The sequence below is a fragment of the Algoriphagus sp. PAP.12 genome (assembly GCF_026652115.1).
Taxonomy (GTDB): domain Bacteria; phylum Bacteroidota; class Bacteroidia; order Cytophagales; family Cyclobacteriaceae; genus Algoriphagus.
The window spans coordinates 115,343-173,013 of sequence record NZ_JAPPSQ010000003.1 but is presented as its reverse complement, the minus strand read 5'-3'; the positions used below and the strand labels follow the sequence as shown (position 1 = coordinate 173,013).

Here is a 57,671-nt window from a genome sequence, read left to right as displayed (position 1 = left end):
CAGAATAAACTTCCGGGTATTTCATTCCTAGGCGGAGTGTTCCATAGCCTCCCATGGAGTGTCCGGCAAGTCCTCGACTGGCTTTGTTGGGTAGAGTACGATATTTTGCGTCTATGTAGCTGACCAGTTCTTTAGTGACGAAGGTTTCCCAATCCCCGACTGTTGACGAACTTGCATACATGCTTCCTTTAAATGTATTGTAGGCATTTGGCATGACTACAATCATCTCCTTTGAACCTCCTTCTGAGAGAGACTTTTCTATTACATTTTGTAAGTTGATCCAGTGGTCCTCCCAACCAAACCACTTAGAATCAGAGTCGGTAAACCCATGCAGCATATAGAGAACCGGGAAATGTTTGTCAGGATTTGTTTGATAGGAAGGAGGAAGGTAAACAGTTACATCCCGATCTGCTGGATCACCAATCAAGTTGCCCTCTAGCGCTTTGCTATGAACTTTGATTCGCTCTTTGGTTCCTTGTTGTGCTTGTGCAATAGGAATTACGAGGCAAAGGAATAGCGGAATAAGAAAAGTCTTTTGCATAGGTTATTAGGTTTAGGTCTATGGTAAAAATAAGAGAAATTCTTTTCCTCTCAAGTTGAACTATCGGGAAATTCCGGGTAGTTGAATCCTACTCCAATTCCAGGATTTTTTAGATTGTTTTGATATGTTCACGTTCTGTTCTTTTCGGGCTGTTCTATTAAATTACTATATTATAAAAATGCCTTTCTTCCCTGTTTGGGAACTACCGAGAAATAATCGGTAGTTGAAAAGTAGTTGTATTAAGGTCATATAAATGAGGGGTATATTGAACCCTATTTTTATCAATTGTTCCTGATGGTAAAATCTCAAATTGAGCTTTTTTCATACTCGGTAAATTTCGAAGACCATCCATTTGAAGTATTGCATCTTGTGCAACAGTTGACTGCCTATCCAATTCGCCTTCCTTATAAATATTTCTTATGTGTCTAGAAATAAATTACTTACTCCGAAAGTTAGATTTTCACGTACTGCGGTCAACACTTTATTCCTACCTTATGCGGTGAAAGTACCTTGATAAACTTGTCCCTGCATGATTTCCATAGTGGAATTGAAAATCCCGCCCATTCCCGTCTACCGATTTGACTACGCCTAGTGGGGGGGGGCAATTGATTTTTTTATGACTCTTAAATTTTAGTGTTTGAGAATTATTTTTTTAGGAAAACAGAAATACCTTCTTTAAATATTCACCATATTGGTAGTAAATATTTTTATGAAAAAGATTCTCGTAATTCCTTCTGCTCAATTCAGAAAGCATACAACTTCTGCAGTTTTAGCTATAGCATTATTTATTGTTGTTTATTTTTTGATGGTAATTTCAGCAATCGCAATACTCTGTTTATGTGTTTTAGGAGCAATAGCTCTCGTTTCATTTCATTTTAATTTTGCTCTGCTCATGTTGGCTTTGGGCCTGGTCAGTTTGGGGGTGCTCATTGTTCTTTTCCTTTTCAAGTTTCTATTCAAAAGTTATAAAGTGGATCGTTCACATTTAGTTGAGCTTGATCTAAATTCACAACCCATATTAAAAGAGATATTGGAAGATATTATCGGACAAGTAGGTACGCAATTTCCGAGGCGTGTTTATTTATCTAATGAAGTAAATGCTTCTGTTTTTTACGATTCCAACCTTCTGAGTATGATTTTTCCAACCCGAAAAAATCTTACAATCGGAATGGGGTTGGTGAATACATTAAGTGTAGAAGAGTTTAAAGCTGTATTAGCACATGAATTCGGGCATTTTTCCCAGAGTTCAATGAAGGTTGGGAGCTATGTTTATTATGTAAATGAATTAATCTATAACCTTTTATATGAAAATGATTCTTATGAAAGTTTAGCTTCAAAATGGGCCGGTATCAGTGGTTACTTTTCGCTGTTTGTTGGGTTGGCATTTAAAGTTGCTCAAGGTGCGCAATGGGTGTTGAAAGGAATGTATTCTTTGGTCAATAAAAACTTTATGGCCCTTTCGAGGGAAATGGAATTTCATGCAGATGAAATAGCCGCTTATGTAACTGGAGGAGAACCATTGGCGAACTCATTTCACAAATTTAGTCCTGCATCTTTGGCTCTTCAGGATGTTTTTAATTATTACGATAATGAAATTCCTTTCAACCGGATACCTCAGAATATCTATAATAACCATCGCTTTGTCATGGAATTTTTGTTTTCTCAAAAGAGTTTGGAATATATTCCAGTAAGTTCTGAATTGATGATCAAAGATCAATGGGCGTCCCATCCAACAGATGAAGATAGAATTGAGCGTTTAATGTCACTTCATATTCCGACTGTGGAAGGGAGTGCTATTTCGGCAAGGACCTGTTTTGTAGATATAGTTAATTTGGAAGTGGAATTAACTTCTCATTTACTTAGTTCCTGCAAATTTACTGGAGAGGCGGAGTTTATATCTCAAGATGAATTTGAAGAAAAATTCACACAAAATTATTTTAAATACTCTTACCCTCAAATATTTAATGGCTACTATGATTATCGAAATCCAACTGCCAGGCTTAAGTCTTTTGATCTTCAAAAAATGAAAGTTCTTCCAATTGAAAATCTTTTCAGTGGTGAGGCTGTGAATTGGGTGAATCAGAAAATAATGGCTCAATCTGATCTTGAGATATTAAATCATATTGAAACAGGGAGATACCAGATAAAAACATTCGATTTTAGAGGTAAGCGGTTCAAAAAAAGTCAAGTGAGATCCGTTATTGACCAGCTTGAGGATAAAATATCTAAGCTCACAAAAATTGTTGAAGATCACGATCAAGAGATATTTCAGTATTTTTTGAAGAAAGAATTAGAACTTCAAAATCCTACTTTGCTTGAAGGATATTACAAGGATCTAGAAGAGGTGAGTAAGGAACAAGAGGAGAACTCAAAGCTGATCAAAGAATTAAATGTAAGGCTAGAGTTTACATCCTATAATACTCCTTTCATAAAAATCCAGTCCAATTTTAGAGAAATCAAAAAGGATGAAGGAATACTTAAAGAAAAGATTAGAAAGCTGTTGTTAGATAAGAGGTTTGAAGATGTTTATACAATCGAACTCAAAGAGATTTTTGAACAATATGTCTCAAAAGAATGGACATATTTTGAAAATGAAAGCTATCTCCAAAATAATTTAAATCTCTTACTCAATTCTTTAGATGGATTCTCCAGTTTACAGGATATTTATGGATTCCAGATAAAAAAAGGAATGCTTCTTTATATGGAATCACTGGAAACTGGAAAAAAAAATCATAGACAAGAACTTGAAATAGAGTAATGCAAAAAGCACAGAGGAAAGTTTTACTTCCCGATACAGAATGTGTAACTATTTGAAAAACAATTATATAATATAAAATCGGTACAAATCCGGTACAAGAAATTCTAGAAGCAGTGGTTTTTTAGGATTATTCTAATTTTGGTTAGATTTTTTTTATATATAAAAATGGTGCTGAATTTATCCCTCCTTATTCCTCAATAAATTTTTGGGCACCCAAATTTACCCTTTCTTTATATTCAGTTTTAAGGTCATTGCTGAGAAAAGACTTTTCAATTAATTGGTTAGCCTTTGGCAGCCATTTTTTAAGTCGTTTATAGACTCCATTGACTTGTTTCTCATTCAATTTTAAAACCACTCCTAATCTATCGAAATACCCTTTGGTGAAATTCATTTTTTTTCCTCCAAGCAATAGTGCTGTATCTTCCTTGTCTTTTGGGAGGATGATTTTAACATTGAGTAAATCATAAGCAGGAGATAAAGCCCAGCCTTGTTCAGTTTGCCACATTGAGAAATTCTTCAAGTGCATGTCATTATTGCCGATGACGTAGTTAAAAACAGCAAGCTCGAAGAATCTCATTTTGTCAAGTAGCGTATTGACTGAAAGTTCACCAATGGCTTTTCCCAAGGTTTCCATATTCCCTTTGTATTTGTCTTCCAGTTCCAAGATCTGCAAGAAATCAATCATGTGGATTTTAGAATGATCCTCTTTGCGATCTATTCGCTTGGTGAGATAGGACAATTCGCCTGAAGCCAATCGAATCAAAGTAGAAGGCACTACTTCAATGTTAAATAATTCTGCCAACCTCATGGAGAGATGCTCATTTTCTGGCATCTCGGGGTATTGGAGATTTTGTGGCTTCAGAATATACATGCCCTCCAGTGCATCTAGGATCGTAAGTCTGCCTTGATGTCCATTCTCCAGTTCGGTCTTTATCCATCCCAATGACAATTTTGGTTGAACTCCAGGAACCGTTATGGAACTTTCAGCTGCCTGCTTTGCCAAGACTTCCATTTCGGACAGTTGGTAGGGAAGCTCGGGGGCATGTGTAGTCCCAAAAAATTCTTTGACGCATTTGGAATGATAATCTCCTGTTTGACTTGCGTTCAGTGTTTCATAACAATACAAACATCTATTCATTTCCTTCTGGGTTCAGAGGGTGAACGCTCACGGCTCCAATGGCATTTTGGCAACACGCCAAGAGCAGTCCCATACGATCATTTTTATTGATCTTCCAGCTTTCTGCGGCGATATTCAATAACCAACCTTCGGGAATCAAGCCGTCAAAAAAGGGGAAAAGGCGTGTGCTTCGATAGGGCCGAGTGGTCACCGGCATTCGAAACGTGATGAATTGATTGGGGTGTTTTTGCACATAAGATTCATCGTACTCAAAAACATATTCACCAGAATCCTCTTCCGTCAAGATGCCAGCCAACTCATTCTTATACTTGATTATTCCTGTTCGCATCTTTTTCGTGAATTGGTGTCAATATATGGCCAAACATGCTGAGGACTTGGTTTACTTTCGACAGACTAAGATTTTCCTTGCCTTGTTCGATTTTCCGGATTACGGTTAGTGCAACGCCAGCTTTGTCGGCAAACTCCTCCTGGGTCAGCCCCAATTGCTTCCTTCTGGTTTTTACAAATTCGGCTATTTGATTCATTCTATATGTATTTGCATATAAATGTATGAAAAATATTTAAATTATATGCTTTTACGTATAAAAAATAAATCTGAATGATTTTTATATGCATTTAGATATAGTATTATAGCCAATCCTTTCTCGGTGAGGGATAGTAAGTCGCTCTATAACTCATTTATCTTGTTTTATTGAGTTATAGATATCAGTTTAATCGCTCATAGGATGGATTTGGCAGAGATCGGATTGGCCAAATTTCACTACATTTTGCACACAGTGTGTGCACAAAGTTTGCTCAATAGTTCAGTTAGTTTTTTTCTATGTGATATCGGCAGAAAACAGCTTTCAGCTTCAGTGCCTGTCGTCTCGGTTTCGGTTCAATACACTTATCACCAATTTTTTTACCGTATCCATTTCTTCCGGTTTGCTGGATGCTATAAATAAGGTCAAACTGGCAAGTGCGTCATTGCTGATAATTGAAATTCCTTGGCTATTATTCAAAAGATCATTTGACTGCAAAAAGAGAAGAAAGCAAGCTGCTGCAATCCGTTTGTTACCATCTACAAAACCATGATTTTTGACAATGAGATAGAGTAGAGTGGCAGCTTTTTCTTCCAGGGTAGGATAGAAGTCCTCCTCTCCGAATCCTTTACTGATTTGTGCAATTGCGCTTTCAAAACTCCCATCTTTTTCTTTTCCAAATACTCCAGATTCAAAATCTGACCTCATGGATTTGATTACCTCTTGATAATCTGATAATTCAGGGTAGGTCGCTTTTCTTTTACTTAATCCTTTTTTATCTAGGTTCTCATGATCATAGTCATCTAGCAACTCTAATCCTTTTGCAAAGTGATTCAGCCATTCAAAACCCAAGTTTTGGTTTTCTTCTTTTTGCTGAATTGCTCTGCTTAAAATGCGAATGCCATCTTTGAGGGTTTGGACTTCCTGTTGCTTCTGTGCAAGTCTATTTTCATTGATTGCATAGCCTTGGATAAGGTAATCTTTTAATCGTTTGGTTGCCCAGATTCTGAATTGGGTTCCCTGTTTGGAATTTACTCTATAACCAACAGACAAAATGAGATCTAGATTGTAAAATCCAACTTCCCTTTCAACTTTTCTTTGACCTCCATTTGAACTGTTGCATTTTTTGCAACAGTTGACATTCTATCCAATTCGCCTTCCTTATAAATATTTCTTATGTGTCTAGAAATAACCGACTTGTCCCTTTGAAACAATTCTGAAATTTGTTGCAAAGGAAGCCAAAAGGTATCTCCCTCAAACTTCACCTCAATTTGAGTCTGACCGTCAGTCCCCTCGTATATTTCGATTTGGTTTTCCATTTTAAAATTTTCTGATACAATTATTTCGGAACCCCTGTATAATATGCTTCGGATTTAATCCGTTTTTCATGTCAATTATCTCTTCAAATGATCCTGTCTACCATGATTGCCGATAATGATAAAAGTGAAATTAATTTTTTAAATTTATCTATGAGAAAAATTGCATTTCTTTTTGGTTTATTCTTCTTGATTGGGTGTAGTAAGGAACTAGAAAAACCCCTCATGGACCCGTATGGCATTTATACTGTAGAATCAATGGTTTCTTCTATTCCGGTTGATTTCAGCGATACAGGAGAGCAAATTACTGAACATGCGGCTAGTTTTTTAATGTGTGGGCCAGGAGAATTTTCAATAGAATGGCGTCTGAATAAGCAAACTCCAATTATGGATTTTGATACATTTATGTTTTGGGATTGGTTCAACCCAAAAACGGAGGAGTGGGAAATTATAAAGGGATGTGGAATTTCACGTAGGATAGTGAATCAGAAAGAAAATGGCGATTTGGAATTGATGTTCTATGGGGGTGAAGGAGCTTATTCAACAAACCCAAAAAGTTTCCTTAGTCAATTCGAAGTATTAAGCTTGGACTATTTTCCAGAGGATAAATCCATCCGAATGGAGACTCGCCAACAGGTGTATGACTTTTTTAAAGAAGAATATGTCGAAACTGAAATTGACTATTTATTTTCCTTTTCGGGGCCTGTTTTTCCAATACCAAATTAGTGGATAAACCAACAAAGCATTCAATGATTTTCATTCTTGATTTTTTTGTGAGCCATAGAAATTCAATCTATCGCTCAAATTTTCGGAAATACTGAGCTATAGAAATAAATCAAATAGATCAGGTCATGGATTTGGAGCAGGCAATTAGGTTAGGTTTGAAAGTTATTTTGAAATCAAACGACACATAATTTTAACTCTAAATTTTAACCATCATGGATTTCAGCCAAATTTCCACCAGAAAAATAGTTTTCGATATTCTTGATATGAAGGAAAGAGCTAAAACTCTACTCCAGAAGGACAATGCATTCAATAAGTTTCTAGAAGATCTTTTGAACTTGGATGTAGACCAAGAGTTTGAAAATGGTTATCCAACATTAAAAGAAGTCTCAAAAAGACTCGATATCAAATACGATAGACTCAGAAAATACCTTCAAGATATTTATAAGATTCTAGTTGAAAATGAGGATGATATTTTCTTCTCTTTTCAAGAAGTGGAATATACTTTTTATGTATTCGGAAGGAGGGAACATTCAACTTCATTTACAACAAAAACCCTTCCTGTGGTCCCTAGACTAGGAGAGACTGTAGATTTACCATTTTTCAATGCATATTTCGGTAGCTCTACTTTTTATGTGAATAATGTAAGCTATGAGTTTTCTGGGAAAGTGCAGAAAGTGTTCTTTGATCTAAGACAAGGATACTTTAACCCATACTGGCACTTTAGAAAAGCCCAAGCTGAAGAAGAAGGTGAATTATCTTTTGACGATTTGATGAACCTAACTGAATACCAGCAAAAAGCCAAACTAGGATTGGGTGGATATAGAGCTTGGAAATAAAATTAGATGACTAAATAATCAACTAAAAATTCCTGACTCCTGGTCAAGAAAGATGACAATTCACAGGCACTTTTCTGAACGCCTTTAGACTCATTTTCTGATTTGATCAAGAATTAGGTATTTCAAATACCATATCCTCCTTAATTAAGTCTGATACATTCAGTGTTGGCAACAAGTATTTTTCAAAACCGGTTTTTTCCAATTTCACATGTAAAACCCCTCGTGCTGTACCAATTGTTAAAACTGTCAAGTGAGTAAGAAATCCCTTTGGTATTATGTATTTTCCTGATTCAGAATCAAGAAAACTATCAAAGGATTCTTTTTCTACATCAAATGCACATGTCAATTTCAGCACAATAAATGGGGATTCATTACACTTAAACAATATAGAAAAACGTACTGCAACAGTATAGTTTCCAGGGTCAATTTCGAAGCCATACCCGGTTTCTACTTGTACATCTTCTTCTTTATTGTAACATTCCTTAATTGTTGCAAATTCATCGGTAGAGATCCCTTTTAGGTTGAATGTTACTTGCTGACTTGCCATGAGTTAAGCTACTTTTAAATAAGGATAGGACTCTTGAACTGTAGAAGAAACTTCTACAGTTGAAGTATTGTACTTTGTTACAGTTTCTCCCATAAGATGAAATGATATCGGAATCCCTGTTTTATTTTTTTCTTGAACAACTTGTTTTTGTTGAATCAAGGCAGTTTTCATTTCAATGTTTTGATGGTAAAATGCTAATACCTCTTTTTTTACAAGAACTTCGTCACGCTTCGGGGAAACAATTAATTTTTCACCCAAGACTGATTCAATCTTGGCTATGCTTTTTAAGGTAAAATTATGGGTGCCTTGCATCCATTTACTGATTTCAGATTCTTTCTTACCCATTAGATTGGCTAGATCCCGTTGGGTTCTACCTTGCTTTTCGAGTAAATCATAAATTCTGTTGACAATGTCAAAAGAGTGATCTACATAACGCTTCACTTCATCACTTACTTGAATTGATTCGAATATTGCGCTCATAACTAGGGTTTATTTTGTGTAAAATGTCAAATCTCCGGAAATATTTTTTCCAGTAATTTCAATTTGATCATTTTCTAATTTTTTGTGAATCACAAATGCTAAGGTATTCATTACTTCGAAATGGGGATATGCATCTGGACTGTCTTGAACTTTTTGAGATGACTTGATTCCTCCATTGCCTAAAATCACTAATTCATCACTAATTCGGTAACAATAGAGCCGAAGCTTCGAAGTTGTGATGGGAATTGCTTTTGCAGATCTTTCAGGTCTAAAATGCCTTTCCAGGGCACCTGATTCCTTTCCAATTTTCTGGATCCAATACGCGATAGTTTCAATATCTTTTTGATAAACAGGATCATCTTTGAAGCGAATAAAGAATTCGTCTGTTTCATTAATTCCCTTTCCATCTTCTTCTATGGTATAGAATTGGGTTTTTTCGAAACTGAGGTATGTCTTTATTTCAAAGTAACGCTTCACTTTTAAGTTAAGTTTACAAATGTATCAAAAATTTATTGAGATAAGCAAGCTTATCTTTTTACAATTAGAAGGCAAGGCCTACTTCTTTTTCAAAATTTCTAAAAACTCTTTTTCAAGATCTTCCGCGTTTATCCCAAAATGTGCTTCTCTATGATGAGATGGGCATAAGGCAATTACATTATCCATTCTGTCCGTTCCACTCTTTGCTAGAAAAATCACATGATGTGCCTCTAAATAATTTTTCCCATTTGGAGTTTTAAATGATCCTTCACCACAATATTCACATTTTCCTTTTGCTCTCTTAATGACCGCTAGCCTTACTTTATTATCTCTCTTGATTATATAACCTTTTGAGAGTGCACGGTCTGGATTATCGGAGCCAAAATTACTTGTATCTAAATCTTGAAGACCATTTTCTGAATTAAGGTCGTGTTGATCCCGTCTAATGATTTCTAACAAAGGAACTGTCTTTTTCACCCTTACAAAGATTTGATTGCCCTTATCCACAAACTCTAATATGTGAACAAAATCATCCTTGATTTCAACTATACTTCTTTTTTCAGCATTTGGATCCTTTGCCACACATACTATCCCAAATATTTCGAAATCTTCACTAATCGATAGGTCTATAGTTCTTTTTTGGTCATAATATCCAGCCTTTTTATAATTCTCATATACATCGTAAATAAGCCATTGCTGATTGGGTCTCTCCAAATCTTCCCAAAGCGTAAAAACAGCCCTTTTTAGGGTGGTGTTTTTTGCACACCAAGCCCATTGTTTATTTGCGGGTGAAACATTTAAATCTCTGAAGAGTTGTGATCTGTTTTTGGCCATAATTACTTAAAAATATAAATAGAATTAATTTTATTTCTGATATATAAATATCTTGCCTTAAATTATTAAAATAAGATGATAAAAATTGAATAATGTTTCTATTGTTTATTTGTTATTTGAATTAAAAAATTTTCTTAATTGGTTATTTTCCCATATTCTACACCTTCTATCAATTTCTAATTTTGATATATTTGTTTCTGATAAATTTTTGATTTCATATCTATTTCCTAAAATATCCCATTTATCGTTTCTAATATCCATTAGGTCACTTTTTAAATCATTTAGTGCATATATAATTTCACTACACATTCGAGAGCTTATCTTTTCCCCGGTTCTAGCAACTATTAAATCAAAAACTAATCTTTTTTCCTGATTATTTAGGTAAATAGGATCTCTTTCTACGATAACTAGTAATTCTTGTCTTTCTTTTTTTCGTTCATGCCAAGAAAATATTTTCTCTTTTATTTGAATCCAATCTTGATAATTTTCTTTTATTATTTTGATTTCAATTTCTCTAGAATTCAAAATCCAACTTATTCTTTTATTATGCTTTATAGATTTTTCTAAATCGTTGAAAACATCATTTTTTTGATTAAAGAAATGAAGTACTTCTCCAGTAATTCCATCAACTATATAAAAGGGGGTAGGAAATTTGGATTTCTCAAAGTATGGAAAGTTTCTTGGTATAATGTATAGTGTTTTTTTCATGTTTAAGCCACTACATCCTTATACAAATATTGCTGGAACTCGATAAACATCTTCCGAACCTCTCCAGCATTTCCTAAAACACTCAGGCCATCGGGTAAGCTTTGGTATTTGTTTTCTATTAAGGATTTCAGTTTGGAATCGTCGAGTTCTTCAATGCCGACTTCCACATATTTCTCAAGGACAAAATCAATAAATTCTCGCTGGTTGGTATTCAATAAAGGAACTATAGCTTGTTTGGCTAATTGAGCTCGTTCCTCTCTAGACTTGGCAATGAAGTCTCCATTAAAAACATATTCCAAGACATCGAAAAGATCACTCTTCTCCATATTTACTAATTTCTGAAGTGTAAGGAGGTCATCTTTGGGAAACCCCATTTCATCTAAGCTCTCCAAAAATGTTCGTCTTGTTACTGGATTGCCCCAGATTGCTCTTAACTCATCTTCATCTTTAAATAGCTTAGGAAGTTCTCCGAATAGTTCTGCCATAAATTCCTCTGAAGAAATCGGCTTTCCATCTGCACTCCAAAAGGAGGTGGACATCATGTACTGGATCGTCCGGTCTTTTCCTCTGGCTAATCTGACTTTAATCTTTTTAGGCCTTTTTTCACAAACGCAAGGCGATTCACCACAAACAAGGCAAGGCGCAGGGGGTTCCTTAACACAAACACATATCAACTCCCCACAATCTTTACATGGCGTATCCATTGGTGGATCACCAATTACCATTTCTGGCTCTGCGGGTTCTCCATCCCATTCTGGATCAGCAAAATGGTGGTTTGCATTTACATAATCATAAATGGTGAAAAATTCTTTCCCATCAAAAACCCGTGTTCCCCTTCCTACAATTTGCTTGAATTCAATCATGGAATTAACAGGCCTTAACAAAACAATATTCCTGACATTTCTGGCATCGACCCCTGTGGTTAGCTTTTGTGAAGTAGTCAGGATGGTAGGGATCGAATTCTCGTTATCCTGAAACTTTTTCAGCTGTGACTCGCCTTCTGCTCCATCATTAGCGGTCACTCTAACGCAATAGAAAGGGTCTTTGCTAATACTTTCCTGATTGATTAGATCTCGAATTAGAGCTGCATGTGCCTGATTTGCACAGAAGACAATTGCTTTTTCTTTTTGATTACTATCTGCCAGAAAGATTTGCACTCGTTTGCGCTCTCTTTCTTCTATCTCTATGGTTCGGTTAAAATCCTTTTCCTCGTATCGTTTTCCTTCTTCGATTTCTCCTTCCATTACTTCATCATCTGAAGTATATATATAATCATCCAGCGTGGTCTGGATTCGTTTCACTTTGAATGGGGTTAAGAAACCATCGTTGATTCCTTCTTTCAGTGAATACACATAAATCGGTTCGCCGAAATAGAGGTAGGTATCTACGTTATCCTTTCTCTTGGGTGTAGCAGTCAAACCCAATTGAACAGCAGGAGAGAAGTACTCAAGAATCGCCCTCCAATTACTTTCATCATTTGCTCCTCCTCGGTGGCACTCGTCTATGATTATTAAATCAAAGTAGTCTTTTGGATATTCCCCAAAATAGGGGGCAGGCTTGCCATGTTCATCTATTCCTGACATAAAAGTCTGGAAGATGGTAAAGAACAAAGACCCATTGGTAGGGACTTTGCCACTTTTCTTAATTTCTGAGGGCTTAATCCGAACAAGTGCATCATCTGGAAATGCAGAAAATGAATTGAATGCCTGATTTGCCAAAATATTCCGATCCGCCAAAAACAAAATTCTTGGTCTACGGCTGGCTTCATCAGGATGCTTGGCTCGATCATTTAGATTCCATCTTGTTTGAAATAGCTTCCAAGCAATCTGAAAAGAGATGGCAGTCTTTCCCGTTCCTGTCGCAAGAGTCAATAAAGCCCGATCCTTTTGTTTGGCTATGGTTTCTAAAGTTCTAGCAACTGCTATTTCCTGATAATATCGAAGTTCCCAAGTTCCTGACTTATCTTCAAAAGGAACAGCAGCAAACTGTTCTCTCCATTCTCCTGAAAAGTCTTCTTTTGCGTCAGATTGAGTTGTTGGGAAAGTCTTTTCCCATAATTCATCGGGGCTTAAAAAATCATCCACCAATACTTCCACGCCCGATTCCATGCAGATTTGGTAGATATGGTTACCATTGGTGGAGTAGGTAGTAGCGAGCTTTAATTTCTCAGCATATTGCTTGGCTTGCATCACACCTTCTCCTACGGACAGATCAGAACTTTTAGCTTCGATGATAGCTAGCTTAGTACCTTTATAAACCAGAATGTAATCCGCAATCTGCTTTTTTCCTCGACCACCAACTTGAATCTTACCTGCGGTAATATGATACTCACGTAAGACTTTTGATCCTTCCACAATTCCCCAACCCGCTTCCTTAAGCTTTGGGTCAATTAATTCTGCACGGGTTTCGGATTCGTTCATAATATTAATTGCGTTGGAGTTGGTGCATTAACTCAATCCTAGTGATGAAATAATCTAAATTTATATTATCTCCTTTAGTAATAAACTCATGATTCTTTTGGACAAAGAATTCAAAATCTTTTTCATAGGTTGATTTTTTTGAATAGAGTCTGGGTGAAACAGTTAGCTTCTTTTCACTCCCTTCATCATCCTCAAACGTCTCCCATAAATTAAGCTCTTTGTTAGAAATATTATTTTGATATAAAACCAACAAGAGAGATTCAATATTTCCGAAATGAATATCTTTTCCCTTTTTTATTTTGGGGCTGATAAATTCAAATAGTTTGTCAAGAAATTCTTGAAAATTTAATTGATTGTTTTTAATCAATTTATAAAGGTTAGGATCAATAAACTTGATAAACAAAAGGATTAATAGTGCATTTGGAATTGTATAGTGCCTAATTGAATAGGTTTTTAATATAATGGAACAGTGGGAGAGAATTTTTTCGATTTGTCGAAAATTAACATCAGAATTATTGAAGAAAGTGTAAACAAGGTTATAAAATTGGTTATTCTCCTTACTAAGTTCGCTAACTAATCTCCTATTGTCATTCCCGAGAAAATCACCTATTCCAGTCTTTTGAAACATGAAATGAACATAATCATCTAAATCAGGAGTTGGCAAAGAATACTCTAAATCTATAAACCTCCTTAAATACTCATTGCCATCTAAATCACTGCTCCCAAAGTAACCTCTAACAGAATTAATCAGATTTCCTTTATCGATTGATAGAACAAATACTATACCTGGTACCGAAAAGAAATGCTTGATAATCTCTAGAAACTCAACCGCATATTTTGGATTACAGCGATCTAATTCATCAATGAAAAAGACCAGTGGCTTCTTCTCCAACTTTGAAACATAGGCTTCCAATTCCTTTTTAAATTCTTCTAATCCTTTTTTCTTATTAGCATACTCATTTACCTCTTCTTCAAATACTTCAGCCGCTTCTTCGGATATTTCCATAAATGCTTCCTTAACTGTTTTAGAGTCGATATGCTTCTCCAGGATAGCTGATAAAACAGTAGGAACTAGCGCCTTTGAGAATTTTGCGCCATATTTAACTAGTGATTTGAAATCTTTTTCCTTTCCAATTTTCAGCTCCTTTAATTCAGAAAGTAGAGCTGTCAACGGATCTCTGTTGAAGTCATGTTCCCATGCGTTGAAATAAATGGTCTGGAATCCTCTATCTTCCATTTCAAGGTAAGTCTTCCACATTCGGATAAATTCCGTTTTTCCTTCTCCCCATTTATTATTTAAAGCTAAAACAAAACCATCTGCACAGGAATCAATTATAGATGTAAGAATTTCTGCATATTTCACCCTTCCAAGTTCACATTGTTCAAAAGGATTTATTGGGTTTGGCTCTTTTAGTCTATAGTGTCTTGATGATATCATTTTATTCTATAATTTCTATTACCTTCTTGATCCGCCACACCAGCGGCTACGAAAAGTTTACCTACCGAATGAACGTAACATGGCTTAGATAAAAGTTTTTCGGGAAACAAATCAAGAAAAACTTTATTGTTGTATATTCCATTGTTCCGCCTGGATTCCTCATACAATGCTATAAGCATTGAGAATGGAACTGGAATTATACTTTTCTCCCCAACCTGAATTCTAAACCCTTCTTCACCTAATCTATTGCATACAGTTGGGGGCACAGAAACCACGACTTTATATTTATTCTTTTTGTCTAGGTGATTATGAAGAATAATATTCTCTCTTAAATCAATCTCAGCTTCTTCCCAAGTCATACCTCAACCTCCCTTCCTGTCAGCTCCCCATTAAACGCCTTCTCCAACACACTCTTCTTCAACTCTTCCAAGTCAGCTAGTTTCTGTTGATAAATTTCTTCCAACTTTTGAGTTTCGGCTCGTAGGGTATCTAATTGGCGGACGATGATTTGCTGTTCTTCAATTGAGATTACTGGAAATGGAATGTCTTTAATTAATCCGAAGCTGATTGCAGGCATTGCTGCACCGTTCATACTTTCCTTAATTACATTTTGAAAAACTGGTGAATTCAAATAAATAAATAAAAAATCATTAGTAATTTCTTTTTTTGATTTTGGAATTACTCTGAATAAATTATTTGCCAATGCTCCTTCCAAACCACGACACACAAAACCTGTTGATGCACCATATCGAACAAGAGAAATATCTTCAGTATTTAAAATGTATTTATCTCCTGGAAAGTCAATATAACGAGGTGGTTCATTTCCTTGTGTAAAATCAACTATCCTTAAAAATCTAACTTGATTTTCACCTTTTGTTTCACTTTGAAGTTTTACATCTCTTTGGATGCCTTGCGTAAATACACAAAATTCACCCAAAGTTTTCTCCTCCCATCCATCTCCTTTTTTCTCAAACACCCCCTGCAAATAGCTTTCAAAAAGTTCTTTGGCGTTTTTGAGGTTTTGCTCGGCATTGGCTTTTGCCTGGTCTATGGCCGCAAAGCACTCGTCTAATATGGAAACGATGCGTTGTTGTTCTTGGAGGGGAGGAAGGGGGATTTCAAACTGACCTAAATCTCCAAATTTTAAATTGTTGATGTTTGCACCATCAGATAGTCCTTTTATAAACTTCTTGTATTCATCTGAAATCATTAAATAGAACAAAAACTTTGAATCTAATTTCTGTTTTGGAGTGATTTGACCCATAAAGCCTCCAAAGGCATAATTGTAATCACTGTCTATAAGGGCAACCTTTCCCAAATGATTTTTACTTCCATTTGCTGTACAAATAATTAATGAACCTTTCTTTACTTTTTTAATATTGGGTATTTCTATTGAAGGGTTGATGAATTTCAGTTCAGATAAGTCAAGGTCATTTTTTGATAAATTGATATTATTTGAGCGCAATACTACATTGATAGAAAAATCGACCTCGTCTTTTTTTGAATAGGTCAAGCCTCGTTGAAATTCAACAATTTCAAATAATTTTATTTTAATCCAATTATATTTCATTTGATGGATGTAAATGATGTTCAGAGCTTTTTAAATTTTTACTAATTCCTATATATGCCTTCCCAAAAAATATACAATCATTTAATCTCTCTGAATTAATAATGTAATTTGCTGCAAACCTATGATTGCCATCATATATTGTGAATGGTCCATTTTCATTACGAGCGATTAGAACTAATCCCATTACAGGATTGATAAGTTTTTTTTCATTTATTATAAATTGAATTCTACTAACGTGATTATAAAAATCGTCTCTTTGTTTATTGTTTAAAAATTTAGGAGGGTAATTGAAATTGAATTTTAAATCCTCAACCTGAAAAGTATTGTTAGTTATTTGTATCCAGTCTGGTGCATATATATGATAAATATTGTCCAAATCCTCATTGTCTATTTCACATTTATACCATTCAATATCATGTGGTAGTTTCTTTATCATTTCAGATCGATAATTTCCCGATTCTTTCCATAATCCCACCACATCATCAATTGTTACAAGCTCTCCAATTTTCATATCAATTCCAAAATTGAGTTTAAGATATCCGCACTTTCCTCATCTAAGGCTTTCATTTCTTCAAGAATAACTTGAGGAGAACGTAGTGCAGCTTCTTCTTTTTTGTTTGGGTTCTTAACAGAGAGATCGAAGGTGTTTTGATTCACATCCTTGATGTTTATCGACCAGGAGTTTTCACCTTCCGTGAAGGTTTTTTGGAGCTCCACAAACTCTGCTAGATCATTTTCATTCAGAGGATTGGTTTTACCTAAGTTGCGATCTAGATTGAGGGAATAGAACCAGACTTTTTTCGTTGCTCTACCTTTTTCGAAGAAGAGCACCACGGTCTTTACACCTGCACCGGTGAAGGTTCCTCCAGGAAGATCCAGCACGGAATGGAGGTTGCAGTTTTCCAAGAGTTGCTTTCGTAAGGCTATCGAAGCATTATCTGCATTACTCAGGAAGGTGTTTTTGATAACCACACCTGCTCGACCACCAGCTCTGAGGATTTTGATAAAGTGCTGAAGGAAGAGAGAGGCGGTTTCTCCTGTTCGGATTGGAAAGTTCTCCTGCACTTCTGCTCTTTCCTTTCCTCCGAAGGGAGGGTTGGCCAGTACCACATCATATCTATCCTTTTCCTGAATATCCGCGATATTCTCTGCCAGTGTATTGGTATGGATGATATTAGGAGCTTCCACGCCATGCAGGATCATATTCATTATCCCGATGATATAGGCCAGTGATTTCTTTTCCTTTCCGAAGAAGGTACGCTTCTGAAGGATTTCAGACTCGGCAGTAGTCAGTGACTTGGAATTTCGCATATAGTCGAAAGCTTCGCAAAGGAAACCTGCTGATCCCACCGCACCATCATAGACGGTTTCTCCGATTTGTGGATTGACCACTTTGATGATGGTAGTGATCAGTGGGCGAGGGGTGTAGTATTCTCCACCATTACGCCCGGCATTGCCCATGTTTTTGATTTTCCCCTCATAGAGATGGGACATTTCATGCTTTTCGGCATAGGTTCGAAAACGCAGGGAATCGATCAGATTGATTACTTCCCGAAGGTTATACCCACTTTGGATTCGATTCTTGAGTTCGCTGAAGATTTCGCCGATTTTGTATTCTATTGTATCTGGACTGGCTGCGGAAAGCTTGAAGCTTTTGAGGTAAGGCCAGAGTTTGATATTCACAAAATCATTGAGATCATCCCCAGTCTTTGCGTTATGGTGATCGAGTTCTCCGTTAGGAAGTTTGGGTGCAGCCCATGTACTCCACTGATATTCAGGACTGATGATGGAGGTATAGTTTTTGCCTTCCAGTTCGGCAGCAGTAGACCGATCCTGATCAAGATCATCCAAGTATTTGAGAAAAAGCACCCAGGAAGTCTGCTCCACATAATCCAGCTCAGAGCCACAGCCCGCGTCTTTGTGAAGAATATCGTCTACGTTTTTAAAGGTTTGTTCGAACATGAAAGTTAATTATTAATCTCCCAAGAAAAGGTATCTCTAAGGTATCGAAGTGTATTGCGGTTTTGAGTTGAAAATTTTTTGAAAGCGTTTCCTGTATGGTATTTTCTGTGAGAAAAATAATCCATTGATGCCCCCGAATATAATTGATTCAATGAATCGTATGTTTTTTGCGTAAATGGTGATATTGGATTTCCTCTCGTATCATCCGCTCCGAGCAGTTTGCATTTGCAATAGGAAAGTTTGGGAATTCTATTACCTACTTGAATCAGGTAAAGGTCATCTTCCAATTCACAATGGAAGGAAAGGTTGTCAATAGCAAAATAGAGTATCGTTCCATTTTCTAAGAATTTTTTCCTTCTTCTATTATTATGGATTTTTTGTTCTTCTGGATGGAGAGCAAAAAGAGGTACAAGAAGTTTTAAATGAATTCCATTAGGAAAAAGCTTTTGGTCGTATTCAAAAATAATTTCCTTTTGAAGTTTCGCGTCCAAAAATTTTCCATCCTTATAGATGATATCTAGGTGAGCATCTGGAGTATCAAGTTCTGGGAAGTCGGAGTAAAAAGCGCTTTGCATTTTTATTTTAAAATTCTAAAATCATCTTGCTTAAAAAACTAACTACAAGATGCATTTTTTTTGAGAAAAATGGCAAATCAGGAAAAGGGAAAATGAATAGTTTACATTAATGGTTTTTCCCCTTTGTTAGGTTTTATCAAAGTTATTCTGGAATTTTTCGGCCCCTCCAAAGGCCTGGAAAAATTACGGAAATAACTTTTTTCGGTTTCTCTATCTCGAAAGGCCTTCATCTATCTTCTTTTTCTTTTTTCGGTCTTTTTCTAGATTTCCAGAAGGCGAAAGATTCCCAAGCAAATTCCCCAGGCCAGCAAGGGTATTAGCAGCGTCAGATAAGAGATGATGAGAACTGTCCTGGTTTTCTTCTGGCTGTTGATCAGGTGCTGAATCCCTTTTTTGATCGGTTCCAAAGCCATTTGGTTGTTCTCTTGGGTCTTTAGAATCTTCTGCTCCAGATGGTTTTGACTCTTGTTCAAGCAATGCAAGCTCTGGATTAATTCGTCCAGTTGCACTGATAGGTAATGAATTTTGTAATTGTTTTCTTCCTGTATTTTCTCCGAAGATTGATTTTGTTCGATGGTTTGCCTTACCAATTTCTTCGCTGTCTCTAGTTTGCTCATAGTTGATTGATTTTTTGACGTTTGACCATTTAAACTGGTTTCCTAAGGCTTGACCTTTGGCCTTGAAATCTTTGCTCAAATAAGTGATTCCTGAAACACGACCTGTATTTGCTTGATTGAATAGGAGGTAGATTCCTTGCTTTTCTAGGTTTCGAATCAAATCTTGGATGGTCTTGGAATGATGGAGTTGAGTGGCCACTTTTTCCTGCATCAACATTTTATTGGATGCTTTTCCGGTTCTTACGACCATTTCCAATTCATCTTTATTCGGCGCTTTGAAGTTGGCTTTTTCGCTGTCATTGACTTTTTCCAAACCGTACTTTTCTTCCAGCTCCCTCACGATTTTCTCACTTCTCATGTAATTATTGCTGTCTGATACTACAGTCCCATCAAAGCGATTTCTAAGACTTAGAATATGGCAATGAGGATGGGAGGAATCATGATGACGGAAAATGAAATAAGCATTATTATCAAAGCCCATTTTCTTCATGTATTCTTGGGCTACTTCCAGCATCTTTTGATTGCTGATTTCTTCACCTATCGCAAAATTCAAGCTGGTGTGATAGGTGTTCCTTTTCAGTCTTGGGTTTAGATCCCTAAGGATATTCAATTCCTTTTTGATCTGATCTTGTTGGAGACTTACAAAGTTTGTCTCTAAAAGCTCCGCTTTTTGACTGGGATCTTTCGTGTACAACTTTTTCAGATTGTAGTTCAATGCTCCCAAAAATGAAGTTCCGATAGATTGTTTAGCTATCATTAATCAGTTTTTTAAGAATGCTGTCTAATTTTTCCTTTAGGGAAATAAAAGCTATCAACTTATCAGGCGGAACCTCTTTCCCTGAATTGTAATGCTTGGCGATCTGGTTGATATTGGTTCCAATCTTTTTGAGTTCCAGGTAGGTCTGAGCATCTATTTTTGGCACTTTTGCTTGGAGCAATCTGTTTTTGAAGACGCAGGACCTGATCACTTCGGTAGGGCTGAGATTTGAAAATTCACTGAGTTCTGCCAAAGCCAAGACTTCTCGTTCGTTCATTTTGAATGTGAACTTGGTGTCTCTTTTTTCTTTTTGTGGTTTTCTTGGCCTTGCCATAGTTAAGGATTTGAACGAAGTGAGATTTCTATTTCTAAGCGTAGCGAACAAGCGTTTTGGTCTGACCAAAACATGGCTTGCTTCGCAAAGCGACCCTAGATTCCATCTTCTATTTTTCATTCCTTTTGAATTTTCCAGAGTAGGATGAAATGAAATACAGCAAAAAGAAAAAGAGGTTTAGCTACCGGAGTTGCTTCACTGTTTTTAGGAATTATGAGAAATGCCGAATTAAATGTTGATTTGTTGACTTTTGATCTCAAGTCACTGTTTATCAGTTTTTTGTATGGTAAACATTTGGTCAACTTTCAGGTCAACATTCCAATCGCATTGTTGATCAATGGTCAACATTAATTTCAATTGTTGACCAAATGTTGACTGATTGTTGACTTGTTAACCTGTTCATTTTCAATTCAATAAATCAATTAGTCAACATTCCAGACAAAATCGGCTCTAATTCCTGTTGAAGTATTTTGTAATACCTTCCTTTCTCTTCTTTTTCACAGATGCTACCGGTTGAGTCATATTGGTAAGCGGTGAAGTTGGAGGCGTTGGGATACTGCTTCAGATTCCAAACTTCCTCTAAAATTTTACGGACATAGGAACGGGATACAGTTAGGCCTGACCTTTCCAGTAACTTCTTTGCGTGTGTATTGGTCAAACAAAATTCTGTGAGCTCACGGCTTTCCATGATTTCCTTGATTGTTTCAAAAAGCTCCAGTTCTACTTTATTGATAGAATAGGATTTTACTCTTCGAAGTGCAGGAGTATAGATTTGCTCTGGAGTAAACCACATTCGCGAACTTTTAGAAGTAGCAAGTTTTCTTTGAAGCAAATAATGGAGAAAGTGGGGGAGTTCGTCTTCTAGTTTATATAGAAAATCAGGATCCAACTTTTCTAAAGTAGGGATTTTCCTTACCCAATAACGGGTTTCCTGAACCCCAATGACCATGAAGTTATCTTCATTATTGGAGCATAGAATGATTTTACCAAAAAACTCCACTTCAAAACGGTCTTTTCCTTTGGCTTCAGCTTTATAGGATTTGGCAGTACTTAGGTTCTTGATTTTCTCACTGTCTTCCTTCCGATCCAGCAGTACTTCGTCGATTGCAATTATCAGCTTCGAAACCCAATCTGAATTGAAATTACTTCTGAAATCGGAATTGGTATTGAATGTCATGTTATTGCCATAAATCGCCTTTAGAAGGTTTAGGAAGGTGGTTTTTCCAGTATTTCCTTCACTACTGACTAGACAAAGAACCGGAAGACGTTGGCTGGGCTTGGTAAAAAGGAGCTGGAGATAATCCAAGCCAATTTCATACTGATCCCCATAAATATGTTTGACAAAGCTCAAGATGTTTGGGCAATCACCTGGTAGGGGACTCAAGGAAATCGGTTCATAGAGATTGTAAAATCCTTGGTAATTTCGTTGGTATTCCAAATGCTCCGGAATGGTGCAAAAACCATTGTAGCGTTCCATATTTTTCACCACATCCCGCCAGTTGGGGTAATCCTGTTTAATGGTGTCCAAATTCCAGGAAATCATCATTTCCTCATCTTTTCCACTCATCATGGGTTTCTTGACCCGCTTGAAGAGTGAAGTACCTACTCTGATATATCTATCTTCAATACTTTTCATACTCTTGATTTTCTTGAAGACCGATTTTTCTGATTTATTAGATATTCTTCAGCTTCTTCCTCAATTTCAGCATTGGTCTTGATCCTTGTTTTCTTCAGCCAATTGATTAAATCAACCTTGAAGAAGTGAAGCTTCCTTCCAGATTTGTGATAGGGGATCTCTTTTCTTGAGGTTTTCGCATAAATCGAATAGATACTCAGGTTTAAAAATTCCGCAGCTTCTTTTACAGTCAAGATTTCCTCTGATTGAGCTTTTTCAGAACCACTATTGTTGGCTTTTTTAATTTCTTCCAGTAATAAAGAAAAGCCTTCTTTTAGTTCTAAACTCAAACTCTCAAATGGATTGTTTGATTTCATAATTACATGGATTTGTTTCTCGAAATTTATAGAAAAATAAAAGTATAAAGCAAATCTATAAAATCGCTTATAGATTATGTTATTTCATTTTATATGAGTGCATGATCAGATTTGACCAGATATGACCAGATTTGACAAGTTGTATATATAGATATATGTATACATACATATGTGTATATATTTTAGGAACAAAAATAATGCGTTTAAAAAGCTGAAAATCAATGAATTAAAATTGATTTGAAAAAATTTTATTTATGTTGATTGAATCGAGTTTGTAGATATTAGGTAGCATTCATTATAAAATTAAATTTTCATGAAAAAATGAATGTTTACAAGAAGTTAACTTAAAAATGTATTTCAGAGTTGTGAGACTGTGATTTATGAAATTTACATATATACGTATATATAGATATGTGTATATATATATCACAATAGAAACTGTGCATAACTGGTCAAAAAAAAATATCAACTTTTTTTCTATTCAAACCTAATTTTCAAAAAATATGGATGGAATTTGATGAGTTTTGGAATTCAACTTGAGATGTTGGTCAAGAAAACTGGTTAGTAAAGCTTGATCTTATCCGCTGCTTCGACCTTCTTTTCGTTGGTGATTTTGGTGTAAATCTCCGTCGTTTTTACCTGGCTATGTCCCAAGTTTCCAGAGATCACATAAATGTCAGTTCCGCCAGCCAACTGTAGGGTGGCGTAGGTATGTCGGAAGCAATGAAAGGTGACCTTTTTCAAAATCCCGGCTTTCAGAATCCAGTTTTTCAAAATGGTGTTATTGGTAGCCGAGTATTTTAATCCTGAAAATACTCGTTCGTCCTGTCCCTTTCTTTCTCCCACCAATTCCCGTGCTTGCTTAGATATCGGTAAATATTCAAACCTTCCTGTTTTGCGTTGGCGATATTTGAGAAGAGAAATATCAGTTTGATCAGGATCTTCAATTTCACTCCAAGTCAGTTTCTCAATATCTGACCATCTTAATCCTGTCATGCAAGAAAACAAGGAAGCCAATCGAAGCATTGGCAATTCTGGACAAGGGGTCTGGTAAAGTTTCATCACCTCGGCTTGAGTCAGGTAAACCCGATTACTTCCTTCGGCTCTCACATTTGAAATAGAGATGCAGGGATCTTTCGTGATGATCTGTTCTTTCAATGCATCTTTAAGTGCTGCCCTTAGTTTTGCAAAGTAACTCAATTGGGTATTAGCCGAGAGTTTGTGATTTCGGCCAATGGATTTGGTTTTGGATAGATACTCTTTAAATCCCTCACAAAATTCTGGAGTGACTTCCGCGAATGTGCAAATTCCACCTGAGTATAATTTCAAATGCTCATAGGCACTTTTCCAGTTTCCCTGATTTCCCGAAGTCCTGGAATGAGTTTTTCCTTTTTCTAAAAAGTATTGAAGGAAATCTCTTTTCAAATTGAATTTGTCATAAAATCCAAAGTTGCTGTTTAGAAACTCAATCTCCTTTTGGGTTCTTATACTTTCGGCCTTTAAGATGCAAACTCGATTGAATTCTTTCTGGGTAGGAGTTTTTGGGTTTTCGAAAATATGAAAGCCCAAATAGTCTCTCCTTTTTTTCTTGCCGGTATGGGGATCTACGATAGGAGGATAGAAGTCCAGGTATAAACTGATCTTCCCATTTTCTAGTGGTCGTTTTCTTAAGGTGACTTTGGTGGCTTTCATAATAGGGGCTATTGATTTAAAAATGACTCGATATCGGATTTTCTAAAAATTCGTTTTCGACCAATGTTTTTAACATCTAAGGAATCTCTCTTGACCAAGCGCCAAAGTGTAGTGCGACTGATCCCCATATAAACACAGGTTTCCTTGACGTTCAAAAAGGATTTTTGATTGGCAACCATCCAGTCTTGATTGATAGTGGTTGCTGTTTCAGTCAGGCTCTTTTGGATTTTCTCTTCCTTCATCCTCAGCTTGTAGGCCTTTTTTGCGCAGTTATCCCCGCAGTACTTGGTTACAGTAGTTTTTGCAGTGAAGGAATTTCCGCACAACTGGCAAATTCTGGTGATTCTAATATTTGAACTCATGGAATTAAAGTTTGCTCTGTTTGTTTCTAGTTGTTTCCCAATGTTTCCAGTTGTTTCTGGTTGTTTCCCATTGTTTCATAATCTCCCCCAATTTAGCAAAAAAATTGTACCGCCAAAAAACGGTACAAATCCGGTACAAATATTCTATCAAAATTGAAAGCTGAATAAAAAGAGATAAAAATGAAAAACCCTCTAAATAAAAGATTTAGAGGGTTTTAATAAGTTTTACTTAGAGTAGTTTAGAACTGTTTGTAGGTATCTATTTCCCGATACAAAACTTGCTAAAAATATTAGCCAGCAAATCATCTGTAGTAATTTCCCCAGTGATTTCTCCTAAGAAGTGAAGGGATCTTCGGATATCCATGGCCAGGAAATCATTGGTGACTTCATTGTCCAATCCACCCAAAACCTCCAAAAGTGATTCCCTAGTTTTGTTCAATGAATCGTAATGTCGGATGTTGGTGACAACGGTATTTCCGGTCTTGAATTTATCCAGATTTACCAATTCCAAAATCTTAGCCTTAAGTCCTTCCAAGTTTTCCTTATTGCCTGCTGAGATAAAAATAGTATCCGGATGCTTTTCTTTTAACTCATTAATTAACTGTTGATTAGCTTTATCTACCTTGTTTGCAACTTTAACAAAAGGAACACCCAGGTTCTCCAGTTTATTAATGTCCCGATTGATCTCTACCAGGTCCGTGTCGCCCAAATCGAAAAGGTATAGAATCAAAGAAGCAGTCTTCATTTTCTCTTGAGTTCGGCTAACTCCAATAGCCTCAATGGTGTCTGTTGTTTCTCTCAGACCAGCTGTATCTATAAATCGGAAAATAACTCCACCGATATTAATTTCATCTTCTATAAAATCACGGGTTGTCCCAGCGATATCCGAAACAATCGCTTTCTCCTCATTGAGTAAAGCATTCAAGAGGGTGGACTTTCCAGCATTCGGCTTTCCGGCAATTACAGTTGGAACACCATTTTTGATCACATTTCCTAAATCAAAACTTAGGATCAATTCTTCTACAACCCTTAGTAGTCTTTCGACCAAAGCTCGAAGATCATCTCGGCTAGCAAATTCCACATCTTCTTCTGTGAAATCCAATTCGAGTTCAATCATGGAAGCAAAATGAATCAATTGTGTCCTTAGCTCTTGAATTTCAGAAGAAAAACCTCCTCTCATTTGATTTAAAGCAGCACTGTGGGAAGCTTCCGAATCAGCATGAATCAAATCAGCAACAGCTTCGGCTTGGGCCAAATCAAATTGTCCGTTTAGGAATGCTCGCTGGGTAAATTCTCCTGGTTTTGCTGGTCTAACACCCTTTTTAACAAAAAGGCGGATAACTTGATTGATTATATAAGAGGAGCCGTGCGTTGAGATTTCTACAACATTTTCACGGGTGAATGACTTTGGAGAGACGAAAAGAGAAACCAACACCTCATCGATGATTTTTTCACCATCTCTGATGGTTCCAAAATGGATGGTGTGAGAGGCTTGTTTTTCTAAGTCTTTCCCAAAAAATACCTCATTGACAATTTTGATGGCATTTTTTCCGGAAAGTCTAATGACAGCAATGGCGCCAACTCCTTGTGGAGTAGCCAATGCGATGATGGTGTCTTCGCGTTCGGCGAGAGAGAAACTCATGGCTTGATTCTAAAGGCTTTTTCGATTAACTCATTGAGACCATCCATAAATTGGTCTGGAGTTCTATACCCGGGTAACTGGGCGATATTTTTCATACTGGGCTCGATGACCACAAAATTAGGGTAGGAGCGAACTCTCATAGCCGCAGCCATTTGGGCTTCAGAAAATTCCTGTCCCCCAAATTCAAAAGTTCTTTGGGAATCTTCCGCATTCAATTTTACAGCATGAAAATTCTGATTGATATATTCAATTACCTTGGGATCGGTAAAAGTTTCTTTATCCATTTTTTTGCACCAGCCACACCAATCGGTATAAACGTCCACAATGAGCATTTTTGGATTGCTTTCATTGGCGGCAACAGCTTCTTCAAATTTCATCCACTCGATTTTCTCCTGAGAAAAAGCGATTGTCGATGCAAATACGAAGGCAAATAGAAAGATTATTTTTTTCATGGGTGTCTTCATTCAAGAATTGAACGCTTCCTGGTTAGATTGGGTTCCAAGTCGAAATTTAAACTTTTTACTGGTCAAAACAGCAGATATAAGAAATACAGCTCCTCCCACTGTCACCATCATTCCTGCAATGGATGAATCTGCCCAAAAAGCGAGATAGTATCCTAAGACTGAAATTCCAATTCCAATTCCTATAGTCAATTTTATGAGAGATTTGATGTCTTTGGTCCAAAGGAAAGCAGTAGCTGGTGGTACGACTAATAATGCAACAACCAAAATCGCACCAACCGCATCAAAGCTACTTACAGTCGTATAAGAGACCATACTCATCAAGGCCAAGTTGATGGCACCGGCAGGAATTCCCATCACCATTCCAAATCCTTCATCAAAACTGGTAAGCTTTAACTCTTTGAATAATAAAAATATAAATGACCCTACTAAAAGTAAGTTGAGAAGTGCTAACCAGGTGATTCTTGGCCCCATGCTAAAACCCGAATTGGTGATCCAAAGGTCGATTGGTAGATAGGCGATTTCACCGTAAAGGACACATTCCTGATCCAAATCCACTTTATAGGCCAATAGATTGATAAGAATAATGCCTATGGCAAATAGGAGGGTAAAGGTGATTCCTATAGAGGCATCCAATTGGACTTTTGCCTTTTTTCGAAGAAAATCAATAATCAATGTGGCCAGTATTCCCAAAAGCCCTGCGCCTATGATTACTTCAACTCCCCGTTGGCTGCCGGAAATGAAATAGCCTATAACAATACCTGGTAGGACCGCGTGAGAAATGGCATCTCCTGTCATGGACATTTTTCGAAGCATCATAAATACACCCAAAAGCCCGCAGGATATTGCGATCATAGATGCTGTTGAAATGATAAGAAAGGCGTTTTGATCAAATGTCATCATGGTCTCTTGGGATGTTTTCCTGATGGGGATCGAGTTTTGGATATCTTAGACGGTTGTCCAGTAATTCTTCTAATTCTGGAGTAATTAAATGTTCTAATTTCTCAGCTGAATCATGGACGTGATCCGGAGCAATGTTCATGTATTCATTCAAGTAGGATTCCCACAATCTGTGAAGTCTTACGATACGTTTTGCTTCAGTTCTTCCAGATTCTGATAATTCTATAAGTCCCTGAATATTATTTAATTGATTATGTTTTAATAAATAGGAAATTGACCCTAAGGTCTCTTTTTTGTGATGGGGGTAGAGACTCAATAATTCATTTTTATTTAGTCCTTTTTTACCTTCTTCGGTTGCTTTGAAAAGGCTTTTTAGTACGTGGTCTCGATGGGTTTTTCTTAAATATTTTCTCCTAGAAATATAACGGAAGAGAATTCCTTTTTTAGGAGCGAACAAGAATGAAATTAGGGCCAGAAATGAAAGGCAGACTACCACCCAAGGACCTGTTGGCATTTTGGGAAGGACAAAAGAAATGTAGGTTCCTGTGATTCCTGAAATCACAGCAAACAGTCCGGCAAGGATCAGTAGGGTAGAGAGGCGGTCGGTCCAAAATCTTGCCGCAGCTCCCGGTGTGATTAAAAGAGCTGCCATTAATACTACTCCAATCGCTTGAATTCCGATAACAACAGAAAGAATCATCAGAATATTAAATACCAGACGGATAAAATCCATTGGGTATCCAATCGCTCTACCAAACTCTTGGTTGAAAACCAGCAGGCTGAATTCCTTCATTAAAAGACTTAAGGAAAGGATGATAATCAAGGAAAGACCACCGTATACCCATAAGTCTTCTTCTAGGATTCCGATCGCATTTCCAAAAATAAACTGGTTCAGTCCAGCCATTTCAGGGTTTCCAGTTTTTTGAATTACAGTCAACAGAACAATTCCAAGCCCAAAAAAAGTGGACAAGACAGTTGCAATGATAGAATCCTCGCTCAGTTTGGTATTAGATTTCAACCAAGAGGTGAGAAAAGTCGCGGCTGAACCGGATACAATTGCTCCACCTACGATATAATAGGGGTTCTTTTCTCCTGCTAAAAGAAATCCCAGACAAATTCCCGGAAGTACCGAGTGGGAGATGGCATCTCCTAAAAGAGCTTTATTATCCAAAAAGCTAAATGTGCCTACATAGGCAGATCCAATCCCAAGGATAGTGATCCCTAAAACGATAAAAGCGATGGATGAGTCCTGAAAAGAAAAGAAGTATAAGAAATCTTCCATATCAATTCTTTAATGGGTTGAATTCCTGTTGACGAATGATCTCTGTGACTTTGGTGAGGAGATTAAGTTTTCCTCCGTAGGTTTTTCTAAGTAAGTCCTCATTGACCACATCTGATTTTGGGCCGGATGCTACCAAATGAAGGTTCAACATAATGATCCATTCAAAGTAGGTCATTGCCGAATGAATATCATGGTGAACGACTATGACGGTTTTTCCTTCCTTAGTCATTTCCTGGAGTAATTGGAAAATAGCAGTCTCTGTTGCCATATCCACACCCGCGAAAGGCTCGTCCATCAGATACAAATCCGCTTCTTGAGCCAATGCTCTTGCAATAAATACACGTTGTTGTTGTCCTCCCGAGAGTTCCGATATCTGCCTTTTTGCAAAAGCTGTCATTCCGACTTTTTCAAGGCTGCTAAATGCTAGATCTTTTTCCTTTTTTCCAGGTCTTTTGAAGAGTCCAAGCCTCCCGTAGGTACCCATCATGACTACATCCAAAACCGATGCTGGAAAATTCCAGTCGACAGATTCTCGTTGGGGGACATAGCTGATTCTGTTTCGAACCTGATCCAGATCTTTATTGAAAATCTTCACATAGCCACCTGTAGGTTCGACCAGTCCCATGATGGCTTTGATCAATGTGGATTTTCCTGCGCCATTTGGTCCCAGGATTCCGATGAGTTTTCCTTCAGGTAAACTGAAATCAATATTCCATAAAACCGGAGATTGATCATAGCTGACTGTCAAATCATGGATTTCCAATAAAGGGTTTTCTACTTGTTTAATCATGGTTGAAGGCTGTCAAGGATGGTTTTGAGATTGGTTTCTACCATTCCTATATAGGTTCCGGCAGGGGTATGAGGGCTGTCTAGGCTATCTGTGTAAAGTGGTCCGGCTAATTTGATGGAATGTCCCGCATTGGCACATCCAGCAACAACGGCCGTGATTGCTTTGGGTGAAATGGTCTGCTCAGCAAATACAGCATGGATATTTCTATCGATAATAAATTGGATCAATCCAGTAAGGTCTCTTAATCCTGGTTCGCTCAAAGTGGAGAGTCCCTGAAGTCCTTTTACCTCGATATGATATGCTTTTCCAAAATAAGCAAATGCATCATGAGCCGTGATCAAGGCTTGATTGCTTTCGTTTAGCTGCTTTGTTTTTTGTTGAACTTCCAGGTTGAGTTCATCTAACTGTTTTTGATAGGATCTGGATAGCTCCTCAGTTTTTTTAGTCCATTCGGGTTTCCATTTGATAATTTCTTCAGAAGCATGCTGCATGGCAAGCTTCCAAAGATTAACATCAAACCAAATATGAGGGTCGACACTGTGAGCTTCCGGTCCGGCACGAAGGAGTAGTGAATCGGGAATGGTTTCTGAAACATTGATCAAGTCTTTGCTGAAAGCTAGTTTCTCAAAAATCTCAGTCATTTTTCCTTCTAAGTATAGGCCGTGATAAATCACCAAGTCTGCATTTTCCAATAGATCTAAATCCCGAACTGAAGCTTTATAAAGATGTGGGTCCACTCCGGCAGGCATAAGAGAAATCACCTCTGCTTGATCCCCGATTAGGTTCCGGATTCCATCGGCTAGGATAGAAGTGGTAGCGACAATAGTGATCTTTCCATTATCCTCTTCCGATTGGAAACGACAGGAAGAAAATCCAAAAAATATAAGTGCTATGAAAATCCAGTTTCTCATGATTGGATTACTAAAATGTTTCCGGCAACATCTTTAGACATGAAGATATTTTTCTTGTTGTCAACCAAAATTTCCAACGATCCATCAAACTCCACGCGGTCCAAAATTTTGATTCTTGCGCCAATATATGCACCGACTTTATCAAGGTATCTCAAGAAGGCAGCGGAGCTATCTTTCACCGCTACGATCTGACCTGTTTGGTCCAAATCCATTTCATTCAAAGGTACTCTAGGTCTAGCTCTGACATCTCCGTATTCATCAGGAATCGGATCTCCATGAGGATCAAATTTCGGGTAGTTCAAATAGGCATCTAATCGTTGGATGAGTAGGGGGGATTGGATGTGTTCTAACTCCTCTGCAACCTCGTGAACTTCGTCCCAAGCAAAGTTGAGTTTGTCCACCAAAAACACCTCCCATAGACGATGTTTTCTGATCGTCTGAAGCGCTCTTTTTTTACCCTCTTCGGTGATGTGTACCCCGTAATATTTTCTGTATTCGATCACCTCTTTATCCGAAAGTTTTCGAAGCATATCCGATACAGAGGCGGGTTTAGTTTTCATTTCACCTGCAATGTCATTCGTGCTGACGGATTTGCTACCACCCTCTGATAGGTGATAGATCGCTTTCAAATAATTCTCTTCTGCTGTAGTCAGATTCATGAGTCAATTGTTATAAGGCAAATATAAAAATTAAATTAGATATAGCTAAAAATAATATTACTATTGTCTAAATCGACTGTTGATAAGCTGAATTTTATTGTGATCTAAGTGTTAGGTATGTCTAAAAATATAAATAGATTGACCTAAATAAAAACGTAAGTAACAATAAATCAATGAATTGATATGATTAAAACTCTTTGATTTTTATGAATTCTCAAAAATTCAAAGATTGAAAACGAGTTTCCATTTTGTAAAAATGAGTGTAAAATGATTGGGGTAGGTGGATAAGTTTTCCACTTATCCACTCGGGGAAAGAAATGCGATGTGGATTAAAGAATCTCCAGAAAGGAATTTTTCACAGTGTCCCAGTAAATTTCCAAAGGCGGATTTTGGGAGTAAAAAGGTTCTTGAAGTGCCCTCTTGAATTGAGTTTCTACTTGATCTAGATCTAAGAAATTGACGCTTTTGCCTCCATTAAATGAACATAAAAACTCTTCCCAAAGAGGATTTGGACTGTGTAAAATGGGGATGTTTAGAGCTGCGCATTCAAAGAGTTTTGTGGGCATTTTGGATCGAAATTCATCCCTGTTCTCATAGGGTAAAAGTAGGAGATCAGCCGTCTTCATTTCCTCTAAAATCTCCTTATGAGGGATGGGATTTTCAGAAATGAGTAAGGAGATGTTTGGCTTGTTTTCGGCTAGCTTTTCAAGCCGTTTTTGGAATGATTTGATAGGACAATGGCCTACTATTCTCAGGGTGATTTTTGGAAAAATATCACTCAACTTAAGGAACCAAAGAAGGGCATTTTCAGTCCCAAAGCTTGGGCTAAGAGTCCCTGTAATTAGGAGTTGAAGTGAGGTATTAGGATTAAGAAAAACTGATTGAGTTTGGATCTTTTTACCAGCATATAAATTGGGTAAAACCAATGCCGGGCTTTTCTCTGGCATTTCATTTTCGTAACATTTTTCAGCTAGAAGAAAGTGGTCAATTCCATTTTTGGATTCCGATAATCTGATCAGAGATTTTGCCAGAAAACGGGAAATTGCTCCTCTCTCTGGATTGAGATTTAGGTTAGCGATGTAGTTTTCTTGGACGTCATAAATCAACTTAAAGCCATAGATTCTCTTTAAAAATCTTGCAACTGGAAGGAATTCCCAGGTACAACAAATGACGATTTTTGGCCTAACCTTTTTAATAATTTGAGCAAATCGGATAGGCATCCAAGCACGTTGCCATAGAGATTTTGTATCGGCGATGGAATAAAAGTATCGGAATTCATCGCTTTTTGGAGACCTTTTCGAGCAAAAGCCTATGAAGTTTAGGCTGTATTTATTTGTTTCGCTCATCGAAAGGCCGAGCTTTCCAAAAGCCCGGATATCCTGGACAGGTTTGAGTCCAGAAGCTATTAAAACGGGAATCTTTTCGGCCCTTTCTTGTTGCATAAAACGAAACTAAAGAAAATAATGGAACTCAGAGAAATCATTGAAAAAGCTTGGGACAACCGAGAATTGTTGAAAGAAAAAGATACTGAAATTGCTATCAAAACAATCATTGCTGATTTGGATTCAGGTCAATTGAGAGTGGCCGAACCAATGGAAGATGGTAGCTGGAAAGTAAATGACTGGGTGAAGAAGGCTGTAATCCTTTATTTCCCGATTAGAAAAATGCAGACAATCGAGGTTGGTCCTTTCGAATTCCATGATAAAATGGCTTTGAAAACCAATTATGCGAAGCAGGGTGTAAGAGTTGTGCCTCATGCTGTAGCTCGATATGGAGCCTATTTGGCCAATGGAGTAGTGATGATGCCAAGTTATGTTAATATCGGAGCCTATGTGGACAGTGGCACGATGGTTGATACCTGGGCTACTGTCGGTTCCTGTGCCCAAATCGGCAAAAACGTTCATTTGAGTGGTGGAGTAGGTATCGGAGGAGTTTTGGAACCAGTTCAAGCTGCACCGGTGATTGTAGAGGATGGAGCCTTTATCGGATCCCGAGCTATTATCGTGGAAGGTGTGAGAATTGGTAAAGAAGCTGTAATCGGAGCTGGAGTCACCCTAACAGCTAGTTCCAAGATTATAGATGTGACAGGATCTGAACCTGTGGAGTACAAAGGATATGTACCTCCTAGATCAGTTGTGATTCCTGGATCACTTGCCAAAGAATTCAATGCGGGAACTTTCCAAGTACCTTGTGCATTGATCATTGGACAAAGAAAAGCCTCTACGGACCTTAAAACTTCTCTAAACGACGCTTTAAGAGAAAACAACGTAGCAGTCTAAACCAACTAATATGAAAATTTTATTCCGGGCCGGATTTGCAGTGCTTTTAAGTGCTGCATGTCTGGCTTGTTCTAATTCTGGCGAGAGTAAAGGTGATGCCTATTTCTCTCAAGGAGAATACAGCCAAGCTGTTAATGAGTATTCTGAAACTCTGAAATTCAGTCCCAATGATGTGACTACGCTTTATAATCGCGGAAGAGCTCATGAGGAACAAGGGGAGTACGATTCAGCTTTAATCGATTTTGAAAAAGCTGCTCAGATTGACCCAAACAATTTTCAGGTGCTTTTGAGTATTTCTAATATTCACTATTCGCAAAAGAACTACTCCAAAGCATTGATCTATTCAAGCAAAGCTGAGGAAATCTCTGGTGCTCCTGCAATGGCCTCTTTTATGAAAGGAAGAGCGTTGCATCAGTTGGGACATACAGATGATGCGATGAAGTCTTACAATAATGCTATTAAGCTAGATAAGAATTTTGGGCAGGCTTATTTCAATAGAGGAATGCTCAAAGTGGCTACCAAGAAAAAGAAAAGTGCTTGTGAGGACTTTCAGCTAGCTAAAGGCCTGGAATATCCGGGAGCAGAAGATGCTCTCAATAAATATTGCAAATAAGAATTCAAGTGAAAAAGCCCCGAAATTCGGGGCTTTTTTTGGATTCTATTTTAGAAACATCTCACCAAAACAAACTCATTTTTGAGTGAAGGCACTCAAATGGGCGATTGAGACTTTTAGTTATGTTCGTGAGGTTTGTGATCACATATTTCCTCTGAAGGTACTGTTCCGCTTCCTCCGCATGTTTTGCATTCACTGACTTCTTTGAGAGATCCATTACAGGTCGGGCAGGTTAATCTACCTTTTCCAGCACAACGGTCACACTCGTAATATTCTACGATATTAAAGATGTTTTTCTTGGTGATCATTCCAGTTCCTGCACACTTACTACAGCCAACGATTCCATGACCTTTGCAATAAGAACATTCCTGTTCGAGCTTTTTAGAGCCATTACAGGTTTCGCAGGTTTCCAAGCGGTAACCTTTTCTATTGCACAGCTGGCAACTCGCTATAGCTTCTAATGGTGTTTTTAGCTTTTCTTCAAGCTCTTTGGCTCCTTGATAATTTTCGCCTCTAAATCCATTTAGTTCAAAGTATTTGGATAAAAAATTAGAGCTATTGTCATACTGTTTCAATTCAAACAAAGTCTCTGCAAAATAGTAAGGCATTTCTTCCGGTAGGGGTAAACCAGAGTCGATTAGGTTTCTAAAAATAGAATTTGCAGTCTCATAATCTTGCCGCTCCATAGCAGCTAAGGCACCTTTCATCCATCGATCTGTCTGGCCCAAATTGGGAACACCTTGACAATAAGCTTTTGCGGAAAAGATAGTTAGAATTAGAAGGGCTGAGAATAGAAATTTTGAGTACACTGTTACTTGCTGATTGAATGACAAAATAAACAAGAAGTTTTCGGAAAGGTAAAGTTAATGTTTGCAAACGGTGAATTTTCAAACAATTACTAAAATGGATTTTGGAAGATGAAAATTGTCTTTATTTTAGGAGAACGAACTAGTAATTCTTTTTAAAGAAGGATGCTTTTGAGTTTATAACTTAGTGTTTTATTAAAATTTTATCAAAAATGGCAAAATCAATTGATGCAATTGAAGGAATCGGCGAAGTATTCAAAGGAAAACTTGGTGATGCAGGAATCAAAACTGTAGAAGGACTTTTGGAAGCAGGCGCTTCTAAGGCAGGTAGAAAGAAATTGGCCGAAGCATCTGGAATCGATGAATCTAAAATCCTAACATGGGTAAATATGGCTGACCTTTTCAGAATTAATGGTATTGCCAGTCAGTTCGCAGAACTATTGAAAGCAGCTGGTGTGGATACTGTGAAAGAATTGCGTAACAGAAACGCTGAAAACCTTCACGCTGCATTGACAAAGACCCAAGAAGAAAAAGGTTTGACTAAAGCTGTTCCTGCACTTTCTAAAGTGGAAGACTTTATCAGCCAAGCAAAAGCATTGGAACCGATGGTGACATACTAAAATTTGAAATAGTAATTTCATGTTGAAAACCTTTTTGCCCCGTGCAAGAAGGTTTTTTTTTGTAGTTTGCTTTCTTTAAAAATCTTTCGAAAATGAGTTCAGAAAATCGACAAGAAGAATTTATCAAGCACTTGGCTGATGGTCAGGTTTATAAAAAAGATTACATCATCATGGGGACAGGGATCCTCGATGGAGAACCGATCACCGGTGCTCAAATCAAAGTTCCACTCAAAACCATGAACCGCCATGGCTTGATCGCTGGAGCTACAGGGACTGGAAAAACCAAAACCTTGCAGGTAATCGCTGAACAATTGTCGTTAAAAGGAATTCCTTCGGTATTGATGGATTTGAAAGGCGATCTTTCTGGATTGGCTCAACCTGGAGAAGCCTCGGACTTTATCCTGAAAAGGTCAGAGAAAATTGGGGTTGATTATGATCCAATGGGTTTGCCAGTGGAGCTGATGTCTATTTCAGATGAAAAAGGAGTACGTCTCAAAGCGACGATTTCTGAATTTGGACCTGTTTTGATTTCCCAAATTCTTGAATTGAACGATACACAAAGCGGAATCATTTCCTTGATTTTCCGCTATTGTGATACCCAGCACTTGCCCTTACTTGATTTGAAAGATTTAAAAAAGGTCCTTCAATATATCACAAATGAGGGAAAAGAAGCTGTAACCAAAGAATATGGTCAAGTTTCATCTGCTTCTGTAAATACGATCATGAGAAAGATCATTGAGCTGGAGCAACAGGGCGCAGAGCGTTTCTTTGGTGAAAAATCCTTTGAGGTTGAAGACTTTGTAAGGACAAAATATGGTCGAGGAGTAGTTTCTGTAATTCGATTGACTGACGTTCAATCCAAGCCTAAGCTATTTTCAACCTTTATGTTGAGTATTCTTTCGGAGATTTATGAAACTTTCCCAGAGCAAGGGGATGATGATAAGCCAAAGCTTTGCTTGTTTATAGATGAAGCACATTTGGTGTTTGATAACGCCTCTAAGGACCTCTTAGAGAAGATTGAAGCCATCATTAAGCTCATTCGTTCTAAAGGAGTAGGGGTTTATTTCTGTACCCAAACTCCAACTGATGTACCTGATTCTGTTTTGGGGCAATTGGGCCTAAAAGTGCAGCATGCATTGAGAGCATTTACTGCTAAAGATCGGAAAGCCATCACCAAAACCGCTGAAAATTATCCCTTATCACCATTTTATGAGACCTCAGAAGTTTTGACGTCTATGGGGATTGGAGAGGCTTTGATCACTGCCTTGAATGAAAAAGGGATACCAACTCCATTAGCTCATACCTTGGTTCGAGCTCCGATTACCAGAATGGATATCTTGACCGAAAAAGAAATTGACGATGTTTGCAAATCTTCTGATCTGATAGATAAATATAATCAGGATATAGATCGTGAAAGCGCTTTTGAAATCTTGGGAGATAAGCTTGAGAAAATAGAAAAAGAACAGGAGAAAGCTGTTTTACCTGGGCCAAAACCAAGAACAACTCGTCGTACCAAGCAAGATGAATCTATCATCGAAGAATTGAGTAAAAACACCATGGTAAGGCAAATAGGCAGGACTATTTTTCGAGAATTGACACGTGGTATTTTAGGTTCATTTTCACGTAGAAGGTAATTGATTTAACGTATTGTAAATCAAATTGATAAAGATTTGAATATTGCCATAATTGGAGGTGGGGCTTCGGGGTATTTTGCTGCAATTCATGCATCAGGCCCGGGAAGAAAAGTGACTATTTATGAGAAGTCACCCAAGTTGCTTTCGAAAGTAAAAATCTCTGGGGGAGGAAGGTGCAATGTGACACATCGTCCCATGGAAATCGGAAAACTGGTAAAGAACTATCCTCGAGGTGAGAAGTTTTTGAAACAGGTTTTTCGTCATTTCAAACAAGAGAATACCATAGAGTGGTTTGAAAGCAGAGGAGTACCTTTAAAAATAGAGGAAGATGGGAGAATGTTTCCAGCTTCAGATAGTTCTTCATCTATTATTTCTGCTCTCCAAAACGAAGCACAAAAGCTCAACATTCAAGTTCTTATTGGAAAAGGATTGACTGGAATTCAACCAAAAGGGGAAGATTGGGAGCTTGAATTCGGTTCAGAAAAAATATTAGCCAATAAGGTTATTCTAGCCACTGGTGGCTTTCCAAAGAAGGAGGGATATAATTTCTTATTTGGATTGAAACATGAATTGGTTTCTCCAATTCCATCATTATTTACCTTCAATACACCGGGAGAATCCATTCGTGAATTAATGGGGCTTTCTGTTCCTAATGCCCATATTAGGCTTCAAGGAACTAAGCTTTCTTACAATGGACCATTGCTAATTACACATTGGGGAGTAAGTGGTCCTGCTGTTTTGAAATTATCTGCTTTTGGTGCTTCTTGGCTGTTTGAGCAAGATTATAAGGCTTATGCTATGATCAATTGGAATCAACAATATGGTGAGGAGGATTTTAAAAATCACTTGATTGAGTATGGCAAGTCCAATGGTGCTAGATTGGTTAAGAATTATCCACTTTTTGATATTCCAGCTAGATTATGGGCTCATTTTTTGGATAAATCTGAGATTTCCCTCGAATCTAATTATGGGAATTTGAATAAAAAGCAGATCAATAAATTGGTGCAAAATCTTTTTTGCTATAATTTGAAGGTCGAAGGGAAAACCACATTCAAGGAGGAGTTTGTCACCGCCGGAGGAATCAACTTGAATGAAGTAAACCCGCATACCATGGAGAGTAAATATCACCCTAATCTTTACTTTTCCGGGGAAGTACTAAATATAGATGGAATTACAGGAGGTTTTAACTTCCAAGCAGCATGGTCAACTGGGTATTTGGCCGGCAAGTCCACCTTATAAAAAGACATTATGAGCTTAGCCTACCCTGAATTGAATCAGCATATCCTCGATATGGCTGAAGGCGATGAAGAGTTTAGAGAGGATCTGACTAAAGCAATTCATTCTGGATTGATTGAATTACAGGAAAAGTATGCTGAAGGCATAAAGCTGAAAGATGATGTGATCATTCAACAGATCAGACATAAAGTAAAGCCTACTTTGGCCATGTTTGGTTTTGATGATTTGAGCGAAGTTCTAATTGCTGGAAAAGATATAATCGAAACATCTGGTTTTGGTGATGAGTTTGATTCTCATTTTTCATTATTTCAAAGTAAACTCAAAGTTGCGATTCAAGAAGTGAAGTATTTGTTAGAACCAAAGCTCAATTCCTGATATTTTCTGGAATATTGAACCAATTTGCCTTCAATGGCTTTATTTAGCAGATTGATTCAGCGTTCGATTTCATGCCGATTATTCCTTCTACCTACACCAAACCTCCAGGATATTTAATCAATGGACACTTTGAAACTATCGTTCCGAGTTTATTTAGGAAGATAGAAGGTGTCCTTTACGAAAGAGAGAAAATCAATACTCCTGATCAGGATTTTTTGAATTTGGATTGGTCTCGAGTTGGTTCCAAAAAGCTTTTAATTGTTTCCCATGGATTAGAAGGAGATTCCTATCGTCATTATGCCATGGCTTTGGTAAAGCTTTTTAACCAAAATGGAATTGATGCCTTGGTTTGGAACAACAGGACATGCGGTGGAGACATGAATTTACAGCCTATTTTATACCATCATGGAGCGAGTTATGACGTGGATACAACCATTCGCCATGTCATTTCAAACTATGAATATGAAGAGATTTACCTCTGCGGAATTAGCATGGGAGGAGCACAAACCCTCAAATATCTGGGTGAAAATGGATCAAGTATTCCTTCTCAAATTAAAAGGGCTGCTGTTTACTCTACTCCTTGTAATCTTCCTTCCAGTGCTGCTACCTTGAGGATGAAAAGGAATGCGATTTACAAAAAGAAGTTTCTTAATAAACTGAAGGAAAAAATCAGAAGAAAAGCCCTTCAATTCCCTGATTTGATTGATCTGGAAACTTTAGAAAAGGTTAGAGATTTTGACACATTTGATACTCAATTCACTGCAAAATTGCATGGATTCAAGGATGCAGCTGATTTTTATCAATCGGTCAGCGCGGATAACTGGATGGAAAATATTTCTGTTCCTACCTTAATTATAAATGCTTTGAATGATCCACTTTTGGGACCAGAGTGCTATCCAGTAGAATTGGCAGAGAAAAAGTCGGAAATCTTTCTAGAGATGCCAACAAGAGGGGGACATACTGGTTTTGTTTTAAAGGGAGAAGAGTTTACTTGGGCGGAAAAACGCTTTTTGGAATTCCTTGATAAAACCTGAAACTCAATTTCACTTACTATATTAGTGGTAACTAAAACTTAAAATAATGCGAAAGCTGTTTTTCTTTTCTATTCTAGTATTGTTTTCATTGACGCTTTTTTTGATGTGGTTTTATTCCTTTCGGGAATTCAGCTTTGGATATTTTGTTTTGCTGATTTTAGGCTTTTTGACTGTTTTGGGAATTTATGATTCCTTTCAGACCAAGCATGCAATCCTGAGGAATTTCCCGGTTGTGGGTCATTTTAGATACATTTTGGAATCTATCAGTCCTGAAATCCAACAGTATTTTATTGAAAGTAATACGGATGGAAGACCTTTTAGCAGAAATATTAGAGCCTTAGCATATCGAAGAGCAAAAAGTGTTAATGATACACACCCATTTGGAACCCAGCGGGATATTGATGGTGAAGATTATGTGGCATTGAGACATTCCATCTATGCCGTACATGTGAAAGATGAGGATTTAAGAATTGAAATAGGAGGCCCTGATTGCAAACAGCCTTATTCAGCTTCAATTTTTAATATTTCCGCAATGAGTTTTGGTTCATTGAGCGCGAATGCGGTTAGAGCCTTGAACTTGGGAGCTAAAAAAGGACGCTTTTTTCATAATACGGGAGAAGGTGGAATTTCCGACTACCATATGCAAGGTGGGGATTTATGCTGGCAAATAGGAACCGGATATTTCGGATGTAGAGATGAGCATGGGAATTTTGACTCTGAAAAATTCAAAGAAAAAGCTGCTCGTCCAGAGGTGAAAATGATTGAAATCAAAATCTCTCAGGGTGCCAAACCTGGTCATGGGGGTGTTCTACCTGGAGTGAAAAATACTCCAGAAATAGCTCATATCAGAGGAGTGAAGGCAGGAACTACCGTTTTGTCTCCACCAGCCCATTCTGCATTTTCGGACTCTGAAGGATTGATCGAATTTATTCGAGAATTACGTGAACTATCTGGAGGTAAACCTATTGGTTTTAAGTTATGTATAGGTCGAACTGAGGAGTTTATTGAGATCTGCAAGGAGATGGTGGCGAAAGGGTGTAAGCCTGACTTTATTACCATTGATGGAGCTGAAGGTGGTACTGGAGCTGCTCCTTTGGAATTTTCAGATAGTGTTGGTTTGCCATTAGAGCCGGCCTTGATTTTTGCCAGAGCTGCATTGGAAAAATTTCACTTAAAAGACGATATCAAACTAATAGCTTCAGGTAAAGCATTGAGTGCATTTTCCATTTTGAAAAATATAGCCCTAGGAGCCGATGCTTGTAATTCCGCTCGTGGATTTATGTTTAGCATTGGATGCATTCAGGCGCTTCGCTGCAATACCAATGAATGTCCAACTGGAGTTGCTACACAAAGACGTGGATTGGCAAAAGGCCTTGTTGTAACTGATAAATCAGAGCGTGTTTATAACTTCCATAAAAACACGATCAATGCTGTAAAAGAGTTGCTGGGAGCTTCTGGTCATCATCACACTTCAGAATTAACAATCCATGACCTAGTTAAAGGTGATGAGATGATCAAGTTAGCCAATAGATACTTTCCGGATACGGTAAATACGCAGGTATAAAAGAAGATTATCGAAATACAGTAGATATATCCATTCATAGAAAAACAATTTTGTTTTTCTATGAAGATCTGTGGCCTTTTATCTACTGTGATGCGGGAATTTATTTTAGAAAAACGCTTCGTGAAATAGATGGAAATACACTTTTGTGTGAAATAGTATTTAAGTAAAGTTTTTCTGCTATCAGTGTAAATCTGCGACTTTTTCAGTGGAGATCCGTGGGAGATAATGCTTAGAAATATGTTTCGCGAAATTCAACGGATGTTGACTAATGTCTAAAACCATCGTTTTATAGGAACTTGTTTATTAAAGAATGATTACTGGATTTTTATAAACTTCCAATCGTCAATTATCAATTGAAGTTCTCCCTTTTCATTAATAATTGCTGCTTTCCACTCAGATAAAATCCCATCGTCCAAGAAAAAACTAAGGATTCGATCTTCCTTCGATATTTCCTCTATTCCAATTAAGTTTGAGTCTTCAATTTTTTTTAACTCTTTGATAATTGATTCAAATTGAAAGTTTATATCTCCTTCGGAAACCATTAAAAAGTTTAGGTTTCTTATTGGACCAAATTCTGGAAATTCTCCAAACAGTTTAAAAGGGTTTTCATATTTATAAAGGAGTGCTGCTTCTAGCCCGTTTAAATCCTTCACCTTTTTAATTTCTAAAAATGAAGGGATCAATTCTCGAATGACCTCAAAAGTACTGGAACCAAGTATGACTGCTCCTCGAGTTGAAATGTATTTTGGAGGGAAATATTCGTCTTTTAATTGGTCTTCTTCTTCAAGAATCCATTCAAATGCAGGAATAAATAAATGAAAGCTACCAGCTTTTCTTAAAGCAAACCAATTTCCTTTTTCACAATGTGTATATCCACATGATTCACATATAATTGCTTGATAAACCTGCTCACCTTCACCATGGTCAATAATTGCCTCTAATTGATTGAAAATGATTTGGTCACCTGCCGAAATTGTAGTGCCAACAGAATAGCCTTGTCCAGAGGAAGTGAAAGTAAATAAATTTTTCTTAGTTGATAACTTCTCTATGGACCACATTGTAATTTATTATGAAAGTCTCTTCAAAACCATTCCGGCAACTGTACCTCCAATCGAAAGTGAACTGGTAGCTGCTGGGGAAGGGGCATTGAGTACATTGATCACATATTCGGATTCGCGGATTGCGAAATCATCCAACAAACCACCATTTTTATCACAAGCCTGTGCTCTTACTCCAGCTCCACCTTCTACCAAATCAGATTCTTGGATCTCAGGGATTAATTCCTGCAATGCTTTGGTAAAGGCCGCTTTGGAAAAAGAGCGGTACATTTCTCCGAATCCTGTTTTCCAGTATTTAGCAGCTACTTTTTGGAAGCCAGGCCAGGCCAGTGATTCTGCTAATTCACCCAGATTGATCTGAGATTTGGAATAGCCCTCTCTTCGGAAAGCCAAAACAGCATTTGGCCCTGCCTCAACTCCACCTTTCATCATTCGGGTAAAGTGAACACCCAAGAAAGGGAAATTTGGATCCGGAACAGGGTAAATAAGGTTTTTAACCAAGTATTCTTTTTCCTTTTTCAATTTGAAATACTCTCCTCTAAAAGGAATGATTTTCACATCTTTTTCAGTGTCAGAATCCATTTGGGCTACTTTATCTGAGTAAAGCCCAGCACAGTTGACGATTAGGTTCGCCTCAATGGTCCCTTTTGAAGTTTCAATGTAATTGGTATGTCCTTGATGTTTGTATGACAGTACTTTATGATTTAAAAGTATGTCACCACCGGCTTGCATGATCTTTCTTCCGTAAGCAAGTGCAACCTGGAAATAATCCACGATTCCGGTTTGAGGAACATGGATTGCATCCACCCCTGTACAATGGGGTTCATAGACTTTCAATTCTTCTAAACTGATTCTTCTCGTGCCTTCCAATCCGTTTTGAAGACCTCTTTGAAGAAGGTTTTCCAAAAGTGGTTTTTGTTCTTCCTGAGTGGCTACCACTACCTTTCCTGTGATTTCGAAAGGGATTTTTTCCTCTTCACAAAACTGAACAAGCTCATGATATCCATTGATGCAATTGGTAGCCTTCAAGGATCCTGGTTTGTAATACAGCCCAGAGTGAATCACGCCTGAGTTATTTCCCGTCTGATGTTTTGCCAGCTGGGATTCTTTTTCCAAAATGGCGATTTTCAAAGAGGGTTTTTCCTTCAACAACTTTAATCCTGTGGCCAAGCCAACAATTCCACCACCTACAATGGCTATATCGTAACGCATAGTATCCTGTTTTGAACCCCAAATATACCGATCAGAAATTCATTTTGAAGGAGGAGAGAGGAGGACTTTTGTACAACATTTAGAATTTTTCACACGTTTGGTTGCGGTATGCCGTTTGAATGGCTTTATTTTGCGTCTTCATTTGTTTTCACCGAATTCTCTGGATGAATAAATACCTTCTCCTGATTTTACTTTTTCTGCAAACTGTTGTTTCTTTTTCCCAAACGACTATCAGGGGGAAAGTGACAGATGCGACCACCGGTGACCCGATACCTTTTGCTTCTGTATTGCTTTTGGGGACAACCACGGGCATGAATACAGATTTTGAAGGGAATTATGAGCTAAAAACTTCTACTCAAGTCGATAGTATCCAAGTTAGCTATCTAGGATATTTGTCGCAAACTAAAGCGCTTTCCAAGGAACCTCTCCAAACTCTGAACTTTCAATTGAGACCCTCAGATTTTGAATTGGAGGCATTTGTTTTTGAAGCTGGAGAAAATCCTGCATTTGAGATTATTCGAAGAGCTGTAGATCGAAAGAAGGACTTTGATAAGCGTAATTTAAATGCTTATGAGACAAAGAATTATACCAAGATAGAAATTGATATAGATGAGGTTTCAGATAAATTCACCCAAAGGAAATCCGTTCAGAAAGTCACTGCAATTCTAGACAGTATTCAGCAGTTAAAGGATGATGAAGGGGAAAAGATTCTCCCGATTTTCTTCTCAGAAACTGTTTCAAAATTCTATTTCAGAAATGATCCCGTCTTGAAAAAGGAAATTGTTGAAAAGTCCAAGGTAACAGGGGTGGGGATAACGGATGGTTCTACAACTTCCCAGATTACAGGTTCGGTTTTTCAAGAATATAACTTCTATAAAAACTGGCTTTCTATCTTAAATAAAGAATTCGTTTCTCCAATTGCGGATGGGTGGAAGACTTTTTATGATTATGATCTGATGGATTCTGTGCTGGTGGGCAAGGACAGTTGCTATATGCTGCAGGTTTATCCCCGTCAGGAGGAGGATTTGGCCTTTGCCGGGACTATTTGGATTAATAAAGAAACCTATGCTTTAAAGCAGGTGGATTTGACTATCCCCAAGACCGCTAACCTGAATTTTATTGAACGAATCAAGATTCAGCAGGAATTGGAGCCGATTTCGAGCGGGCATTTGATTCCTTCCAAGAGCCGGGTTCAGATTAAGATAGCTCAAGTTACCAAAAACACTGCCGGCTTGCTGGCCAAGTTCTATACCGCAACAGACTCGGTGGTTTTGGCTGATCCGAAGCCTACTTCATTCTTTAATAATGCGGTAGAACTCAAACCGGATTTTGGCAATGCAAGTGATGAGTTTTGGCAGAAAAGTAGGATAGACCCACTGACAAAAGAGGAGCTGGCAGTGCTTCAAATGGTCGACACCCTGAAGAAAATCCCTGTAGTACGATTCTATTCAGAAGGTTTGAAATTCTTTGCTTCTGGTTTTCTTCCTGTCGGGAAAGTTGATTTGGGTCCATGGACTGAATTTGGGAATTACAACAATGTAGAAGGTTTGAGAGGAGGTTTCGGATTAAGAACCAATTACAAATTCAGTAATAAATGGTTACTTCAAGGATATGGGGCCTATGGATTTAAAGATGAACGTTTTAAATATTCTGTTTTTGCCACTCGAATTCTAGATCGAAAACGCTGGACTACAGTCCAATTGAAGACTTTTAAAGAAATTGATCAAGTGGGGTTGGAGATGGAATCTTTGGCAGGAAATAGTGTGTTTTTGGCTGCCAGTAGATTTGGAACCTTGAGGAGACCTTTTATTTCTACAGGTAATCAATTGAATTTCCAACGCGAGTTTTTCAAGGGATTCCTCTTTTCAGGTGGCTTGAGGAAAAGTAAATTTGATCCACTTTTTGACTTCTATTATTTAGATAAGAAGAGTCGGGAGTATCGATCCAGTTTTGAAACTATGGAGGCTCGTTTTGGACTTCGCTATGGGAGAGATGAAATCATCATCATCAATGACAATGAGCGTGTTTCTTTAGGTCCTGATACCTGGCCAATTGTAGAGGTTAATTTTACAAAAGGTTTGAGATGGCTAGGTGGGGATATGAGCTATGAAAAGTTCAGTTTTTATGTCTATCAACGTCTTAAAATGGGACTTTTGGGGGTTTCTCGCTATGAATTTGATGCAGGAAAAATCTTTGGAGAAGTTCCTTATCCGATATTGAAAAACCATTTAGGAAATGGAACGCTGTTTTACACCACGGCTGCTTTCAATACCATGAATTTCAATGAGTTTGCCTCTGATCAATACATGAGTTTAAGATACAGGCATTTCTTTGAAGGCTTTCTGTTGAATAGAATTCCACTGATGAGAAAGCTCAAATGGAGAGCTGTGGCCAATGCCAATATCTTGTTTGGAAGTGTGAGAAATGAAAATATCCTCAATGTTCCAGGAGTGGATCCTGAAGGAAATACCTTGGAAAGCTTTGGCAGGCTGGATCCAAATCGGCCTTATGTGGAACTGGGCTATGGTGTTGAGAATATTTTTAAATTCTTCCGAGTGGACTTTTTCCACCGCATGACCTATCTGGATGCACCAGATGCCAAGCCATTTGTGGTGAAAGTCAGCGCTCAGATAATTTTATAAGTCTGTTTCTTAGATTTGGTGAATTCCTTAGTTTTAAGGATGAAACTTTTAGCTGTATCTATTCTTTTGTCGATTTTGCTTTTTTCTTGTTCCGAAATAGGTGAAAACTTATCGCAAGATGACCTTGAGGTCATTTCCATTGATTTATCGAATGCCTATGATGGTAAACTTTCTGAATTTTTCGAGCCAGAGGTTGACTATATCTGGCTGAAAGATGATTCTGAAGAAGCTCAATTGGGTGCTGGTTTGAATAAAATTGAATTTTATGGAGATAAAATCCTGATCCTCGATGTTTTTGGATGTAAGTGTGTCAAAATCTTTGATAAAAAAGGGAATTACCTGAGTCAAATTCGTGCCTATGGTGATGGACCCGAAAAGTACTTGGATCTGGATAATTTTATGGTTCATGATAATCAGATTCTTTTGTTGGGGGTTTATCCTTCAAAATTTATGTGGTTTGATTTCGATGGAAATTTTTTAAAAGAGGAAAAATTACCTTTTGGTGTAAAAGGAGGGGTATTTATGGAAAAGCTAAACCGCTTTTATTTTTTCAGTGAGAGCTTTCAGGTTGATGATTATCTTGTCCGTTCAGTCAATTCAGAATTTCAGGATACCACTTATTTTTTTCCAATTGTAGAAGGTCGCTACTATGGAAATTATTCTGAAAGATATAATCTGATTAAAAATGGTGAGGGTTTGTATTATACTATGCCATTTCAGGACACAATTTTTCAATTGCAAAATGAAGAGTTTGTTCCCCGATTGGTGTTTGATTATGGAAGCTATGCTCAGGATTTGGAGGAGCTAAAACGGAACAGTGAAGAATTGAATGGCTTGGAAGAAATGGAATTTATCAATAAAAGGGCTAAGCTCTACTTTGTGCCTTATTTTTGGAATGTTGGAGAAGACTTTTTGTTTGCTCGATTTAGTTACGAAGAAAAGAATTACTCAGTCTTTTATGATCGAAATAATAGGGAAACGGCAGTCTTGAATTTTAATATTGAAAATGACTTAGATGAATCGGGAAACAACTATTTCCCATATTTGAGATTTGGAGAGAGAAAAATGGGGAAAAGAATCCCTGGAGTTTCCCTTTTTGAAAGTTTAATGAAGAAAAAAGAAGAATTCGGGGAAGAAGCCTTTGAATCCTATATCAATGGAAAAGGGAAAAAGTTTGCTGAAGTGGCTACAGCAGCCAAAGATTCTGAAAATCCAGTTCTTATTATTTATACCCTAAAGAAATAACGGTTCTTTTCATTATTCCCTTCCCTGAAATTTTTCCTTTGAATACACATTTGGCATATTTGCAGCTTAAACCAATTGCCTGTTTGTATAGGCCAACACAATTTTATGTCACAACAAATTAAAATTACCCTGCCGGATGGATCGGTGAGGGAGTATGAACAAGGAACTACCGGGCTACAGATTGCTGCCAGTATCAGCGAGGGTTTGGCTAGGAACGTTCTTGCTGCGAAAGTAAATGGTCAGGTTTGGGATGCTACCCGCCCGATCGAGGCTGATGCAGATGTACAATTGCTTACTTGGAATGACGGTGATGGAAAAAACACCTTCTGGCATTCATCTGCCCACTTGTTGGCGGAAGCTTTGGAAGCATTGTATCCAGGAATCAAATTTGGTATTGGACCTCCAATCGAAACAGGATTTTACTATGATGTAGATTTCGGTGATCATACCTTGGAAGGTGCTGAGCTAGAAAAGATCGAACAGAAGATGATCGAATTGGCTCGCCAAAAGAATGAGTATGTTAGAAAGGATATTTCTAAGCAAGATGCTGTTAGCTACTTCCAGGAGAAAGGCGACGAATACAAATTAGACCTGTTGGAAGGATTGGAAGATGGTTCGATTACGTTCTATGAGCAAGGAAATTTCACGGATCTTTGCCGTGGACCTCATATCCCGAATACCGGTTTCATCAAAGCAGTGAAGTTGACCAATATCGCTGGTGCGTATTGGAGAGGTGATGAAAACCGCAAAATGTTGACTCGTATTTACGGGGTGACTTTCCCGAAGGCCAAAGAGCTTCAGGAATACATGACCATGTTGGAAGAAGCCAAGAAGCGTGACCACAGAAAACTGGGACGTGAATTGGAGCTTTTTACCTTCTCTGAAAAGGTAGGAATGGGACTTCCATTGTGGTTGCCAAAAGGTACTTTGTTGAGAGAAAGACTGGTGAACTTCTTGAAAAAAGCTCAGGATAAGTCTGGATATCAGCAAGTAACTACTCCTCATATCGGCCATAAGGCATTGTATGAGACTTCAGGACACTATGAAAAATATGGAAAGGATTCTTTCCAGCCGATAGCTACTCCAAACGAAGGGGAGGAGTTTCTATTGAAACCGATGAACTGCCCTCACCATTGTGAGATTTACAAATATAAGCCACGTTCTTACAAAGAGCTTCCTATCCGTTATGCGGAATTTGGAACTGTTTATAGATACGAGCAAAGCGGTGAATTACATGGATTGACCCGTGTAAGAGGATTTACTCAGGATGATGCACACATTTTCTGTAGACCTGATCAGGTGAAAGAGGAATTTATCAAGGTAATCGACTTGGTATTGTATGTATTCAAGGCTTTGGGCTTTGATGATTATACCGCTCAGATTTCTTTGAGAGATCCGGAAAATCCATCCAAATACATCGGAGGAGATGAAGCTTGGAACAAAGCTGAAACTGCGATCATTGAAGCAGCGGCTGAAAAAGGCTTGAATACCGTCACTGAATTAGGTGAAGCGGCATTCTATGGTCCTAAGCTGGACTTTATGGTGAAAGATGCTTTGGGTAGAAAGTGGCAGTTGGGAACTATTCAGGTAGACTACCAGTTGCCAGATAGATTCCAATTGGAATACATTGGCTCGGACAATCAAAAGCACCGACCAGTGATGATCCACAGAGCACCTTTTGGTTCTTTGGAACGCTTTGTGGCAGTTTTAATCGAGCACTGTGCTGGTAATTTCCCACTTTGGCTTTCTCCAGAGCAATTGACTATTTTGCCTATTTCTGAGAAATTTGTTGGGTATGCTGAAGAAATTAAAGCTATTTTAGACGAGCATGACATTTCAGGGTCTATCGACAATCGTGATGAAAAAATCGGTCGAAAAATCAGAGATGCCGAAGTGAAAAAAATCCCTTTTATGATCATTGTAGGGGAAAAAGAACAAGAAGAAAGAAAACTTTCTGTCCGCAAACACGGGGAGGGAGACATCGGTAACTTCTCACCGGAGGAGTTTATAAAGTATTTTCAAGGGATTATTTCAGAATCACTGAGTAGAGAATAAAATTGGAAAATTTTCTTCTGCTTTTTAGAATTTAGAAATAATTCCGATATTTGCAGTCAATTTCAAAAAAACAACTAAAGCTAACTTGAGAGACAGAAATCCAAAAAGAGGTCGACAGGAAGAACCATATAAGGTGAACCAGAGAATTAGGGCCAGAGAAGTACGATTAGTAGGTGAATACGTAGATGGCGGAAATGCCGTCCTTTCACTAGATAAAGCACTAAAACTTGCCCAAGACAATGACCTCGATCTAGTAGAGATTTCTCCGAATGTGAATCCTCCTGTTTGTAAGATTTTGGATTATGCCAAATTCAAATACGAGCAGAAGAAGAAACAAAAAGAGATTAAAGCCAATGCGGCAAAGGTTGTTTTGAAAGAAATTCGGTTCGGACCTAATACGGATGAACATGACTACAATTTCAAATTGAAGCATGCCATCAACTTCTTGAAAGAAGGTGCCAAAGTCAAAGCTTATGTGCACTTCGTCGGTAGAAGTATTGTATTTAAGGAAAGAGGTGAGATGTTATTGTTGAGGTTCGCACAGGCTCTGGAAGATTACGGAGCAGTGGAGCAGCTTCCTAAATTGGAAGGAAAAAGAATGAGCATCTTCATCGCGCCGAAGCAAGCGAAGAAATAATTTCAACTAAATACAAACAGCAAAATGCCAAAAGTAAAAACCAAATCTTCCGCTAAGAAGCGATTCGCTTTGACCGGAACAGGAAAAATCAAAAGGAAACACGCTTTCAAAAGCCACATCCTAACTAAGAAGTCTACCAAAAGAAAGAGAGAACTGACCAAAGCTGGTTTGGTTCACGAATCCGATGAGGGTAGAGTAAGAGACATGTTGAGAATCTGATCAACCTGTTTTAAAAATTAAGGTTTATTTATTCACCAGATGCTTTGGTCTAAAGAGTTCGAGAAATCGGAACACCAAGTGTCAAAAAACAAAAGATTATGCCTAGATCAGTAAACGCAGTAGCGTCAAGAGCAAGAAGAAAAAAAGTGCTTAAAGCCACAAGAGGTTACTTCGGAAGAGGTAGCAACGTATGGACTGTAGCAAAAAACAAGTATGAGAAAGGTCTTCAGTATGCGTACAGAGACAGAAAAGCGAAGAAAAGAGAATTCAGAGCTTTGTGGATCCAACGTATCAACGCCGGTGCTAGAGAGCACGGTATTTCCTATTCTCAATTCATGGGTATGTTGAAAAAAGCTGACATTGAGCTAAACCGTAAGGTTTTGGCTGATTTGGCTATGAACCACCCAGAGGCATTCAAAGCTGTAGTTGAAAGAGTTAAATAAGGTTTGCTTACCTTATTTAGCGGAAAGCCTTCCTACCCGGGAAGGCTTTTTTATTTTAATGGGTGCCGAAGATTTTTTGGAAGGTTTATTTTTAGAATTCAATCAAACCTTCCTTATGCAAACCAACCGAATCCCAGTTTTCCTTATTATTAGTCTGATTTTTTTCCAGTGCCAACCATCTTCTTCACAAAATCAAGACTCAGAAGAAATTAATACATCAGGCCCATACGAAGGCTTTGATTTAGTTTGGGGAGATGAATTCGATTATTCCGGAAAACCAGATTCTACTTTTTGGTCTCATGAGCATGGTTTTGTTCGCAACAATGAACTCCAATGGTATCAACCGGAAAACGCCGAAGTAAAAGATGGAAATTTGGTGATTACAGGAAAGAGGGAAAAGATTCCAAATTCAAAATTTGATCCTGAGAGTCAAGATTGGAGGAAGAATAGAGAGTTTGCTGAGTACAGCTCCTCTTTAATTCATACAAGGGGGAACTATTCCTTCCAATTCGGGATACTTGAGGTCAGAGCAAAAATAGATACAGCTTTGGGAATGTGGCCTGCTATCTGGACGGTGGGTATGGAAAAAGGCTGGCCAGCCAATGGGGAGGTTGATGTGATGGAATATTACCGAGTGGATGGGGAAGCCACTATTTTAGCCAATGCGGCTTGGGCTCATCCTGATAAGAGAGCTGCATGGGATGAGGCAAAGATCACCTTTAAAGATTTTTTAGAGAAAGATCCAGAATGGCCACAGAAGTATCACATTTGGAAAATGGTGTGGGATGAAAAGAAAATCATCCTATCCTTGGATGATCAGGTTTTGAATGAGGTCAATTTGGAGGAAACCATCAATCCAGATGGAAGTAATCCTTTTCATCAACCACATTATATCCTGTTGAATATGGCCATTGGCTCCAATGGTGGCGATCCAAGTAATTCAGAATTCCCAGGTAAATATCTCGTTGATTATGTGCGTGTATATCAAAAGGTTGAGTGAAATAATAGAATTCTGTTATCTTGACTGTTGCTAATCTAGTTGTTAAATCATGAACTCGAAATCTTTTATTTTTAGTATTGTATTATTTTCAATCTCCACTTTGACTTTTGGTCAAGTCCCGGTTTATGACCGGTTTGAGTATGAATTCAAGAGTTCGAAAGAATATTCAGATCCGATTTATCAAGTTCAGAATTTTGAAATAATATTTACCTCTCCAACTGGGGTAAAGAAGACTGTTCGCGGCTTTTGGGATGGCGGAAATTCCTGGAAAGTTCGTTTTATGCCCGATGAGATTGGGACATGGGTTTTTGTTTCCAGTTCCTCTGACCAAGAAAATACTGGTTTAAACAATATTGAGGGGACATTTGAGTGTACTGCTCCAGAAAGCGACCTTGACCTTTTTCAAAAGGGGCCCATTGTCCATTTTCCGGGAACTTATCAGCTTAGGCATCAAGATGGTACTCCTTTCTTTTGGACAGCTTGTACTGCTTGGAATGGAGCATTAAAATCAACTTCTGAGGAATGGGAGTATTATTTGAAGAACAGGCTCGAGAATTCCTACAATACGATCCAATTGGTGACGACCCAGTGGAGAGGAAGTGAAAAAAATGGGGAAGGAGAGGTAGCTTTTACTGGAAGTGGACATATCCAGATCAATCCCGAATTTTTCAAAAGAATCGATGAAAGGGTAGAAGAGGCTAATCGAAAAGGTTTGTTGGTTTCACCGGTGATTTTATGGGCTTTGCCATTTGGTGAGGGAACTGAGTTTAGTCCGGGATACTATTTGCCAATCAGAGAGGCTGTCATACTTGCCAAATACATAGTCGCCAGATATCAAGGAAATCATGTTTTGTGGAATTTGGGTGGGGATGGGAAGTATTACGGAGATCTGGAAGATCGCTGGAAATCAATCGGGGAGGAGGTTTTTGGTGAAGGAAAATATCAAGGTTTGGTGACACTCCATCCGCATGGTTTGAGTTGGGTTGGTGATACTTATGAAGATGAACCATGGTATGAGGTATATACCTATCAGTCCTCACACTCCAAAGCTGAAGGAACAGTCAACTGGATTAATAAAGGACCAATTTCTGATCGTTGGTCCAAGATTCGTCCTTTACCTTTTATAAATACTGAGCCGCTTTATGAAGATATTAGAAAGGATGCCAGTCCTCGGGATATTAGAAACGCATGGTATTGGTCTGTTTTTGCAGCTCCAGTTGCCGGAATAACGTATGGAGCAAATGGAATCTGGCCTTGGCTCAGAGAAGGAGAGGAGATCGAAAACCATGGGCCTTCTGGACATGTAAGCCGCTGGAAAGAAAGCCTAGAGTTACCAGGAAGTATTCAAATGGGGTATCTACATGAGTTTTTTACTTCTATGGAGTGGTGGGAATTGAAACCGGCTACAGATTTATTAGTATACCAACCAGGAGATGATGATTTTAGTCATTTTGTATCGGTAGTTGCTAATGAAGATAGATCCAAAATAGTTTTGTATATACCTATAAAAGAGACGGTCGAGATATACAATATGAAAAATGAAATGTTTGATGCTAAATGGTTTAATCCAGTTTCCAGCTCCTATGAAAAAGCTGAAATTAGCTATGATGATCATTTCCTAGTCATTGAAAATATCAAGAATCAAGACATGGTCTTGGTGTTAGATAAGTTTCAAAAGCAATAGGAAGGGAGATTTGTCAAAAAAGCTTAATGATCCCATAGAGTGAAACTGCGCCAATTGAAATCACGCTTAACCAAAACAAGAAACTAGAAAAGTTTCCTGAGGCCAAGTTCAACGGATTATTTTTTAATCTAAAGTGTATAGCTGCATATACAACCAAAAGTAATAGGATGGAGCCGACCACTCCACCAAATAAAACCATGAAGGCTGGAAGCTTTACAAATACAAATGCAAAAGCCCAAAGTACTGGGAAGCTCCAAGATAGAATAGCTACCCATTTAGCCCTTGATTTTTCATGAGGCCAATTGATCCAACCTAGCTCACCAAAAATATCAGGAAATAGGCGTGTCCAGTAGGCGAGTGTTGCAAAAACACTTGAAAAAAGGACAAAAAAGGAACCTAGGATGTAGACGTCTTTAGCTTTTTCTCCGAGGGTTTCAGTATATATATTCGCTAAAGTCTCTATCAACTCATTTCCAGCAGGTATTGCAGTGTTTCCATGCAATATGGATGCTCCCAATAAGTAAAATGCAGCTGTGACAAGGGTATAGATGATCATGGCAACAATTGCGTCAAGATACATGATTTTGATCCAACCGTTAGCTCGATTTTTCCAAGCCTCACTTCCATCATTTACGCCTGAAAACTTGGCGTAACCTTTTTCCTGACACCAATAGGTATATGCAATGATTTCATCACTAGCTACTCCTGTAATTCCAAATGCCCCTATTGCCACAAAGATCAAATGAGGGGGTAGTTGAAAAGTCAATCCGCTCACCACGTCATTGAAAGAGAAGCCATATGGGCTGAAATTGACAGCGGTCAGGGAAACTAAGGTGAAAACAGTAAATGCAAAGACCAGGAGAATAGATGTCCGCTCAACCACAAAATAATAGTTCTTGAAGATCAATAAACTAGAAACTATCCCGAGCACAAAAACGAGGTGGAATGGGGAGAGGAAGGGAAATAGTAAGTTCAAGGCAATTGCAGCGCCCCCGATCATGCCACCAACTTGGACTATTTTAAATGAAGTCAACAAAAATGTCATCCATACAGCCCACTTGCCAGGCCCCGGCAATTCAGTGAAATTTTTCATCATAGGATTTCCTGTAATGATACTGTTTTTACCAAACTCTAATTGGATGGCAACTTTTACCAAACAACTCACTAAAATAACCCAAAATGTAATGAACCCACCTTCTGCACCCAATACGGTGGTCGCTATTAATTCTCCTGATCCGACGATGGAGGCAGAAAGGATAAACCCAGGTCCAAGAAATTTTAATTTTTCAAAAAATGAGGTGGGTGGATTCTTTATTTTGGGTGATGTCATTCATTAAAAATAGGAATTTTAATTCCTTATGATCACATGAATAGATAGATACTTTGTGGAGAATTAAATGCCTGAATTTAACCTTCTTTCTTAAGGAGCAAAATTCAAAATGCCATATAGTAAGATTTCATAGGTGTAAAATAAAAAAGGCTTCCATTTCTGAAAGCCTTTGTAGCGAGGACGGGAGTTGAACCCGTGACCTCAGGGTTATGAATCCTGCGCTCTAACCAACTGAGCTACCTCGCCAAATATCTATTAAAACCTGCTTGATTCTTTGATCAAGATTTGATGGTTATAATTTTATCCATTAATCTTTTTTAAGTATTGATATTTCGAATTAATGCCTATATTAAAGCACAGTCGAAGTTCAAAATACTTGGGCTGAAAATCTTTTATTTTCATTTAGTAACCCTCCCGTTCGAATTGGGAATGCAAATATGAGGTCTTGTACTGTGAAATGCAAGTTGACGTTCTTTAAAAAAGTGAAATTTTCACGCTGGATAATTTAAAAATCATGGTTAAAAACAAGTTTGTAGCTGATTATCAAATCAATGCCTCCAAAAAAATAATTTTCCAATATTTGAGTACTGCTAGTGGTTTAGAGGAGTGGTTTGCCGATGAAGTGCGTATCAATGAGGATAAGGACTTTATTTTCGATTTTGATAATGAGGAGCACTACGCTAAAATCGCATCAATTAGAAGTAATTCCCACATTAAATTTGAGTTCTTTGATCCTAAAGATCCAATAGAGTCAGATCATGCCTACATTGAATTTAAGTTGGAAGAAAATGAATTGACCCAGACCATGTTTTTGAAAGTCATAGATTATTCGGATGGCTATGATGACGAAGAGTCTGTGGCTATCTGGGATGGATTAATAGGAAAATTGAAAGAAATAATAGGAGGTTAATTTCAATGAATTCACCAAATTTGAACATCCAATACTAGGTCCCGTTAGGAACAAAGTAGCAGAGGTGTCATGAAGAAATTAGATAAATTAATTCTTGGGTCTTTTATAGGCCCATTTTTATTGACTTTTGTAGTTGTTGATTTCATTTTGCTAATCGTCAACATGCTCAAGTATTTCGATGAAATATTTGGGAAAGGACTTAGCTTTTGGGTCTATGCCGAATTGATAGGATACTTTGTTGTGAGTATTTCTCCTATGGCGCTTCCGTTAGCAGTTTTGCTTTCCAGTTTGATGACTTTTGGGAATCTGGGTGAGCATTTTGAGTTGACAGCAATCAAAAGTTCCGGTATCTCATTGGTAAGAGCTTTAAGGCCAATAGCTGTTTTTACTGTCTTTTTGGTTATTGCGGCTTTTTTATCCAATAACTTCGTTGTTCCCAAAGTCAATCTAAAGACTTTTGGGCTTTTGTATGATATTCGAATGAAGTCTCCGGCTTTGGATATCCGAGAAGGGATTTTTTATGCAGGTATTCCAGGGTTTAGTATCAAGGTCAATGAGAAGATTGGAGACAATGACCTAAAAGACATTATCATTTATAGTACGAAGAATGGGCAACTAGGAAACTTAGAAGTTACTGTTGCAGACTCTGGTCGAATGGAAAAGTTCTTTAATGAGAACTACATGAAATTGACCCTTTATCATGGTACTAATTATAGTGAGGATAGAGCTATGCGTGGGATTAATGAAAATCCCGTACCATTTGATAGATCCACATTTGATGAGAATGTTATCATCTTTAGCATGGATGAGTTTCAGCTAAGTAGAACTCCTGAAGATCTTTGGTCAACCAATCGTGCTATTAAAAATATTTCTCAGATTAAAGATGGTCTTGATTCTATCTATACAAAAATCAATGATGAGAAATTTAATACTTATCAGAGTGCAGAAGGTATTTATCCATTTTTTGCTCGGGAGAGAGGACTTGACCCTGTAGCAGAGATTTTGGACCGGAAAGCTATTGATGATTCAATTAGAAAAGATAAAACAGAAAAAATGAGGGCAATTCAAGACTCTCTAAACCAAGCCAAAAAGCTTGCCATGGAGCCAGATACCTCAAAAGTTTTGGTTTCAAACCCCGAGGATAAATTGAAAGCCCAACAAGATTCTGGAAAAGTTTTATCGGTTAAAACCAATGGGAATCTCGCAAAATCAGATTCAATTTTCCAAGCCAAAACTCTCAAGCGAAAGGAAAGAGATCTTTCGAAAGAAGAGGAGGAGGACTTAGTTGCTAATCCAATAGAAGATACAAGAGTTGTATTAAGTAAAAATAGGAGGACAACTCCACTTACAGCAAGAGAAAAGGAACTAATTGATTCAGCAGTTTTCAAAAGAGGGTATCGATCGAATGCCATCACCATGGCTTTGAACAATTCTCGAAGTTTGAAGAATAATTTTGGAATCAAAAAGACGCAAATTGAAAACTACGAAAGAGAGTATCGTCGCTTTGAGATTGCCTGGTATCAGAAGTATACCCAAGCCTTTGCGTGCTTCGTGATGTTTCTAATTGGGGCGCCTTTGGGAGCTATTATCAAAAAAGGAGGATTGGGAATGCCGGTATTGGTTTCCATTATCTTTTTCATTGTCTATTACATGCTGACAATCACTGGAGAAAAGTGGGCCAAAGAAGGGTTGACAGACCCTCTAATCGGGACTTGGTTTTCCTGTGTTATGCTATTGCCTTTTGGCTTATTCTTTTTGAAGCAAGCCAGAAAAGATGCTCGTTTATTTGAGCCTGATTTCTATTTAGAATGGTGGAAAGGAGTGAAGAA

58 protein-coding genes and 1 tRNA gene (2 of these 59 running past the window's edge) are annotated in these 57,671 nt (G+C 37.8%); 22 read left to right on the top strand and 37 right to left on the bottom strand.

Features of this window, described 5'->3' with window-relative positions; translation table 11 throughout:
- Nucleotides 1-541, bottom strand: partial view of an alpha/beta hydrolase-fold protein gene (locus tag O0V13_RS05730; protein WP_268034032.1) — the beginning only. 1,295 nt of this gene lie to the left of the window's left edge; 541 of the gene's 1,836 nt are visible here — the first part of the coding sequence; its start codon is at nt 539-541; its stop codon lies beyond the left edge, outside the window.
- Between the two features lie 709 nt (nt 542-1,250).
- On the opposite strand from O0V13_RS05730, the gene O0V13_RS05725 reads away from it, so the two are divergent.
- A complete protein-coding gene (locus tag O0V13_RS05725; protein WP_268034031.1) occupies nt 1,251-3,299 on the top strand; it encodes a M48 family metallopeptidase in 2,049 nt (682 codons plus the stop codon).
- Nucleotides 3,300-3,486: 187 nt separating this feature from the next.
- Here O0V13_RS05725 and O0V13_RS05720 read toward each other — a convergent pair whose 3' ends face one another.
- The 5 genes from O0V13_RS05720 to O0V13_RS05700 all read right to left on the bottom strand — a co-directional run bounded on the left by O0V13_RS05720 (nt 3,487) and on the right by O0V13_RS05700 (nt 6,277).
- Nucleotides 3,487-4,437, bottom strand: coding sequence for a HipA domain-containing protein (locus O0V13_RS05720; RefSeq protein ID WP_268034030.1), 951 nt, complete (start codon nt 4,435-4,437; stop codon nt 3,487-3,489).
- Nucleotides 4,430-4,765 (bottom strand): HipA N-terminal domain-containing protein, encoded by a 336-nt coding sequence (locus O0V13_RS05715; RefSeq protein ID WP_268034029.1) that lies wholly within the window; start codon nt 4,763-4,765, stop codon nt 4,430-4,432. The genes O0V13_RS05720 and O0V13_RS05715 overlap by 8 nt, the downstream gene beginning before the upstream one ends.
- Nucleotides 4,740-4,961 (bottom strand): helix-turn-helix transcriptional regulator, encoded by a 222-nt coding sequence (locus O0V13_RS05710; protein WP_268034028.1) that lies wholly within the window; start codon nt 4,959-4,961, stop codon nt 4,740-4,742. Before O0V13_RS05710 ends, O0V13_RS05715 begins: the two co-directional genes overlap by 26 nt.
- A 327-nt stretch (nt 4,962-5,288) precedes the next feature.
- On the bottom strand, nt 5,289-6,014 hold the full coding sequence (gene rhuM / locus O0V13_RS05705; protein WP_268034191.1) for a RhuM family protein: 726 nt from the start codon (nt 6,012-6,014) through the stop codon (nt 5,289-5,291).
- Between the two features lie 5 nt (nt 6,015-6,019).
- Nucleotides 6,020-6,277 (bottom strand): hypothetical protein, encoded by a 258-nt coding sequence (locus tag O0V13_RS05700; protein ID WP_268034027.1) that lies wholly within the window; start codon nt 6,275-6,277, stop codon nt 6,020-6,022.
- A gap of 102 nt (nt 6,278-6,379) precedes the next feature.
- On the opposite strand from O0V13_RS05700, the gene O0V13_RS05695 reads away from it, so the two are divergent.
- Together O0V13_RS05695 and O0V13_RS05690 are read left to right on the top strand one after the other, a co-directional pair.
- Nucleotides 6,380-7,000, top strand: coding sequence for a hypothetical protein (locus O0V13_RS05695; RefSeq protein ID WP_268034026.1), 621 nt, complete (start codon nt 6,380-6,382; stop codon nt 6,998-7,000).
- A gap of 212 nt (nt 7,001-7,212) precedes the next feature.
- A complete protein-coding gene (locus tag O0V13_RS05690) occupies nt 7,213-7,836 on the top strand; it encodes a hypothetical protein (protein WP_268034025.1) in 624 nt (207 codons plus the stop codon).
- A 106-nt stretch (nt 7,837-7,942) separates the two neighbouring features.
- Here the strand turns inward: O0V13_RS05690 and O0V13_RS05685 are convergent, their stop codons facing one another.
- The 14 genes from O0V13_RS05685 to O0V13_RS05620 form a co-directional block, all read right to left on the bottom strand.
- The gene (locus tag O0V13_RS05685) at nt 7,943-8,383 is read right to left on the bottom strand and encodes a hypothetical protein (protein ID WP_268034024.1); all 441 of its coding nucleotides are present in this window, start codon (nt 8,381-8,383) and stop codon (nt 7,943-7,945) included.
- Nucleotides 8,384-8,386: 3 nt separating this feature from the next.
- Nucleotides 8,387-8,863, bottom strand: coding sequence for a helix-turn-helix domain-containing protein (locus O0V13_RS05680; RefSeq protein WP_268034023.1), 477 nt, complete (start codon nt 8,861-8,863; stop codon nt 8,387-8,389).
- 9 nt (nt 8,864-8,872) lie between these two features.
- Nucleotides 8,873-9,340 carry a hypothetical protein gene (locus O0V13_RS05675; protein WP_268034022.1) on the bottom strand — a complete coding sequence of 156 codons (468 nt, stop codon included), beginning with the start codon at nt 9,338-9,340 and terminating at the stop codon, nt 8,873-8,875.
- Between the two features lie 78 nt (nt 9,341-9,418).
- The gene (locus O0V13_RS05670; RefSeq protein ID WP_268034021.1) at nt 9,419-10,174 is read right to left on the bottom strand and encodes an HNH endonuclease; all 756 of its coding nucleotides are present in this window, start codon (nt 10,172-10,174) and stop codon (nt 9,419-9,421) included.
- Between the two features lie 105 nt (nt 10,175-10,279).
- Nucleotides 10,280-10,882, bottom strand: a complete 603-nt coding sequence (locus tag O0V13_RS05665) for a hypothetical protein (RefSeq protein ID WP_268034020.1) — start codon at nt 10,880-10,882, stop codon at nt 10,280-10,282.
- Nucleotides 10,883-10,884: 2 nt separating this feature from the next.
- On the bottom strand, nt 10,885-13,302 hold the full coding sequence (gene hsdR / locus O0V13_RS05660; RefSeq protein WP_268034019.1) for an EcoAI/FtnUII family type I restriction enzme subunit R: 2,418 nt from the start codon (nt 13,300-13,302) through the stop codon (nt 10,885-10,887).
- 4 nt (nt 13,303-13,306) lie between these two features.
- On the bottom strand, nt 13,307-14,740 hold the full coding sequence (locus O0V13_RS05655) for a KAP family P-loop NTPase fold protein (RefSeq protein ID WP_268034018.1): 1,434 nt from the start codon (nt 14,738-14,740) through the stop codon (nt 13,307-13,309).
- On the bottom strand, nt 14,737-15,099 hold the full coding sequence (locus tag O0V13_RS05650; protein WP_268034017.1) for a hypothetical protein: 363 nt from the start codon (nt 15,097-15,099) through the stop codon (nt 14,737-14,739). The genes O0V13_RS05655 and O0V13_RS05650 overlap by 4 nt, the downstream gene beginning before the upstream one ends.
- A complete protein-coding gene (locus O0V13_RS05645) occupies nt 15,096-16,310 on the bottom strand; it encodes a restriction endonuclease subunit S (RefSeq protein WP_268034016.1) in 1,215 nt (404 codons plus the stop codon). Before O0V13_RS05645 ends, O0V13_RS05650 begins: the two co-directional genes overlap by 4 nt.
- The gene (locus O0V13_RS05640) at nt 16,300-16,821 is read right to left on the bottom strand and encodes a hypothetical protein (protein ID WP_268034015.1); all 522 of its coding nucleotides are present in this window, start codon (nt 16,819-16,821) and stop codon (nt 16,300-16,302) included. Before O0V13_RS05640 ends, O0V13_RS05645 begins: the two co-directional genes overlap by 11 nt.
- On the bottom strand, nt 16,818-18,272 hold the full coding sequence (locus tag O0V13_RS05635) for a class I SAM-dependent DNA methyltransferase (protein WP_268034014.1): 1,455 nt from the start codon (nt 18,270-18,272) through the stop codon (nt 16,818-16,820). Before O0V13_RS05635 ends, O0V13_RS05640 begins: the two co-directional genes overlap by 4 nt.
- A 5-nt stretch (nt 18,273-18,277) precedes the next feature.
- Nucleotides 18,278-18,847 carry a hypothetical protein gene (locus tag O0V13_RS05630; RefSeq protein ID WP_268034013.1) on the bottom strand — a complete coding sequence of 190 codons (570 nt, stop codon included), beginning with the start codon at nt 18,845-18,847 and terminating at the stop codon, nt 18,278-18,280.
- Nucleotides 18,848-19,057: 210 nt separating this feature from the next.
- Nucleotides 19,058-20,221 carry a relaxase/mobilization nuclease domain-containing protein gene (locus O0V13_RS05625; RefSeq protein WP_268034012.1) on the bottom strand — a complete coding sequence of 388 codons (1,164 nt, stop codon included), beginning with the start codon at nt 20,219-20,221 and terminating at the stop codon, nt 19,058-19,060.
- The gene (locus tag O0V13_RS05620) at nt 20,211-20,675 is read right to left on the bottom strand and encodes a MobC family plasmid mobilization relaxosome protein (RefSeq protein ID WP_268034011.1); all 465 of its coding nucleotides are present in this window, start codon (nt 20,673-20,675) and stop codon (nt 20,211-20,213) included. The genes O0V13_RS05625 and O0V13_RS05620 overlap by 11 nt, the downstream gene beginning before the upstream one ends.
- A gap of 93 nt (nt 20,676-20,768) precedes the next feature.
- Here O0V13_RS05620 and O0V13_RS05615 point away from each other — a divergent pair, with 93 nt between their 5' ends.
- On the top strand, nt 20,769-20,906 hold the full coding sequence (locus tag O0V13_RS05615; RefSeq protein WP_268034010.1) for a hypothetical protein: 138 nt from the start codon (nt 20,769-20,771) through the stop codon (nt 20,904-20,906).
- A gap of 67 nt (nt 20,907-20,973) precedes the next feature.
- On the opposite strand, the gene O0V13_RS05610 is transcribed toward O0V13_RS05615, so the two are convergent.
- The 12 genes from O0V13_RS05610 to O0V13_RS05555 all read right to left on the bottom strand — a co-directional run bounded on the left by O0V13_RS05610 (nt 20,974) and on the right by O0V13_RS05555 (nt 32,688).
- Nucleotides 20,974-22,191 carry a primase-helicase family protein gene (locus O0V13_RS05610; protein WP_268034009.1) on the bottom strand — a complete coding sequence of 406 codons (1,218 nt, stop codon included), beginning with the start codon at nt 22,189-22,191 and terminating at the stop codon, nt 20,974-20,976.
- Entirely contained in the window at nt 22,188-22,547 is a 360-nt protein-coding gene (locus O0V13_RS05605) for a helix-turn-helix domain-containing protein (RefSeq protein WP_057936273.1), read from the bottom strand. The genes O0V13_RS05610 and O0V13_RS05605 overlap by 4 nt, the downstream gene beginning before the upstream one ends.
- Before the next feature lie 561 nt (nt 22,548-23,108).
- Nucleotides 23,109-24,239 (bottom strand): tyrosine-type recombinase/integrase, encoded by a 1,131-nt coding sequence (locus O0V13_RS05600; RefSeq protein ID WP_268034007.1) that lies wholly within the window; start codon nt 24,237-24,239, stop codon nt 23,109-23,111.
- 8 nt (nt 24,240-24,247) lie between these two features.
- Nucleotides 24,248-24,601, bottom strand: a complete 354-nt coding sequence (locus tag O0V13_RS05595; RefSeq protein ID WP_026954113.1) for a helix-turn-helix transcriptional regulator — start codon at nt 24,599-24,601, stop codon at nt 24,248-24,250.
- A gap of 259 nt (nt 24,602-24,860) precedes the next feature.
- The gene (mnmE, locus tag O0V13_RS05590) at nt 24,861-26,243 is read right to left on the bottom strand and encodes a tRNA uridine-5-carboxymethylaminomethyl(34) synthesis GTPase MnmE (protein WP_268034006.1); all 1,383 of its coding nucleotides are present in this window, start codon (nt 26,241-26,243) and stop codon (nt 24,861-24,863) included.
- Nucleotides 26,240-26,695, bottom strand: a complete 456-nt coding sequence (locus O0V13_RS05585) for a thioredoxin family protein (protein WP_268034005.1) — start codon at nt 26,693-26,695, stop codon at nt 26,240-26,242. The genes mnmE and O0V13_RS05585 overlap by 4 nt, the downstream gene beginning before the upstream one ends.
- Nucleotides 26,696-26,707: 12 nt before the next feature.
- A complete protein-coding gene (locus O0V13_RS05580) occupies nt 26,708-27,607 on the bottom strand; it encodes a metal ABC transporter permease (RefSeq protein ID WP_326492708.1) in 900 nt (299 codons plus the stop codon).
- A complete protein-coding gene (locus tag O0V13_RS05575; RefSeq protein WP_268034004.1) occupies nt 27,594-28,886 on the bottom strand; it encodes a metal ABC transporter permease in 1,293 nt (430 codons plus the stop codon). The genes O0V13_RS05580 and O0V13_RS05575 overlap by 14 nt, the downstream gene beginning before the upstream one ends.
- Nucleotide 28,887: 1 nt before the next feature.
- Entirely contained in the window at nt 28,888-29,676 is a 789-nt protein-coding gene (locus O0V13_RS05570; protein ID WP_268034003.1) for a metal ABC transporter ATP-binding protein, read from the bottom strand.
- A complete protein-coding gene (locus tag O0V13_RS05565; protein ID WP_268034002.1) occupies nt 29,673-30,587 on the bottom strand; it encodes a metal ABC transporter solute-binding protein, Zn/Mn family in 915 nt (304 codons plus the stop codon). Before O0V13_RS05565 ends, O0V13_RS05570 begins: the two co-directional genes overlap by 4 nt.
- Complete coding sequence (locus O0V13_RS05560; protein ID WP_268034001.1) at nt 30,584-31,246, bottom strand: metal-dependent transcriptional regulator; 663 nt, start codon at nt 31,244-31,246, stop codon at nt 30,584-30,586. Before O0V13_RS05560 ends, O0V13_RS05565 begins: the two co-directional genes overlap by 4 nt.
- Before the next feature lie 329 nt (nt 31,247-31,575).
- On the bottom strand, nt 31,576-32,688 hold the full coding sequence (locus O0V13_RS05555) for a hypothetical protein (RefSeq protein WP_268034000.1): 1,113 nt from the start codon (nt 32,686-32,688) through the stop codon (nt 31,576-31,578).
- 21 nt (nt 32,689-32,709) lie between these two features.
- On the opposite strand from O0V13_RS05555, the gene O0V13_RS05550 reads away from it, so the two are divergent.
- Together O0V13_RS05550 and O0V13_RS05545 are read left to right on the top strand one after the other, a co-directional pair.
- The gene (locus O0V13_RS05550; protein WP_268033999.1) at nt 32,710-33,525 is read left to right on the top strand and encodes a 2,3,4,5-tetrahydropyridine-2,6-dicarboxylate N-succinyltransferase; all 816 of its coding nucleotides are present in this window, start codon (nt 32,710-32,712) and stop codon (nt 33,523-33,525) included.
- A gap of 10 nt (nt 33,526-33,535) precedes the next feature.
- A complete protein-coding gene (locus O0V13_RS05545) occupies nt 33,536-34,138 on the top strand; it encodes a tetratricopeptide repeat protein (RefSeq protein WP_268033998.1) in 603 nt (200 codons plus the stop codon).
- 116 nt (nt 34,139-34,254) lie between these two features.
- Here the strand turns inward: O0V13_RS05545 and O0V13_RS05540 are convergent, their stop codons facing one another.
- On the bottom strand, nt 34,255-34,947 hold the full coding sequence (locus tag O0V13_RS05540; protein WP_268033997.1) for a molecular chaperone DnaJ: 693 nt from the start codon (nt 34,945-34,947) through the stop codon (nt 34,255-34,257).
- Between the two features lie 209 nt (nt 34,948-35,156).
- Here O0V13_RS05540 and O0V13_RS05535 point away from each other — a divergent pair, with 209 nt between their 5' ends.
- The 6 genes from O0V13_RS05535 (at nt 35,157) to O0V13_RS05510 (ending at nt 41,407) form a co-directional block, all read left to right on the top strand.
- Entirely contained in the window at nt 35,157-35,564 is a 408-nt protein-coding gene (locus O0V13_RS05535; protein ID WP_268033996.1) for a DUF4332 domain-containing protein, read from the top strand.
- 92 nt (nt 35,565-35,656) lie between these two features.
- Nucleotides 35,657-37,198, top strand: a complete 1,542-nt coding sequence (locus O0V13_RS05530; RefSeq protein WP_268033995.1) for a helicase HerA-like domain-containing protein — start codon at nt 35,657-35,659, stop codon at nt 37,196-37,198.
- Nucleotides 37,199-37,234: 36 nt separating this feature from the next.
- Nucleotides 37,235-38,437, top strand: coding sequence for an NAD(P)/FAD-dependent oxidoreductase (locus O0V13_RS05525; RefSeq protein ID WP_268033994.1), 1,203 nt, complete (start codon nt 37,235-37,237; stop codon nt 38,435-38,437).
- A 9-nt stretch (nt 38,438-38,446) separates the two neighbouring features.
- Complete coding sequence (locus tag O0V13_RS05520) at nt 38,447-38,809, top strand: hypothetical protein (RefSeq protein ID WP_268033993.1); 363 nt, start codon at nt 38,447-38,449, stop codon at nt 38,807-38,809.
- 71 nt (nt 38,810-38,880) lie between these two features.
- Entirely contained in the window at nt 38,881-39,843 is a 963-nt protein-coding gene (locus O0V13_RS05515) for a YheT family hydrolase (RefSeq protein ID WP_268033992.1), read from the top strand.
- Between the two features lie 46 nt (nt 39,844-39,889).
- Nucleotides 39,890-41,407 carry an FMN-binding glutamate synthase family protein gene (locus O0V13_RS05510; protein WP_268033991.1) on the top strand — a complete coding sequence of 506 codons (1,518 nt, stop codon included), beginning with the start codon at nt 39,890-39,892 and terminating at the stop codon, nt 41,405-41,407.
- A gap of 314 nt (nt 41,408-41,721) precedes the next feature.
- On the opposite strand, the gene O0V13_RS05505 is transcribed toward O0V13_RS05510, so the two are convergent.
- On the bottom strand, nt 41,722-42,465 hold the full coding sequence (locus tag O0V13_RS05505) for a hypothetical protein (protein WP_268033990.1): 744 nt from the start codon (nt 42,463-42,465) through the stop codon (nt 41,722-41,724).
- Between the two features lie 9 nt (nt 42,466-42,474).
- On the bottom strand, nt 42,475-43,677 hold the full coding sequence (gene lhgO, locus O0V13_RS05500) for an L-2-hydroxyglutarate oxidase (RefSeq protein WP_268033989.1): 1,203 nt from the start codon (nt 43,675-43,677) through the stop codon (nt 42,475-42,477).
- A gap of 164 nt (nt 43,678-43,841) precedes the next feature.
- On the opposite strand from lhgO, the gene O0V13_RS05495 reads away from it, so the two are divergent.
- The 8 genes from O0V13_RS05495 (at nt 43,842) to O0V13_RS05460 (ending at nt 53,602) form a co-directional block, all read left to right on the top strand.
- Nucleotides 43,842-46,319: a DUF5686 and carboxypeptidase-like regulatory domain-containing protein gene (locus O0V13_RS05495; protein ID WP_268033988.1), complete on the top strand. Its 2,478-nt coding sequence runs from the start codon at nt 43,842-43,844 to the stop codon at nt 46,317-46,319.
- Nucleotides 46,320-46,358: 39 nt separating this feature from the next.
- Nucleotides 46,359-47,564 (top strand): 6-bladed beta-propeller, encoded by a 1,206-nt coding sequence (locus O0V13_RS05490; protein WP_268033987.1) that lies wholly within the window; start codon nt 46,359-46,361, stop codon nt 47,562-47,564.
- A gap of 105 nt (nt 47,565-47,669) precedes the next feature.
- Complete coding sequence (gene thrS / locus O0V13_RS05485; protein WP_268033986.1) at nt 47,670-49,619, top strand: threonine--tRNA ligase; 1,950 nt, start codon at nt 47,670-47,672, stop codon at nt 49,617-49,619.
- A gap of 85 nt (nt 49,620-49,704) precedes the next feature.
- Nucleotides 49,705-50,256 carry a translation initiation factor IF-3 gene (gene infC, locus O0V13_RS05480; protein ID WP_268033985.1) on the top strand — a complete coding sequence of 184 codons (552 nt, stop codon included), beginning with the start codon at nt 49,705-49,707 and terminating at the stop codon, nt 50,254-50,256.
- A gap of 24 nt (nt 50,257-50,280) precedes the next feature.
- Complete coding sequence (rpmI, locus tag O0V13_RS05475; RefSeq protein ID WP_073570149.1) at nt 50,281-50,475, top strand: 50S ribosomal protein L35; 195 nt, start codon at nt 50,281-50,283, stop codon at nt 50,473-50,475.
- A gap of 98 nt (nt 50,476-50,573) precedes the next feature.
- Nucleotides 50,574-50,918, top strand: coding sequence for a 50S ribosomal protein L20 (gene rplT / locus O0V13_RS05470; RefSeq protein WP_073570150.1), 345 nt, complete (start codon nt 50,574-50,576; stop codon nt 50,916-50,918).
- A 115-nt stretch (nt 50,919-51,033) separates the two neighbouring features.
- Nucleotides 51,034-51,918 (top strand): glycoside hydrolase family 16 protein, encoded by an 885-nt coding sequence (locus tag O0V13_RS05465; protein WP_268033984.1) that lies wholly within the window; start codon nt 51,034-51,036, stop codon nt 51,916-51,918.
- A 49-nt stretch (nt 51,919-51,967) separates the two neighbouring features.
- The gene (locus O0V13_RS05460; RefSeq protein ID WP_268033983.1) at nt 51,968-53,602 is read left to right on the top strand and encodes an apiosidase-like domain-containing protein; all 1,635 of its coding nucleotides are present in this window, start codon (nt 51,968-51,970) and stop codon (nt 53,600-53,602) included.
- Nucleotides 53,603-53,615: 13 nt separating this feature from the next.
- Here O0V13_RS05460 and O0V13_RS05455 read toward each other — a convergent pair whose 3' ends face one another.
- Together O0V13_RS05455 and O0V13_RS05450 are read right to left on the bottom strand one after the other, a co-directional pair.
- Entirely contained in the window at nt 53,616-54,932 is a 1,317-nt protein-coding gene (locus O0V13_RS05455; RefSeq protein WP_268033982.1) for an Nramp family divalent metal transporter, read from the bottom strand.
- A 172-nt stretch (nt 54,933-55,104) separates the two neighbouring features.
- Nucleotides 55,105-55,178: transfer RNA gene (locus tag O0V13_RS05450), tRNA-Met, on the bottom strand.
- 268 nt (nt 55,179-55,446) lie between these two features.
- On the opposite strand from O0V13_RS05450, the gene O0V13_RS05445 reads away from it, so the two are divergent.
- Both O0V13_RS05445 and O0V13_RS05440 read left to right on the top strand, forming a co-directional pair.
- Nucleotides 55,447-55,842 carry an START-like domain-containing protein gene (locus O0V13_RS05445; protein WP_268033981.1) on the top strand — a complete coding sequence of 132 codons (396 nt, stop codon included), beginning with the start codon at nt 55,447-55,449 and terminating at the stop codon, nt 55,840-55,842.
- Nucleotides 55,843-55,911: 69 nt separating this feature from the next.
- Nucleotides 55,912-57,671, top strand: partial view of an LptF/LptG family permease gene (locus O0V13_RS05440; protein ID WP_268033980.1) — the 5' portion only. 34 nt of this gene lie beyond the right edge of the window; 1,760 of the gene's 1,794 nt are visible here — the first part of the coding sequence; it begins with the start codon at nt 55,912-55,914; its stop codon lies beyond the right edge, outside the window.

Coding starts and splice junctions, on each gene's coding strand:
- O0V13_RS05600 (WP_268034007.1), bottom strand. CDS start 24,239: ATGAAAGCCACCAAAGTCACCTTAAGAAAACGACCACTAGAAAATGGG.
- O0V13_RS05505 (WP_268033990.1), bottom strand. CDS start 42,465: ATGTGGTCCATAGAGAAGTTATCAACTAAGAAAAATTTATTTACTTTC.
- O0V13_RS05670 (WP_268034021.1), bottom strand. CDS start 10,174: ATGGCCAAAAACAGATCACAACTCTTCAGAGATTTAAATGTTTCACCC.
- O0V13_RS05635 (WP_268034014.1), bottom strand. CDS start 18,272: ATGTTCGAACAAACCTTTAAAAACGTAGACGATATTCTTCACAAAGAC.
- O0V13_RS05550 (WP_268033999.1), top strand. CDS start 32,710: ATGGAACTCAGAGAAATCATTGAAAAAGCTTGGGACAACCGAGAATTG.
- O0V13_RS05565 (WP_268034002.1), bottom strand. CDS start 30,587: ATGAGAAACTGGATTTTCATAGCACTTATATTTTTTGGATTTTCTTCC.
- O0V13_RS05460 (WP_268033983.1), top strand. CDS start 51,968: ATGAACTCGAAATCTTTTATTTTTAGTATTGTATTATTTTCAATCTCC.
- O0V13_RS05700 (WP_268034027.1), bottom strand. CDS start 6,277: ATGGAAAACCAAATCGAAATATACGAGGGGACTGACGGTCAGACTCAA.
- O0V13_RS05510 (WP_268033991.1), top strand. CDS start 39,890: ATGCGAAAGCTGTTTTTCTTTTCTATTCTAGTATTGTTTTCATTGACG.
- O0V13_RS05535 (WP_268033996.1), top strand. CDS start 35,157: ATGGCAAAATCAATTGATGCAATTGAAGGAATCGGCGAAGTATTCAAA.
- O0V13_RS05650 (WP_268034017.1), bottom strand. CDS start 15,099: ATGACTTGGGAAGAAGCTGAGATTGATTTAAGAGAGAATATTATTCTT.
- O0V13_RS05520 (WP_268033993.1), top strand. CDS start 38,447: ATGAGCTTAGCCTACCCTGAATTGAATCAGCATATCCTCGATATGGCT.
- O0V13_RS05560 (WP_268034001.1), bottom strand. CDS start 31,246: ATGAATCTGACTACAGCAGAAGAGAATTATTTGAAAGCGATCTATCAC.
- O0V13_RS05640 (WP_268034015.1), bottom strand. CDS start 16,821: ATGAAAATTGGAGAGCTTGTAACAATTGATGATGTGGTGGGATTATGG.
- O0V13_RS05575 (WP_268034004.1), bottom strand. CDS start 28,886: ATGGAAGATTTCTTATACTTCTTTTCTTTTCAGGACTCATCCATCGCT.
- rpmI (WP_073570149.1), top strand. CDS start 50,281: ATGCCAAAAGTAAAAACCAAATCTTCCGCTAAGAAGCGATTCGCTTTG.
- O0V13_RS05585 (WP_268034005.1), bottom strand. CDS start 26,695: ATGAAAAAAATAATCTTTCTATTTGCCTTCGTATTTGCATCGACAATC.
- O0V13_RS05620 (WP_268034011.1), bottom strand. CDS start 20,675: ATGAAAAATAGAAGATGGAATCTAGGGTCGCTTTGCGAAGCAAGCCAT.
- O0V13_RS05720 (WP_268034030.1), bottom strand. CDS start 4,437: ATGAATAGATGTTTGTATTGTTATGAAACACTGAACGCAAGTCAAACA.
- O0V13_RS05605 (WP_057936273.1), bottom strand. CDS start 22,547: ATGAAATCAAACAATCCATTTGAGAGTTTGAGTTTAGAACTAAAAGAA.
- O0V13_RS05665 (WP_268034020.1), bottom strand. CDS start 10,882: ATGAAAAAAACACTATACATTATACCAAGAAACTTTCCATACTTTGAG.
- hsdR (WP_268034019.1), bottom strand. CDS start 13,302: ATGAACGAATCCGAAACCCGTGCAGAATTAATTGACCCAAAGCTTAAG.
- O0V13_RS05530 (WP_268033995.1), top strand. CDS start 35,657: ATGAGTTCAGAAAATCGACAAGAAGAATTTATCAAGCACTTGGCTGAT.
- O0V13_RS05490 (WP_268033987.1), top strand. CDS start 46,359: ATGAAACTTTTAGCTGTATCTATTCTTTTGTCGATTTTGCTTTTTTCT.
- O0V13_RS05615 (WP_268034010.1), top strand. CDS start 20,769: ATGAGAAATGCCGAATTAAATGTTGATTTGTTGACTTTTGATCTCAAG.
- O0V13_RS05465 (WP_268033984.1), top strand. CDS start 51,034: ATGCAAACCAACCGAATCCCAGTTTTCCTTATTATTAGTCTGATTTTT.
- O0V13_RS05580 (WP_326492708.1), bottom strand. CDS start 27,607: ATGATGACATTTGATCAAAACGCCTTTCTTATCATTTCAACAGCATCT.
- O0V13_RS05680 (WP_268034023.1), bottom strand. CDS start 8,863: ATGAGCGCAATATTCGAATCAATTCAAGTAAGTGATGAAGTGAAGCGT.
- O0V13_RS05725 (WP_268034031.1), top strand. CDS start 1,251: ATGAAAAAGATTCTCGTAATTCCTTCTGCTCAATTCAGAAAGCATACA.
- lhgO (WP_268033989.1), bottom strand. CDS start 43,677: ATGCGTTACGATATAGCCATTGTAGGTGGTGGAATTGTTGGCTTGGCC.
- O0V13_RS05710 (WP_268034028.1), bottom strand. CDS start 4,961: ATGAATCAAATAGCCGAATTTGTAAAAACCAGAAGGAAGCAATTGGGG.
- O0V13_RS05630 (WP_268034013.1), bottom strand. CDS start 18,847: ATGCAAAGCGCTTTTTACTCCGACTTCCCAGAACTTGATACTCCAGAT.
- O0V13_RS05445 (WP_268033981.1), top strand. CDS start 55,447: ATGGTTAAAAACAAGTTTGTAGCTGATTATCAAATCAATGCCTCCAAA.
- O0V13_RS05570 (WP_268034003.1), bottom strand. CDS start 29,676: ATGATTAAACAAGTAGAAAACCCTTTATTGGAAATCCATGATTTGACA.
- O0V13_RS05555 (WP_268034000.1), bottom strand. CDS start 32,688: ATGCAACAAGAAAGGGCCGAAAAGATTCCCGTTTTAATAGCTTCTGGA.
- O0V13_RS05595 (WP_026954113.1), bottom strand. CDS start 24,601: ATGAGTTCAAATATTAGAATCACCAGAATTTGCCAGTTGTGCGGAAAT.
- mnmE (WP_268034006.1), bottom strand. CDS start 26,243: ATGAGTTTCTCTCTCGCCGAACGCGAAGACACCATCATCGCATTGGCT.
- O0V13_RS05645 (WP_268034016.1), bottom strand. CDS start 16,310: ATGAAATATAATTGGATTAAAATAAAATTATTTGAAATTGTTGAATTT.
- O0V13_RS05685 (WP_268034024.1), bottom strand. CDS start 8,383: ATGGCAAGTCAGCAAGTAACATTCAACCTAAAAGGGATCTCTACCGAT.
- thrS (WP_268033986.1), top strand. CDS start 47,670: ATGTCACAACAAATTAAAATTACCCTGCCGGATGGATCGGTGAGGGAG.
- O0V13_RS05610 (WP_268034009.1), bottom strand. CDS start 22,191: ATGAAAAGTATTGAAGATAGATATATCAGAGTAGGTACTTCACTCTTC.
- O0V13_RS05690 (WP_268034025.1), top strand. CDS start 7,213: ATGGATTTCAGCCAAATTTCCACCAGAAAAATAGTTTTCGATATTCTT.
- rplT (WP_073570150.1), top strand. CDS start 50,574: ATGCCTAGATCAGTAAACGCAGTAGCGTCAAGAGCAAGAAGAAAAAAA.
- O0V13_RS05515 (WP_268033992.1), top strand. CDS start 38,881: ATGCCGATTATTCCTTCTACCTACACCAAACCTCCAGGATATTTAATC.
- O0V13_RS05545 (WP_268033998.1), top strand. CDS start 33,536: ATGAAAATTTTATTCCGGGCCGGATTTGCAGTGCTTTTAAGTGCTGCA.
- O0V13_RS05695 (WP_268034026.1), top strand. CDS start 6,380: ATGATTGCCGATAATGATAAAAGTGAAATTAATTTTTTAAATTTATCT.
- O0V13_RS05625 (WP_268034012.1), bottom strand. CDS start 20,221: ATGATAGCTAAACAATCTATCGGAACTTCATTTTTGGGAGCATTGAAC.
- O0V13_RS05455 (WP_268033982.1), bottom strand. CDS start 54,932: ATGACATCACCCAAAATAAAGAATCCACCCACCTCATTTTTTGAAAAA.
- O0V13_RS05655 (WP_268034018.1), bottom strand. CDS start 14,740: ATGATATCATCAAGACACTATAGACTAAAAGAGCCAAACCCAATAAAT.
- O0V13_RS05495 (WP_268033988.1), top strand. CDS start 43,842: ATGAATAAATACCTTCTCCTGATTTTACTTTTTCTGCAAACTGTTGTT.
- O0V13_RS05715 (WP_268034029.1), bottom strand. CDS start 4,765: ATGCGAACAGGAATAATCAAGTATAAGAATGAGTTGGCTGGCATCTTG.